The following is a 57,671-nucleotide window of genomic DNA, read 5'->3' on the forward strand; positions in this document are numbered from 1 at the left end:
GCCGTGATCAACTTCCTGCTGCAAGTTATCCTGTTCTTTGTTGTAGATCCCTATTTCGCAACGGTTCTGTCTCCTCTTTACCCCATCTGGATAATACTCTTTGTTGTAGGCTGGCGGAAAGAGCACCCGAGGCGATGAAGTGGCAAAATAGGCTATATGTTTAGCTTACGGTATGTTTGGAAATTAATTTTGGACCCATCAAAGTACATGCTGCAATTTTAAATGTTTTTGAGAGGGTGAGTCATCTTTAGCAGATGGTTTTGGCACTTTTTTGGCTACTGCAGGCTTTATACTAGTGCCAAAGAACAAAAACCAGATATGTCTGAACAAAATGTAATGACTGATGTGAATCACGTGCAGCACATGTTCCTGCATGTAGAGAGCAGCGATATGGAGTGCGTGATAAATATAGCAGGTCATCCTTACCGCTTACGTGAACTTATCTTTATGATGGTAGAAAACGGCTGTCGTGTCAAGAAAACATCGGCTGATGCCTTCAATACATTCCTTTTCGACAAAGAGACTGTGGAGGTGCATGATTTCCTGACCTCTATTATTAAAGCAAAGTTTGTAGGTTAAGCAGTTGTAGGTGCTTTGTGATAATCTTCATGCTTTCTAACCAAGACTTACTTGCTTGTTCTGAAACGTGAGAGAAAGGAAGTACAGTTACAATAACAGTAAATAAAGAAGGCACCGTACCAGGGTGCCTTCTTTATTTACTGTTGTTTTATTTCAATCTCTCTTGGCTGTTCCACCGACTCATAGTACGGAAGTTTAACCTGCAGCTGTCCTTCCTGATAAATGGCCTCTATTCGGCCAAGGTTTACAGCAGGTGGCAGCATAAATACTTTATTAAACAGTGGTGCAGCAAGCTGTGGGTTGTGCTCGCTATGAAGTACCGAGTATATGGTAAGCTGATTATTATGCAACACTACCTTAAATGCTTCGGGATTTACTCCTGCGGCCCAAACGTTAATAATTGCTCCTTTTTTATACTTCTTTACATCAACATACGTCTCACTGATACCACCTCCTACAGTATTAAACAGATCCAACTGCTGAGCTATATTTCGTAGAAATTCTTTATTCTTTATAATCTTCATTTTTCTATCTCCTCTTTCTTTACAAGTAGAATAATGCAAATGGGGTGCCAAACTGTATGTATTTAACTATAGGTATAGTTAGTTTATTGCGGGTGTCAATATGTCTTCAAAGAGTTAAGTGTGAAATAGGTGTAAAGCCAAAATGTCAGAAGTTGCTGAGGTTATTTACTGTGAATCGTTGTATTCATTGCCTTAGCCAAAACCTGCAAATGATCATTAGTTTGTTTCAGTATTGGTAAAACAACAGAAACTTTCACGAGGAGAATTTACAGGGAGTATGTTAGGTAAGGGTACAGTCTATATTAGTTAGTTAGCAACGATCATTTTTTAAGGTGCGTACACCTTGAATGAACCAAAACATTTGAAAGATGAAAAAGAACTTAACACTAATGGTACTTGCAACAGCGGGCTTGCTTATAAGCTGTAATGAAGTTAAAGAAGATAATGTAGATAGTGCTGCAGAAGTACGTGAGATAGCCTCAGAAGACACGGCTGTGATGTATGATGAAGATGCCATGATGGGTGGTGCGTTAGAAGCTGATGAGGAGGAGTTCAAGGAAGTAAACTTTGGGGCTCCGGTAGTCCAGGAACCAGAGCTTGAAAAAGAAGGCATTGAAACCCGTGGGGATGCGAATTTTAATATGTATATAATGGACGATTTAATTCTGTTCGATACTGATAAGGCGGAGATAAGGCCGAGTGGGGAGCAGAAGCTGCAGCAGATGGCAAAAGCAATCAAAGAAGACTTCAGTGATACGACTAAGATCCGCGTGTTTGGGCATGCCGACTATAGAGCAAGCATTCCTTATAACAGGGAACTGTCTGAGGCAAGAGCAAAATCAGTGAAAGAATGGCTTACTACCAAAGGAGGCATAGATGGGTCGCGCATTTCAATTGAACCAATCGGCGAAAATCCACCGGTTGCTACAAATGAAACAGCCCGTGGTCGTCAGTTGAACCGCAATGCAATGGTTGTGGTTGTGGCGAAAGACAGACAGCAGTAGATCAGGGTAATATAGGTCCGAATTATAAAGCCACATCTCATGGAAAAACTTTCAGGGATGTGGCTTTTGTATTTCTATCTGAATATACTTAAAATGATCATACTTTAGTTCTCTCTGCTGCTGTTACTAAACTGTTACTGTTATCTCTCCGTAGCTATTAGTATGAAACTAAACAAACCAACTATGAAAAAAAGTACAATATTAATGATTCTTGGAGTTGGCATGATGAGTGCCTGCAACGACCCACAAGGGACCGTTGAAAATGACACACTCGCTGACGCTACAGCTGATACGGCTGTGATGTATGATGATGAACGTGGAAGAGTTGAGGCAGATGGTGCCGAAATAATAGATGTAGGAGAAGACTTCTGGGCCGGCATCAACTGGGATGCCCCGGTTGTAGATGACCCGGAATTGCAAGGTTCTGAGGTGGAAATGCGCTCTGACAATGAGTACAACATTTACACCATGGATGACAGATTGTTATTTGATACAGATAAGGCCCAAATCAGACCTCAAGGTGAGGAGAAGCTTCAGGAAATTGTAAACGAAATAAAGGACCTGCCTAAAAACGGACAGATCCGTGTCTTTGGCCATGCGGATGCCCGTGCAAGTAACGAGTATAACAAAGAGCTTTCTGCAGAACGTGCAAACGCTGTAAAAGACTGGTTGCAGAACAAGGGTAACATTGATGCCCGCCGTTTGTCAATAGAGGCAATGGGTGAAACAGCACCTAGAGCCACAAATGAAACAGCCAGAGGCCGCCAGCTTAACCGTCGTGTAGCGGTTGTGGTAGTAACTCGTGAGCAATAATAATTAAAGGTATACACAAAGAAATAGCCGCTGGATTATTCCAGCGGCTATTATTTTTTTGCTGATTAAGAAGCAATAAAGTTTAAAAGTTCTTTCAGTATACCTATAACAGGAGCTACAGTTATTAATATTGTTTGCTTTGAAGGGAATAGGATTGAGTACAAAGGATATAAAGTAGCTATCATGCTAAGTATAGAATAAGTTGGATGCTCCATAGCCCACCTTACAAAGCCAGGGAAATTAGAGCCATAGATATGGTAAAAGCGTGCAGCTACTTTTAAATTGCCTTGGGCAGCTTCCTCTAAAATAAATGCTAAACCTTCTACTTTCTTCTGTGTAGAGTGATGTAGCAACTGATATTCCTGTCTACTAAATGCTTCAGCCTCCTCTATTCCTCTTAACGCTCTTATTGATTTAAAACCATTTCTCTTTGCAAGTGCTAATAGCTTTCCAGTACCATCATTTACTTCAAAATTGTTTGAGTAAACCTGTCTCAAAATTTCTGAAAGATCATACTTATTCTCATGTTGAATTTTCACAGGTTTTCCTTTCAGTGATTTAAATCGTAGTTCCAAGACTTGAAACCCATAAGTAAAGTCTTTCATCTTCCAATGAATCCATTTACAAGACTTGTTAGCTCTTATATATTTATAGAATTTGGTCAGCAGGTCCCTTTCTACTATGTCCAACTCATGCTCACTCAAATTTTTATTTACCAAACCCATCTCTTGAGCAGAGAGGTGAATTGAAAATGATTCAACTTGCTTGTTATCAAAGTCATAAATAGAAACTGAAGTTATTCTAGGTGTCCTATCATAGGGGTTTATGAAGGATTCACAAGCATAATGAATTATGCGAACTTTAGTACGTTGGTGTAGCAAGTATAATAATGTGTTCCGTCCTTGCCTTCTTTCTGCAAGTCGAGGAGAATCAAAGGTCATGTTCTATGTGTTTCTAAAAGTAATTAGAGCGTTTGCTGTTTTGAGAGAAATCTTGTGAGCAGGCTAAAAATTGGGCAATATTTTTCCATCCGCTAGCAGGGCGCCAGCAGTAATACAGGAATTATAATAGGTAGGAAAATAAAAGAAGGAGGACAATCAGCCCTCCTTCTTTAGTTATTTACGATCCGCAAGCTTCGCAACCCTCTGGGTCATCAAGTGAGCAGCTCATGTCGCTGCGGTTCTGGTCTTGATTGCTGTACACCGGCGACAGGGTTTCGGCGGCCTGTTTCTCTACCGTAAACTTGATGGCGTCTACAGCAGACTTGGTGCGCAGGTAATACATACCTGTTTTCAGTCCTTGCTTCCAGGCGTGGAAGTGCATGGAGGTCAGTTTACCGAAGTTTACGTTCTGTACGTGCAGGTTCAGCGACTGGCTCTGGCAGATGTAAGCGCCACGCTCAGCACTCATATCGATCACGGTACGCTGGCTGATCTCCCAAACTGTTTTGTACAGGTCCTTGATATGCTGCGGGATGTTCGTGATGTCCTGTATAGAACCATTAGCCGCTATGATATCCTGCTTCATTCTGTCGTTCCAGATGCCCAGCGCGATCAAATCTTTTAAAAGGTGCTTATTTACAACCATAAACTCGCCAGACAGTACGCGACGCAGGTAAATATTAGAAGTATAAGGTTCAAACGACTCGTTGTTGCCCAGGATCTGTGCCGTAGAAGCAGTAGGCATAGGCGCTACTAACAGCGAGTTACGCACACCATACTCCACTACATCTTTGCGCAGGCTTTCCCAGTCCCAGCGGCCAGACTCAGGTGTTATACCCCACAGGTCGAACTGGAATTTACCCTCTGACAACGGAGAGCCTTTGAAAGTCTCATACGCACCATTCTTCTTTGCCAGATCCTTGGAAGCGGTCATGGCAGCGAAGTAAATTGTCTCAAAGATATCCTTATTCAAGCCACGAGCTTCATCGCTTTCAAATGGCATGCGCAGGTGGATAAAAGTATCGGCCAAGCCTTGCACACCTAAACCAATCGGACGGTGACGCATGTTAGAGTTGCGTGCCTCCTGTACCGGGTAATAGTTTATGTCGATAACCTTGTTCAGGTTAACAGTGGCATGGTAGGTTACATCGAACAGCTTCTGGTGGTCGAACTCCTTGCTTCCATCCTCATTTTCTTTTACGAAGCGAGGCAGTGCTAAAGAGGCCAGGTTACATACAGCTACTTCATCTTCGCTGGTGTACTCCATGATCTCGGTGCACAGGTTAGAGCTTTTGATGGTTCCGAGGTTCTGCTGGTTAGACTTACGGTTTGCGTGGTCTTTGTACAGCATATATGGTGTACCCGTCTCGATCTGCGACTCTAATATGTGGAACCACAGGTCCTGTGCTTTTACTGTCTTGCGGGCACGGCCTTCACGCTCATACTTTACATACAGGCGCTCAAAGTCCTTGCCCCAGCACTCAGCCAGGCCAGGTGCTTCGTTCGGGCAGAACAGGCTCCAGTCACCATTTTCTTCCACCCGCTGCATAAACAGGTCTGGTGTCCAGAGAGCGTAAAACAGGTCTCTAGCACGATTTTCCTCTTTACCGTGGTTCTTCTTCAACTCCAGGAAATCGAAGATATCGGCATGCCATGGCTCCAGGTAAATAGCGAAGGCTCCTTTACGCTTACCACCACCCTGATCTACATAGCGTGCCGTATCATTAAACACCTTCAGCATCGGGATGATACCGTTTGATGTACCGTTGGTGCCTTTAATGTAGGAACCAGTAGCGCGAACATTGTGTATGCTAAGGCCAATGCCGCCGGCGCTCTGCGAGATCTGCGCACACTGTTTCAGGGTGTCATAGATGCCCGGAATGCTGTCATCCTTCATGGTTAGCAGGAAGCACGAAGACAACTGCGGCTTTGGAGTACCTGCATTGAATAAAGTCGGGGTGGCGTGTGTAAACCACTTCTCAGACATGAGGTTATAAGTCTCAATAGCAGACTCAATATCCTCCTTGTGTATACCCACGGCCACACGCATCAGCATGTGCTGCGGACGCTCCACTATCTTGCCATCCAGGCGAAGCAGGTAAGAGCGCTCCAGTGTCTTATAACCGAAATAGTCGTAGTTGTAGTCGCGATCGTAAATGATGGTTGAGTCCAGCAGTGCCGCATTCTTACGAATAATCTCATACACATCTTTCGCTAGCAGAGAAGCATTCTCACCGGTTTTCGGGTCCTCGTAAGTATAAAGGCGCTTCATGGTGTTAGAGAACGACTTACTTGTAACCTTGTGCAGGTTAGAGATAGCTACACGTGCAGCCAGCGTAGCGTAGTCCGGGTGCTTGGTTGTAAGCGATGCAGCTGTTTCTGCGGCAAGGTTATCCAACTCCACAGTGGTAACGCCATCGTAAATACCATCGATTACTTTCTTGGCTACCTCAATCGGCGACACATAATCCATGTGCAAACCATAACACAGCTTCTCTATTCGTGCTGTAATCTTGTCGAATTTGACGGATTCGCGTCGGCCGTCTCTTTTTACTACTAACATAGCATATACATTTAGCGGGTGTCAAGGGCCCGGTTTATTAATAGAATTTATCAGGAACCTCTGCCTTTGCAGGAGGTGGTTGTTCTATGGTGAAGTATACAATCAGCCCATACGCTTTTATGAGTACAAGCCGTTGAAGTACAAAAGATTATGTGTAAAGCAAAATGCTTTTACTATATAGTGGAGTAGAGATACCCCTTTAGGTGGCGAGGTGCCAGCTATTTCCGCTCCGGCTTCAAAATCGGGTTAAAAGACTCCAAAGCCGGAATGGTAAATCTGTAATATTAAAGAAACTGTTCAGGTAGGGAAAGAAGGTGAGTTTTTTCCCTTTGGCTTCCTAAACATACAAATTCTCTATATATCTTAAAAGTCTTCGTCTAGAGAAAAAACGTTTTTGTCTTTATCTCCCATCACGCCGGCTTTCTGGTACTCGCCCACGCGCTTCTCGAAGAAATTTGTTTTGCCCTGAAGCGAAATCATCTCCATAAAGTCGAATGGATTTGTTGCATTGTAGATCTTGCTGCAGCCCAAGGCCACCAGCAGTCGGTCAGCCACAAATTCAATGTATTGGCTCATCAGCTTCGCGTTCATTCCGATCAGGTCTACCGGCAAGGCATCTGTTACAAACTCCTGCTCAAATGTTACAGCATCTCTGATGATTTCATGCACACGGCTCTCTGGGAGCTTGTTGTTCAGCATAGAGTAAAGCAGACAGGCAAAATCGCAATGCAGACCTTCGTCACGACTGATAAGTTCGTTAGAGAAAGTTAAGCCAGGCATCAGGCCGCGCTTTTTAAGCCAGAAAATAGAGCAGAAAGAGCCGGAGAAGAAGATGCCCTCCACAGCCGCGAAAGCGATCAGGCGCTCTGTAAAGTTCTCGCTGTTGATCCATTTAAGCGCCCACTCTCCTTTTTTCTTCACACACGGCACTGTCTCCAGCGCGTTAAACAGGTAGTCTTTCTCAGACTGCTTTTTTATATAAGTATCTATAAGGAGCGAGTAAGTTTCGGCGTGGATGTTCTCCATCATTATCTGAAAACCATAGAAGCAGCGCGCCTCCGGTATCTGCACCTCCTGCATAAAGTTTATGGCCAGGTTCTCGTTCACAATACCATCAGAGGCAGCAAAGAAAGCCAGTACGTGGCTGATAAAGTGGCGCTCGCCGTCATTCAGGTTTTCCCAATCTTTAATGTCCTGCGATAAATCGATCTCTTCAGCAGTCCAGAAGCTGGCCTCAGCCTGCTTGTACATCTGCCAGATGTCGTTGTGCTGGATCGGAAACAGTACAAAGCGGTTTGGGTTCTCTTGTAATATTGGCTCCATAAACTAATAATTAAGTGTTTTATTGGTTGAAGGGGTAAGCAGTTCTGCTTAGAAAACACCCCATTAAAATTAATGTTTTAATAGATGTCTGGCTGACATCCGGTAGTATCTTGACTTCAAATATATAGAATTGAACTTGAATTACGGGGCTAAAGTTGTTCAATTTATTAACACCCTTTTAAGTGGTTGATGGCTTGTTAGTTGTGGTGAAATAAACACCTTTATCCACATAAGTTATCAACTATATAGTTCTGGTTTAATATTGCTAATAAAATATTAAATCATTGTTAAATGCCGTTTTGAGTATTTCAGTGGTCTTTTTGATAAAAAAGAGAGTTGCCTGAAGGTGGAGTAGTGTGTAAAATATTAAGTCTGCGGATAAAATTTGTGAAGGCTGGAGCAGATTTACACAGCGGGTGTTGAAAATGTGGATTACTGAGGTCGCCTTTATCTGGTTAGTGCTTAATGAATTAAGGGTGAATTTTGAGGTGCTTAGAAAGTGGTCTGTGGATTTCAACATTGTTATCCACATTTTGGTGTGTAATGAATGGGCAGGGTTTAACAATTTATACTACAAGGCGTTGCATAATTAAATTATGTGCCGTACTTTTGCAGACTAAATTTAAAATATACATTGAAGCTGATGTACGCAATTGTAGAAATCGCAGGTCAACAGACCAAAGTAGAGAGCGGTAAGTTCATCTACGCTAACAAGCTTTCCGGCAATGAGGGTGACGCCGTAGAGTTCACCAATGTTCTTCTTACTGATGACAACGGCACAATTACTTTAGGTGCTCCTTTCGTTGAAGGTGTTAAGGTTACAGGAAAAATCCTTACCAGCACTGTGAAAGGCGACAAAGTGATCGTTTTCAAAAAGAAGAGAAGAAAAGGATACCGTAAGAAGAATGGTCACCGCCAGCACTTCACGAAGGTCCTTATCGAGAGCATTGGTTAAGCAGTAAGAAGAAATTAATCGAAGAACCTTTTCAGGGGACGCCCCGCTAACCTGAACTAAATTTTAAACAAAATGGCACACAAAAAAGGAGCTGGTAGTTCTAATAACGGCCGCGAGTCGCACTCTAAACGACTAGGTGTTAAGATTTACGGTGGCCAGGACATTATCGCTGGTAACATCATTGTAAGACAAAGAGGTACTGCACACCACCCAAGTACTAACGTAGGTATGGGTAAAGACCACACGCTTTTCGCGTTGGTTGATGGAGTTGTATCATTCAGAAAAGGTAAGAAGAATCGTTCTTACGTTTCTGTACTTCCTAAAGTAGAAGCAGAAGCTTAGTTCTAAGCATTGCTGATGCAAGAGAAAAAGGGATGCCGTGAGGTATCCCTTTTTTATTTCCTCTTCTCTATTTGTTTTAATGTGCTTCTCTGGTCAAATACCACCTGTTCTTTGCAGCCCCTCTTTCGTTAGTTGTAGCAAGGTGACCACCTTGGTGTAACATAATTTATTTTTTTACGCATACATCCTTATATTTGTAACTTCTTATCAAGAAAGACCGAGGGATAGGGCCCTGTGACGTCTTAGCAACCTTGTTAAAGCCTGGTGCTAATTCCCTTCTCTGCTAAACTTTAGCCGGGAAAAGATAAGAGAGTATATCCTGCCTTAGGGTGTCCTTCTTGATAAGCAATTGCAGAAGACTTATGAGAAGAAAGACACCGGACATGAAGAACAACCACCCCATTTATCAGCTGCTGAAAGAACGTGTACTAGTGTTAGATGGCGCTATGGGTACCATGATTCAGCGTTACAAGCTCTCAGAAGAAGATTTCAGGGGCGAACGGTTCAAAAATCATCTTGGCGACCTGAAGGGGAATAATGATTTGCTCTCCATTACCCGTCCGGATATTATCAAGTCCATTCATGCAGAATACCTGGAGGCTGGCGCTGACATAGTAGAAACCAATACTTTCAGCGGCACCAGTATAGCAATGGCTGACTATCATCTAGAAGATCTGGTGTATGAGCTAAACTATGAGTCAGCAAAAATAGCTCGGGAGGCAGCAGATGAAATTGAGGCCAAAGTATCCGGGAGACCACGACTTGTGGCAGGTGCTATTGGCCCGACCAACCGTACTGCTTCTCTTTCTCCGGATGTAAATAACCCTGGTTATCGCGCTGTTACCTTCGATCAGTTGGTAGAGGCATATTATGAGCAAGTGCGTGGCTTAGTAGATGGCGGCGCAGATCTGCTGCTGGTAGAGACAGTGTTTGACACACTAAACTGCAAGGCAGCGTTGTTCGCTATACAGCAGTATGTGCAGGATGGCGGTAAAGAATTACCCATTATGGTGTCTGGTACAATCACAGATGCAAGTGGGCGAACCTTATCCGGGCAAACCGTTGAAGCATTCTGGAACTCCATTTCCCATGCGAACATCCTTAGTGTGGGCTTTAATTGCGCCCTGGGTGCACGTCAGCTGAAAACACACATTCAGGAGCTGGCTCGTATCTCAGACTGTTACATTAGTGCTTACCCGAATGCGGGTTTGCCCAATGCTTTTGGTGGGTACGATGAAACAGCCGAACAAATGGGTGCTATTGTAGAGGAGTATCTAAAGGAGGGATTGGTAAATATCTTGGGTGGGTGTTGTGGCACAACGCCAGTACACACCAAAGTTATTTCAGACCTCGTACAGAATTATAAGCCGCACACCCCTTCCCCGGTTCCTCCCCTCCCACGATATAGTGGCCTCGAACCTCTCACCATTACTTCGGATACCCTTTTCGTGAATGTCGGCGAGCGTACAAACGTAACCGGTTCAAAGAAATTTGCCCGCCTGATCATAAACGGTGAGTTTGAGGAAGCACTGTCTGTGGCACAGCAGCAGGTGGAAGGTGGTGCCCAGATCATTGACGTGAACATGGACGAAGGTATGCTCGATTCGGAGCAGGCTATGGCGAATTTCCTAAACCTTATCGCCTCCGAGCCTGATATTTCCAAGCTTCCTATCATGATCGACTCCTCCAAGTGGAGCGTTATTGAGGCTGGTTTAAAATGCGTGCAGGGCAAAAGTATCGTTAACTCCATCAGCTTAAAAGAAGGCGAAGAAGCATTTAAGAAGCTGGCCCGCAAAGTTCGCCAGTACGGTGCTGCGGTGGTAGTTATGGCTTTCGATGAGAAAGGCCAGGCAGACACCCTGCCGCGGCGCATTGAAATCTGCGAACGCTCCTACCGCATACTTGTTGATGAAGTTGGTTTCCCGCCACAAGACATCATCTTTGACCCGAACATACTTGCCATTGCCACAGGTATAGAAGAGCATAATAATTATGCTGTAGACTACATCGAGGCGGTGAAGTGGATCAGAAAGAATCTGCCACACGCGCTGGTAAGTGGTGGGGTAAGTAACCTTTCCTTCTCCTTCAGGGGTAACGATGCAGTTCGTGAAGCGATGCACACGGTGTTTTTGTACCATGCTGTGAAAGCCGGTATGGACATGGGTATTGTAAATGCTGGTATGATGGGTGTGTATGATGAGATACCAGCAGAACTGCGCGACCTGATCGAGGATGTGATCTTCAACCGCCATCCGGATGCGACTGAAAAGCTGGTGACTTATGCGGAGACGATCAAAGGAAAAGGACGGGATGCGGCACAGGGAGACAACAGCTGGCGTGAGGCTCCGGTAGAAGAGCGCCTGAAGCATGCGCTGGTAAAAGGTATTGTAGAATACATAGAGGAAGATACGGAGGAGGCCAGGCAGAAAGCTACTAAGACGCTGGAGGTAATTGAAGGACCATTGATGGCTGGCATGTCAGTGGTTGGTGACTTATTCGGTGCTGGTAAAATGTTCCTTCCACAGGTAGTGAAGAGTGCCCGCGTTATGAAAAAGTCAGTGGCTTACCTGTTGCCATTTATGGAGCAGGAAAAACTAGCCTCAGACACCTCTAAATCTACGGCAGGTACTATTCTTATGGCCACGGTAAAAGGCGATGTGCACGACATCGGGAAAAATATAGTAGGTGTGGTGCTGGCCTGTAATAATTATGAAGTCATAGACCTGGGTGTAATGGTGCACCTGGATAAAATACTGTCAGAGGCAGAAGCGCAGCAGGTAGATATTATTGGTCTGAGCGGGCTCATAACACCGTCGTTGGATGAGATGGTATACGTGGCCCAGGAAATGGAGCGCAGGGGCATGAAGATTCCGCTATTGATCGGTGGGGCAACTACCTCACGGGTCCACACTGCTGTAAAGATCGCACCGCAGTACAGCGAGCCAGTAGTGCATGTACATGACGCCTCCCGAAGCGTGACGGTGGTGAGCAGCCTATTAGGTAGTGACCGGGAGGCTTATATTGCAGCAATAAGGGCGGAGTATGAAAAGCTGCGTGAAGATCATCTAGGGCGAACCAGGGACCGCGCCTTCGCAAGCATAGAAGAAGCCCGGGCTAATAAATACAAAGTCAATTGGGAAACTACTCAGCCAGTAAAGCCAAGCTTCCTGGGCAACAAAGTATTTACCAATTATCCATTATCTGAAATAGTGCCATATATTGACTGGACGCCCTTCTTTCATACCTGGGAGCTAAAGCGGCAGTATCCTAAAATACTCGATGATGCAGAATTAGGTACGGAAGCGCGGAAGCTGTTTGCTGATGCACAGGAAATGTTGAAAGAGCTTGTGGATAAGCAGCTTCTGGAAGCCCGTGCCGTAGTTGGATTTTATCCTGCCAACGTAGAGGCTGACGATACCATTGAAGTATATGCAGATGATTCACGTGAAAAAGTGCTTACGGAGTTTCATACTCTGAGGCAGCAGGGCAAGAAAGGTGGAGATGTGCCTAACTTAGCATTTTCTGATTTTATTGCGCCCAAAGAAACAGGCGTGCAGGATTATATCGGAGGTTTTGTCGTATCAGCGGGCTTCGGTATCGAAAAGCTACTGGAGAAGTATGAAGCCGAGCACGATGACTACAGCTCCATTATGGTAAAAGCGCTGGCAGACCGTTTGGCAGAGGCCTTTGCAGAATTAATGCACCTGAAGGTGCGCAGGGAGCTCTGGGGCTATTCTCCTGAGGAGCATCTTAGCAATGAGGAGCTGATTAAGGAGCAGTACAAAGGTATTCGTCCTGCTCCAGGTTATCCTGGCTGCCCTGATCATACAGAGAAGATCACGCTGTTTAACCTGCTGAATGCCGAAGAAACAGGAGTTACTCTTACTGAGAACCTGGCCATGTACCCGGCCGCAGCAGTTAGTGGCTTATACTTCTCTCACCGGGAATCACGCTATTTCGGTTTAGGTAAGATAGGCGAAGATCAGGTGGCTGACATTGCGCAGCGTAAAGGTATGCCGAAAGAAGAACTGGAGCGCTGGCTATCGCCAAACCTGAATTATGAGCCAAAGCAAATAGCGCAGCAGGCGGTGTAGGAGCCCATTTATAAATCAAACATCAAGTAATTTAATTATCAAGCTAAATTGAAAGTAACAGAACACTTCCAGAATGCCAACGGCAACACGCTGTTCACTTTTGAAATACTACCTCCGCTGAAAGGGGAGAATATGAGAACCCTTTTTAGTCACATAAACCCGCTGATGGAGTTTAAGCCGCCGTTTATCGACGTTACTTACCACCGGGAAGAATATGTGTATAAAAAGCGGGAGAATGGACTGCTAGAGAAGATTACCACCCGTAAACGTCCGGGAACTGTAGGTATTTGTGCTGCTATACAAAACCACTACAAGGTGGATACTGTGCCCCATCTGATCTGTGGGGGCTTCAGTAAAGAGGAAACAGAAAATGCGCTCATCGACCTCCACTTTTTAGGTATAGATAATGTGTTGGTGCTGCGGGGTGACTGTGTGAAGAGTGAACAACGCTTTGTTCCGGAGCCGGGTGGGCACAACTATGCATCTGAGTTAATAGGACAGGTGGTAGACATGAACAAGGGCTGTTATCTTGATGATGAGCAGGTAACTAACAGCTGCACCGATTTTTGTATTGGAGTTGCAGGATATCCTGAGAAGCATTTTGAAGCTCCCAATCTAAGATCAGATCTGCGCTGGCTTAAGAAGAAGGTGGATCTTGGAGCCGAGTATATCGTCACACAGATGTTCTTTGATAACCAAAAGTACTTTGACTTTGTGAACCGCTGCCGGGAGGAAGGGATAAATGTGCCCATCATCCCAGGCCTTAAACCACTGACCACCAAGACGCAGCTTACTTTGTTGCCAAGCCTGTTCCACATCGAAATACCCTGCGATCTTGCGGATGCCGTAGAAGCCTGTGCCGATAACAAAGCAGCTGCACAGGTAGGGGTAGAGTGGGCAATTCAGCAGTCTAAAGAGCTGATGGAGTTTGGCGTACCTTGCCTCCACTATTACTCCATGGGAAAGTCAGAGTCTGTGCGTAAGGTTGCAGAAGCATTATTCTAGAACACACCTTAAACAACTATACTAACTAACCTGAGGCTGGAGCTACAACTCCAGCCTTTTTTATGCTTGTTCGGGTTTGAAAATTTCAGCGATCATGCAGCGCACGCTGCCCCCGCCACATTGCTCAATCAGGGGTATCTGGAAATGCAGTAAAGTATGGTTGTGCTGTTTAAGCTTTTGTAGTTGACCTTCTGTAAGAGAATTATAAGCTGCCTCAGACATAACAAGGACTCGCTCGCCCTTTTGGTTGCGTAATTGCAGCATATTACCCGCAAAGCAGTTGTGGGTTTGGTGGGCGGTGAGTTCTATTATTTCTTTGCCTGTACTTTTAAGCTGCCGGGTTAGAGCTTTCCGGTCATTTGTATCCACCACATCTAACCCGATAACAGCAAAAGTCTCACCGAGACAGAGCAGCACGTTCGTGTGGTAGATCAACTCTTTTGCTGGACCATATGCCCGGAACGTTGTTAAACTATAACCAAGCCTGTTGCAGAACTCCTGCAGTGGCTCCAGTTCAGTTCTCGGAGACAAGGCTGCATAGGCAATTTTGTTAATCCTGTCCAGGATCAGGCTGCCTGTGCCTTCTAAGAACTTAGGGTCTGGCAACTCCTCAAAGTACTCCAGTGCCACACGCTTCTTGAAGCCATATCTGTTTACAAGTAAATCAATAACATCTTGCCGGCGTTCTCCACGTCGGTTGGCAGGTGCCATGGGGTAGGTGACGATCTTACCGCATTGGTGTGTAGAGAACCAATTATTGGGGAAGATAGAATCGGGGGTGCAGGAGTTCTCTACATCTCTTACCACATTTACCTCTATTCCCGCCTCCTGTAGCCGCTGCGCCATCTCCTGAAATTCTTTTAGCGCTTCTGCCTGAACTTGCTTCGCAGACAAGTCAGCAGCCAGCTTTTGAAACTTGTTCGTTTCGGCCGCAACATGGTTATAGCAGAAGTTTGTCGGCTCCACCATTAGAATCGTGTCTGTAATATGCTCCATCTAAAAGGAATTTATAATTCAGTACCAGCTGGAGATAAAGCGTAAAGTACAGGTTTGCTTGGGCTGGCATCCAACTGTAGGCTGATAATTTGAAGGTTTAACAGGTACAGGCCATCCGGAACATGGTTAGGTACATAAATCAATTCTGTAATGGTAGCGCCACAGCGGGTATTGGAAGGATACTGCCAAAAGGCATGATGACACAATAGTTTTCCCTCATCAAGTTCTCTGTCCACAGAAGGAAGGTCAAGGAGAAGGTGCTCAATGCCCTGGTCAGCCAGGAAAGTACCGATGCGGTGGTCCAGGTAAGGAGGGTTGCTGCCAGAGTAATGCCGTGTAAGCTTATGTTCAGAGTTCGGTAATGTCCGAACTATAACGGCCTCGGGTACTACATCAAATAGCTCCTGCTGTATATCTTCCAACATTACCACCTCATCGCCATTCTGTTGTTTCCGTGGCTGCACAGTAATAAGTTGTGCCGAAAACAGGAACTGCTTCAGGCAATTATGAATAGTAGCATTTGGGTCGGCAGAAATATGTCCGTAGCATTCTGTGTGGGTGCCGTTGCCATGAGGTGTAACATGCACTCTTTTATAATTAGTAGAACCTCCCTCTGCCACACTACCTACAAAGTCTCCTACCCTGATTGTTTCGAACGCGACAGGCTCTGCCCAGAAGCACTCAGGCTGCAACTGCTGGTCGTGCAGCGGCAAGGAAATATCCAGGGGTGCCAGAGGGTCAAAGCTGTAGGCTTTACCTTGGAATATGATTGAGGCTGTCATTACTCGTGTACAGTTGTTTTTAACTACTAAGCCTTTGCTGCTCAGGCAGCTGGTTTTCTAGAAAGTATCATAACTAATCGCTGGCAGAACTATGTAAAGCTAAGGTATAAAATTACCTCTTCTACAGAAGCGCAACAGAATTTTTACAGTAGCTTATTCAACAAACAAGTCAAGTGTAATCTGGTCAGCTAAAAGCTTGCCTTTATCTGTAAGGTGCAGTACATTATCTTTTACAGTGGCTAGCTCCTTCTCTTCTAATCCTCTCAGGTACTCCATGTGCAGGAGAGCTATATCATAATCATACTCCTCACGAATCCTGTTTAAGTCACACCCCCAAATGGTTCGTAGGCTTGTAAGCAGATAATCATTTGCCTGTTCAGCCAGCGTTAACTCCTCCAGTTCGAAAGGAAGCTTTCCCTGCTGAATAGCATCAACATACTTCTTGTTGTGCGCCACATTAAACTGCCGTGAAGGACCATTGAAGGAATGGGCACTTGGACCTACGCCGAGGTAGTGTATACCACGCCAATAGTTGCTGTTGTGCCTTGACTCATATCCGGGGAGGCAAAAGTTGGAAATTTCGTACTGCACAAATTCATTCCGATGCATTTGCTCCAAAAGGATTTCAAACTGCTGTGCAGTAAATTCATCCTCTGAAGGCGTAAACTTACCTTTCTTGCTCCAGCGACCTAATGCCGTATCGGGTTCGATAGTAAGGGCATAGCAGGAGACATGCTGAACACCCAGCGAGAAGAGCTTTTTCAGATCGTTGTGCCAGACGCTGTGATCTGGAGCTGGTATACCATAGATCAAGTCTACTGTTATGTTATCAAAACCAGCTGCCTGCGCATCCTTAACACACTGCAGGCTTTCAGTAGCATTGTGAGCCCGGTTCATCAGTTGGAGGTGAGGCTCATGGAAAGATTGTAGTCCGATGCTTAGTCTATTCACACCTGCTTCCTTCAGCATTTGTAGCTTAGCAGGTGTAAGGTCATCAGGATTTGCCTCCAGTGTAATTTCTACGTCAGCAGAAACTATAAATAACCGGTTTACTGTTTCCAACAGCAACTGCAGCTCAGTCTGGTTCAGCAGAGACGGAGTACCTCCTCCAAAGTATATGCTTTCTACAGGCTGCCCCTGCAGGTAAGCCTGCCGCAGTTCCAGTTCTCGCGCAATAGCCTGTACTGTCTGCTCTTTCAGGCCCATTGAAGTGCTGAAATGAAAGTCGCAGTAATGGCAAGCTTGCTTGCAGAAAGGGATATGAAGGTATATTCCGGCCAAGGTAAAGTACGCTAAGAGTGCATGAAGTAATGGATTAATGAATTAAATTGCTTTATTGTTCAATTACTGATCTACATTATAGGCATCGCATTAAAGCAGATATACATAAACAACACATTGCTCACCCACAAATGTACAAAATAGCTGCCTTTATCCTTTGGTTTCTGCTGTGGCCGCTCCTGGAGCAGGCACAGGCGCAGCAGGGGCTAAGTACGCAGCAAAACAGTATAGCCAAAGAGAAGAGGGTGACGCTACAGGTGGAGGCAAAAGAAGCTGCGGGGCTTCAGTACTTGCAGCAGTATAGCTATAAAAATACCAACCCTGACTCTGCAGCTGCTGCAAAGGAGGTGCTACAGTTAGTATACCGGCTACAGCAGGATGGTCACCTTTTAGCCTCAGTAGATAGTTTGTACCTGCGCCGTGATACGCTCCACGTGAAACTATATGCAGGCCAGCCTTTTGAGTGGGCACAGCTCCGAAACGGTAATTTGAGCGAAGGCATATTGCTGGAGTCAGGTTTTAGAGAGAAGTTTTACCGGGAGGTGCCTTTTAAGCCAGCAGAGTATGTAAAGTTACAACAGCGTATCCTGAACTACGCCGAGCGAAATGGCTATCCTTTTGCCTCTGTTTGGTTGGATTCCATAAAAATAGAGGGGAATAGTATAGAGGCAGCACTGATGGTGGAAAAAGCTTTTGTCGTAACCTATGATTCGCTGGAGATAGTAGGAAACACCAAAACGCAGCCGAAGTTCCTGATGCGCTACCTGCAGTTGTTGCCGGAGCAAGTTTATAATCAGGATCAGATAAACTCTTCTCAGCGGTTGCTTACGCAGTTGCCATATATTAGAACAGTACGTCCTCCCCAGGTACGCTTCGCAAAGGATAAAGCAAAGGTATACTACTTCCTGGAAGACAGGCAGGCAAACCAGATAGATGGGGTGGTCGGGTTTCTGCCGGACCCAACCCGGAAAGAAAAACTGCTGATTACAGGAGAGGCAAATCTCAGTATCCGGAACATACAGGGAACAGGTAAGCAGTTAGCACTGCAGTGGAGACGGGTAAATAAGGGCTCTGTGATACTAAATGGTGAATACCTCCACCCTAACCTGCTCGGTACACCTTTCGAATTAGGTGCTAAGTTTAACCTCCTCAAACAAGACTCATCGTTTATAACAATACAGCCACATCTGCAACTAGCTTATTATACTCTTAAGTATGGCAAGTTCAGTGTTTTCACCGAATGGCGAAACTCCCGCATCCTTTCCTCTGCTAACACCCAGAGTCTGCAACAGTTGGATTTGGCAGATGCCCGTACGAATACCTATGGACTAAATTATCTCTGGAACAACCTGGATGATTTTTACTTCCCCAAAAGGGGGCGTTTGGTGGAACTGCAATTAGCGGCAGGTAATAAAAAGCTGCTACGAAACCCTGAGCTGGAAAAGAGCTTCTACGATACATTGGATATCAAAACCACACAACTAAGCCTGAGGCTGCGGCTGGAGAATTATTTTCGGGTAGGAAAGAGCAGTGCACTGCTTACCCGGTTACAAGGGGAGGCTTTGCTTAACGATCAGATTTTTCTGAACGACATGTTTCGCTTAGGTGGCCTTAATACCCTGCGGGGCTTCGACGAATATTTCTTCTATGCTTCTTCCTATGCTGTAGGTACGTTAGAGTACCGACTATTTACAGCTCAGGATTCTTATGTACTGCTGTTTTATGACCAAGGGTATTACCGAAGCGACTTGGAAAGCTCCTTGGCCCAAGGGTATCCTTTTGGAGTTGGCGGAGGTATTAGTTTTAGTACAGGCGCAGGTATATTTCAGCTTGTGTATTCATTAGGAAAATCGGATCAACAGCCGCTTTCATTAAAGTATTCGAAGATACATTTTGGGATAACCAGTAAATTTTAAGCCAGGGTAACTTTTTTTACAGTTTTTAGTAAGTATAGCTTGCATGGTAAGAAACAAAAGTCTACTTTTGCATCATACTAACAGTGCGGGGTGGAGCAGTTGGTAGCTCGTTGGGCTCATAACCCAAAGGTCACAAGTTCGAGTCTTGTCCCCGCTACCAAAGATTAAGATAATGGCTTGTAAGTGAAAACTTGCAAGCCATTATTGTTTTTAAGGTGACCACATTCCCTCCAAACTAAAGGCTACTACAAAAACTTAAAGCGTTACGCTCTCTTTAACATACCTGCCAGAGTTCCGTTTAATAACTCTTTGGTTGGCTAGGTTTTCTTCTTTGGACATGCCGCTGTTATTTTACAGCCAGATGTCAGGAAAGTACTTACATTTGCAATTCATTTTCCAGCTGCATGATAATTCATAACGGAATAATTACCCTTGACTATGATCCTGCAAAGGATGTTTTGGTAACTAGTTTGCCAGACATAAGAGAATTTGCCTCATCGGAAGTGAGTTTCTGCCTTGGCCTGATTATAGAAAGCATTCGCAACTTTGATATCAAGTATCTGTTGCTGGATTCCAGTAACTCTGTTGTTGAAGTTGAAGACGAAGCTTATAAAACTATTACAAAGAGTTTCGCTTTGGACCTGATGAGCACCCGGTTAAAGAAGCTGGCTCGTGTGGGAACGAAGGATATGAAGCGAGAAGAGAAATCGGCCAAAATTTCGGAAGAACTCAGACAAGAAGTTAATTTTCCAATGGAGTTTGGTAACTTTTCAACTAAAGAAGAGGCGATGGAGTGGCTTCTACAAAATTAAGGTGCAGCTTCACACCAAAGCTTTTATAGAAGTAGTTTTTCTCTCCTGCAAACAACGCTGCCTGGTTCAGATCTGAACCAGGCAGCGTTGTTTTGATGCACACATAACTTTATGTGAGCATGTCCTTTATAATTTTTACCTTAGTGTTCCAAAGTCAGCACTTCTTGTAGCTTTAAGAGACTCAGGGAAGCTGTTATTTAGGATATAATAAGGTGCATATTTGAATACAATTTGCAGATTACAAAATCGTTAGCTAAATAAGTGCTATTAAAAAAAGATGTTGCTATGTAACCTTTTACAGGAATTACCAATAGAGGTATAGGATGATTGTGAGCCTGCCTTCAGCACTTTTCTACAGGTTTACCTCTCTAAAACATCTTTTAAGTAGTTCTGTTTACCCTTTCAGGGAATGGCTATGGTGTTGCCAAACCCTGTTATATATTGTTTTCGTAATGTATACAAAGCTGTAAAGCTCGTATTTCACCCATTAAAAAAGTTTGAATGCGTCTTCTTCTACCGAAGCATCTATACTTTAGCTTGCTGTTTCTGTGCCTGTTTTTTGTTGAGCCTTTGGAAGTTCTGGCGCAAGCTCCGAGCTGTCCTGCTACTGTTACAGCAGACGGAAGAACTGTTTTATGCCAGGGAGAAACAACAACACTAAGAGCTAATGCAGGCGCTGGGTTAACCTACCAGTGGATAAAAGACGGTGCAGATATTCCGGGGGCAACCGGTGAGACAATTCAGGTAAGTATAGCCGGCACCTATAGTGTTCGTGTTTCAGGAGGAAGTTGCACGACTAATACTTCTGCAGGGACAGAAATTGTCGTAGATCCTCGTCCTAACCCTCCCGGTTTTATAGTAGATCCCTCCACAGTGGAGTGTTCCGGAACACCACTTACTTTTTCTGTTAATGCCCCTCAGCCGGACCTTATTTATACCTGGGATTTTGGAGATGGAAATACCGACAGGGGAGCGGAAGTATCCCATACCTATGACGTCAGAGGTACTGGTGTGGCGACCTATACAGTATCCGTTTTTGCAACCAGCACAACATCAACCTGTGAATCAGAGCCTGTTTTGCGGGATGTTCAGGTGAAACGTCTGCCTGAGATTTCCTTTACAGAAAAGAATAATTTTCTGACCTGCATAGAAGATTCTGTTGCGGACGAGGACATTGAGGTGACGGCAGAGATCACCAACACCACTCAGGAGCCATACTTAACAGATATAAGAAGCTACACTGTAGACTGGGGTGATGGAACTGCCCCTGTTATATACCGACTTTCAGATTTTCCGATTTCAAACCCTAACCCTTATACTGCTGAAGGCGATTATGAAATAGTAATTACAGCCTTAGCAGGTAATCGCTGTACCGAAACGTTTACCCAAACTTATGTTGTAAGCAAAGACCCCAAAGCTGGTTTTGAGATAGATAAGCAGCGGGAGGAACAGGATCAGCAACCTCCATGTGTGCCTGTGGTTGTAACCCCAACCGATACTGCGTCTGGCTTCGGTCTTAGTTATAAATGGTCTGTGCAGCCAGAGCAAGGGTGGTCGTTTGTAACTGGTAACGACAGTTCTGCTGCTCCTGTGTTCCTGTTTGAACAATCAGGTGTGTATACTATTGAGCAAATTGTAAGCAATGCCTGTAGCAGCGATACCACATCGCAGGGAATTGTAGTGGGCTGGCCACAAGTGCAACCGCCATCCGGAGGTACATTTTGTGGTCCTACCTCAATTGATTTCAGTAGTAGTGGCCCTGCAGGTGGCGGTGGAGGCTCTGGCGCCGGTAGTATACTAGTAGATAAAAACTTAGGGGAGAATGTTACTGTGGCTGTAAGTATAACAGGTCCAAAAAGCTTTTCCCAAACATTCAACTCCGAAAGCTTCAACTTCACTTTCAACTTCGATACACCCGGCCGCTATCAGTTAACAGTCGTTGCGACAAATGAGTGCGGTAACTCTAACCAGATTACCGGAGGTCAGGCAACTCCTGTAGAATACGTTATTCTGAAACAACCCACAGCACCTACTGTGCAAGCTCCTGGTACTGTTTGTGAAGGCGATGCCGTAACTCTTACTACTACAGGTGGTGGTCCGATTTTCCTGTGGTTCGATAATAATGCGCCGGGAGCAATGCCGATAGCAGATGGTCCTGCTTTTACCACGCCGGCCCTTGCCAGCGGCGCTACTTTTTATGTTGCTGCTGTAGATACGGCGAATGGAATTGTGTGCCAAAGCCCTCTAACGGCAGTTCCAATCACAGTAAGAGACAGGATAGCCAACAATATTATTGAGGGTGATGAGACAATAAGTGTGTGCAAAGGTGGTACCGTGGCTGAACTGACTGGAAGTACACCAACAGGAGGAGATACAAGTGTTCCATACAGCTATACCTGGATACAAAGTACAGCCGGCCCGGATGCAGGCTTTACAGCAGCAAGCGGAACAAATACCAACAAGAACTATACACCTGGAGCCGTTTCCTCCACTACCTGGTTCAGGCGTGTGGTAAGTTCAGCGAGTTGTACGCCGGATACCAGTAATGTGGTGCAGATCATAGCCGTTGATCCGGTTCCTGCTACCGCGAACAGCATTGGTCCTGCACAGGAAATTTGTGAGGGCGATACACCGCAGCAATTAACAGGCACTGCTCCTTCCGGCGGTGCGGGGCCTCCTTACACATTCTTGTGGGAAATAAGCAGAACAGGCCCTGCCACTGGTTTTGCCGCCGCTCCAGGGCAAAATAATGCTGCCAACTATACAATTCAGAACCTGCAGCCAGGAGATACGTGGTTTAGGAGGAAAGTCACGTCTGGCGGGTGTACGACACCATCTGAGCCCGTTAAGGTAACAGTGTATCCAAGGCTGGCAAACAATACTATTACTCCTCCGAATCAGGATGTATGCGCTGGCACGGCAACATCATCACTCACTGGTTCAGCGCCTACCGGTGGTAAGCCAGGCCAGTATGAGTATGTGTGGCTAAGCAGCACGACAGGCGTAGACGGAAGCTTCACACCTGTGGCAGGTAACAGTAATACACAAAGCTACACACCTGGTTCGATAACAGGAACGACCTACTTTAAGCGGGTGGTAAGCTCTGTAGGATGTAACCCGGATACCAGTGAGGCAGCTGTTATCAGAATAAGGCCGGCAATTACAGGCAACAGTATTACAGGTAACCAGGAAGTTTGCTCAGGCGTTGTGCCGAACGAGTTAACAGGTACCCCACCTTCGGGCGGCAACGGTGGATTCACCTTCCGCTGGGAAAGCAGTATAAGTGGGCCAAATTCTGGCTTTACTCCGGCACCTGGTCCTAATACCGGACCAAACTATACACCACCTGCGCTTACCCGAAACACCTGGTTCAGGCGGGTTGCCATATCCCAGGGTTGTGAGAATGCTTCAGAAGCAGTGGCGATTACTATCTTGCCATTGCCTGCCTCGCCAACACTGACTGTAAAAGATGCGAGGGCTTGTGTGGGAGGCTCAGCAACCCTTGAGGTGGTGAACGGAAACGGCAATACCTATGAATGGTTCACTTCTGCCACAGGAGGAGATCCTGTATTTGTGGGGCCTACATTTGTAACCCCAGAGCTTTTCCAGAATACTACTTATTATGTGCAGGCTGTAAACAACAATGAATGTACAAGTGCCACACGTACAGCAGCCAATGTAACAGTAGTAACACCTGAGGCTAATGCAGGAAATGATATTACCATCATCCAGGGCAGGACTGCAGAATTAAGAGCTACGGGGGGAACAACATATCTTTGGGAGCCAGCAGAAGGCTTAAGCAACCCTAATGTTGCTAACCCTATTGCGCGCCCTGATGTTACTACAACCTATACTGTAACCGTTACTACGGCAGAGGGCTGTGTTGACACAGATGAGGTAACAGTAGAGGTTATTCCTGCGCTTTCTATACCAAATGCATTTACTCCCAACCGGGATAATGTGAACGAGGTTTGGGAAATCGGAAACATTGAAAACTATCCGGATGTGAGGGTAGAGGTGTTCAATCGTTGGGGCAACCTGATATTTACGTCCAATGGGTATGGTACTCCTTGGGATGGTACTTATAATGGGGAAAACCTTCCGGTGGCTACCTACTACTACATGATTTATCTTAACAAGACAGAGAAACCTATCTCAGGTCATGTTACCATTATTCGTTAAGAGATGAGCAGATTAGTATTAGTAATATCGATTCTTACCACTATGGCTTTGCAGGCATATAGCCAGCAGCGGCCACAGTATAGCCAATACATGCTCAATAATTTTCTGCTCAATCCGGCTATAACCGGTATCGAGGATTATGCAGATATCAGAATAAGCAACAGGCGGCAATGGGTAGGGTTGGATGGAGCCCCTGTAACCTATTATCTTACCGCGCATACCCCCCTGAATAAAGGCGCTTCTGGAACAAAGTACCACAAGGGCCTGGCACATCATGGCATAGGAGCATCTTTCCATACAGATAAAACAGGACCCTTACGCAGAAGCGGACTTACCTTTTCATACGCTTACCATATGCCCGTTACCCGAACCATAAATGTATCGGCGGGAGCTGCGGCGGGTGTTATCCGCAACAGTATAAATGCGGGTGAGTTAGAGTTTAATAACCCGAATGACCCTTTAGTTGGAGGTGGGAACATTAGTAATAATGTTCTTGACCTGAACCTGGGTCTTTGGCTTTACTCTAAGAACTTTTCGGTTGGAATAGCAGGTGCGCAGCTTTTAGAAGATGTGGGTAGCTTTGAGCCGGAAGGAAGCAGTAACCCTACCCTCGATCTGCAGCGACACTACTTTGCAACTGCCAGTTATAGGTTTTCACCAACCTCAGAGTTAGATGTGGTGCCCTCCATAATGGTGAAGCTGGCAAACCCCAGCCCGGCTTCTTTTGATGCCAGCGTGCGTGTACTTTATAGTAAGCAGTTTTGGGTAGGAGGTTCCTATCGGCACGAAGATGCTTTGGTTGCTATGGTGGGAGTTTATATAAGCCCTCTGCTCGATGTCTCCTATTCATATGATGCCACCATATCTAATTTAAATAAAGTGAGCGCCGGCACACATGAAGTGGTTGTAGGGTTCAAACTACTGAATACCCGTCGCATCATCTGTCCGCAGTGGATATGGTAAAGTAATTAGGCTCTGACAGTAAGCCTGTAACTTCATCAACAATGTTTGATTACATATTTTTATTCTAGTAGCTCTCCCTCCTCCTCTTTCTACTATACTATTCAAACCGTGTTCAGGAAGTTTAAATTGTTGTTTTGTTAACAGACTGCGTGCTGCTCAAGTGGCTCTGTTATCCCTCTCCAAAACTATCCTCATCAAATATTTTTTTTCATCTTTTTGCAAGTTATAACTCTTGTGCTACCTTTGCGCGCCCCTCATAGGGGCTATAAACAAAGTTCAATTTAAAGTTTAACAATAGAGCTAGAGCTTTCTGTGTCTTTGGGTTTTAGGTTGAAGAGCAGGAGGTCCTGAATTCCCATATAAAGCTTTTTCTATATTTTTAAATTTAATTATATCAATATAATTTGGATTGTATTAAAAAATTGTAAATTTCAGAAGCATTTTTTTACAAACCATTCCTGGATTGCCTTTTACACGGATTTATTGTAGTTATCAATAGCTTAAATTGTACCTGGGTAGAGCAGGTGTTATGTGAAGTGGAACTGAGGCGGCTGACTTTATGCAAATTATTTTGCTGATTTATCCGCGTGTATTAATCTAAAAATTAAATCTATATAACAAACTTTTACAAGACCCGATGAGAAGTTTATTTGGAAAAGTTATACTCCTGGTAGTATACTTTTGCGCTTTCACTACGCTGGCTTTTGCACAAAAAGCCCCTCCACTTGGCGCTGCACATGAATATCATGCTCTGGCAGAAAAAAAGGTAACTAATAAAAAAAGTAAGGAAGAGAACCTGAGGCTAGGAGTTGCCAATGGTTCTGTAAGCGGGCTATCGCGGGTAGCCTATTCACGTCGGGCAGATATAAATAACAATGCTTCTCGGCAGGCGATACATGATGCACGATTGGCTTATGACAACGCCCTCAGGCAGCCGTCTATTGCCGTAACGTCATGGCAAAAAGACTTCAATCCTGGAGTATACAAAGTAAACGGAACCGCAGCTTTCAATGGTATTGTGTCTTTAAATGATGCAGGTCAGGCGGCTCCGGTTTTTATCTTCCAGGTGCCCGGCGACTTATCTATTTCAGATAGAACTGTGCTGGAATACGCTCAGAAAGTATCTGCTGAGAATATTGTCTGGGTTGTGGATGGTGATCTTACTATAGGGAAGAATGCAAAGGTAGCAGGCACCTTCCTGGCAAAAGGTAAAATTACTTTAGGTGATGGTGCACGCCTGAACGGACGTGTAGTTTCATTGAATAACCAGGTAGTACTTGGGCAGGCTGTTTTAAATACCCGTTCCGATCTTAGTGTAGCTATCAGCATAAGTCCAAGCGCTTCAGGCACGTCATCTTATTTGAATGGTGAGGAAGTAGACATATTTTACCGGCTAACAAACAATGGTCCTGCAGATGAGACAGGTGCTATTATGAGAAATATCTCCTTCACAGGGGACTTTATCAGTAGCTCATCCAGTGTGCAGGGTGCCAACTATAATGCGCAGCAGAAAGAGTGGAATGTCCGCAATCTGGCTAGTGGTGAAACAGCCACCCTTACGCTGCGCGTGAGGCTTAGCAGAGCCGGACTTGGAATTGCTCAGGCCTTTGTAGAGGGTATCAATATCGATGAGAATATTGCGAATAACTCTGCCTCGATAACATACTGCGTGCTTATGCCATCCACGGGTACTATTACAGGTTCGCAAGAAGTATGTGTAGGCAGAACTTATGACTACAGCATTGAGCCTGTGAGCGGAGCTACCAGGTATACCTGGACTGTGCCGGCTGGCTGGAGCTATACGCAGATCACTGACACTCAAATTAGAGTTACGCCGACTACTGTTACAACTCCTTCGTCTCCTGCTGTGATCTCTGTGCAAACCAGTAACATCTGCGGCGACAGCCCGGCACAAACTATTAACGTAGCCTCAACAGCTGACAGGCCGGAACAACCGGGAGCAATTACAGGCCCAACTGCTGTATGCGCACAAACGCAGGGGCTGACCTATTCGGTAGCGGCTGTGCCAAATGCCACTTCTTACATCTGGACACTTCCTGAAGGAGCAGGATGGGCCTTCGCAGAAGGAACAGAAACAGACGGAAATTCAATAACAGTAACTGCAGGTACTGCAGGAGGCACTATTACAGTAGTGGCAGTAAATGCTTGCGGGATGAGTGATGTGACAGCAACAACAGTAGCCGTAAGTGTGGAAGCACCTACTGTAAGCGTTATACGTGGTGCAGTAGATCCGTGTGTAGGCAGAACTGTTACCTATGAAATAGATGCTGTTGCCAATGCACTGGAGTACCTGTGGGATGTACCTGGTAATTGGGCAATTATGTCTGGGCAGAACACGAATAGTATAACAGTAACAGTGGGTAGTGATCCGATTGTTATTTCTGTAGCAGTGAGAAATGCCTGCGAAACAAGTCAGCCCAGAACAATATCTGTAACTCCTACACTTGATGTACCACCGGTGCCGGGAGCCATAACAGGCCCGGAAAATGTGTGTGCAGGAAAACAAGGACTTACCTACTCTATTAATCCGGTTGCAGGTGCCAAGAGTTATGTATGGGAAATACCAGCTGACTGGAAACTGGTTTCAGCAAATGGTGGCACTAGTATAACGGTTGATGCAGGCACAGCAGCCAGTGGTACTATAGCGGTAAAGGCAATTAACAGCTGTGGTGAAGGTACTGCGAATGCTCTGGCGATTGAGGTTACTCCAAGTGTTCCTGCAGCACCAGGTGCTATAACCGGAAACCAGTTAGTTTGTGCAGGACAAAAGCTGACTTATAGCATAGCTCCTGTAAGTGGCGCCACTTCTTATAGCTGGATAGTTCCTGGTGATTGGAGAATAGAGTCGGGTGAAGGAACAAACTCTATTGAAGTAACAGCCGGTACAGACAATGTTACTATAGCTGTTAAAGCAGTAAATGTTTGCGGTGAAGGGGATGCTTCTGCACTGGAAGTGATCTCTCAGAACGCTGTGCCAGTAGCTCCTGTGTTTGTTTCCAAGCCAGCTGAAGTATGCGAAGGTAAAACCGGACTTATTTACAGTGTGACACCGGTGGATGGCGTTTCTGCTTACAATTGGCAATTACCAACAGGGTGGTCTATCGAAAGTGGAGAGGGTACGGCAAGTATCACTGTAACAGCAAGCTCTACCGGTTTAACCCAAGGCACTGTATCTGTAACACTTACAAATGAGTGCGGTACAGGCCCTGCAGCTAGTACAGCGGTGAAAATAGAAAATTCGGTTCCTGATCAACCTGCTGCTATAAATGGCAAAGTTTCGGCTTGTATTAACGAACAGAACATAACTTACTCCATTGATCCTGTTGCCAATGCCACTTCCTACAGATGGGCTGGCACAAACGGCTGGACAGTAACTACAGGGCAGGGTTCAACCAATGTGACAGTAACAGCTGGTACAGCAAACGGTACTATTTCAGTGGTGGCTGTTAATGTTTGTGGCGATGGTGTTGAAAGACAACTTGCAGTTTCTGTTTCAAATGATGTGCCGGCAATGCCAGCCGCGATCACAGGTATGGCCACTCCGTGTGTGGGCAGAGAATATACTTACACAATCAGTGAAGTGGCTGATGCACTCGGCTATACATGGTCTAAGCCAGCTGATTGGAGAGTGGTTGAAGAAAATGGAACTACTTTCAAAGTGATTGCGGGAAGTGACAAGGGAACAATTAGTGTAACTGCCAATAACAGCTGTGGGTCAAGTACAGCGCAAACTTTAGCGGTAACTCCTACAGCAGAGGCACCAGCAGGTATCACAAACATTACTGGTACAACAAGAGCTTGTGTGGGCGATGTGCTTACTTTCAGTGTAAATGCTTCCGCTAACGCCGTTTCTTATGCCTGGAACGTGCCAGCCGACTGGACAGAACTTACCGGACAGGGAACAACACAGATCTCTGTGAGAGCAGGTGCTACAACCGGCCCAGTTAGCTTAACCGCAACAAACGAGTGCGGAGAGGTAACAATAAGCAAAACAGTGGCTATCTCAACTACAGCTCCAGGCACACCAGGTGCAATAACAGCAGCACCTGCTTTATTGTGTGAGGGTGCCGTGGCGACTTTCACTATCGAGGAGGTTGCTGGTGCTGACTCTTACGCGTGGAACTTCCCGAGCGATTGGATGAAGATGGGTGGTACAGACGCCAGAAGTATACAAGTAAAGGTTGGTAAATCAGCAGGTGACGCGACGGTGAAAGCTATCAATTCCTGCGGAAGCAGCACCGAAAGCACATTAGCTGTAGCACCTCAGCCAAGTACGTTAGTTGCTCCTGCTGCGATCACTGCTTCAGAGCCTGTCTTCTGCCAAAACGCAACCAACCTGAACTACAGCATACCAAGCGTAGAGGGAGCAACTAAATACGAATGGAATGTGCCAGCTGGCTGGTTAGTAACATCTGGTTCTGGAACAACAGCTATAGTAGTAAACGCAGGTTCAGAAGGCGGAAACATAACTGTTACCGCAAGCAATGAGTGTGGTGCAACAGTGAGCAAATCACTGGCTGTTCAGCCTAACAAGGCTCCGATGGCAGTAACCATTACAGGTCCTGTAACGCCATGTGCCGGAGAAGCGGCAACTTATAGTGTAGCAGCTGAAGCGGGTGTAACCTTCACATGGAACTTCCCTTCCGGCTGGACAATGGACCCAGGTCAGCAAGGCAACAACACAGTTACAGTAACGCCATCAGCCACGGCTGGTCCTGTGAGTGTAGTTGCATCAAATGATTGTGGAACCAACGATGTGGTAGAGTTGCAGGTGCAGCCAACGAATGGAGTGCCGGCAGCGCCTGGTGCGATCACCGGAACAGCAAAAGTATGTGCGGGTCAAACCATAACTTACACAGCAGGTGCTTCAGCAGGAGCAACCTCTTACGTGTGGACACTGCCGCAAGGCTGGGCACTAGTGCCGGGCACACCTGCTAATACAACACAGATACAGGTAATAGCAGGCAGTAATCCAGGTACTATTTCGGTAGTGGCGAAGAACAGCTGCGGAAACAGCGCGAGCACCACGAAAGCCCTGGACGCTAAAGTATTGGTTGTACCAACTGCCATCGTAGATAGCAGCTCGCCATGTGTCGGGTTGGTTTACGAAGTAACGCCAACCGCTGGTACTACCTACAACTGGACGCTGCCAACTGGCTGGAGTATTGCCTCTGGTGCAGGCACGAATAAGATCACGGTTACAGCGGCGGCAGGTGCTACCAGCACAGGAACTGTCTCAGTAGTAGCGGATAACGGTAACTGCGCCAGCCAGCCAGTAAGCATTATAGCTTACAAGGATCTGGCGAACAGTGTACTTGAGCTGCCAAACGTCTTCTCTCCTAACAACGATGGCAACAACGATACCTGGAGGGTTAAGAATCTGGAGAACTATCCGGATAACGACCTGACCATCATCAACCGTTGGGGTAACGAAGTCTTTAAGGCCAAAACTTACAACAATGGCTGGACCGGAGACGGCTTAAGCGAAGGCACATACTTCTACATGTTGCGTGTGAAGATGTGTGATGGCTCTGATAAAGTATTTAAAGGTTACGTGATGATTGTAAGATAATAGTTATGAAGACGAACAAATGGAGTATAATTATAGTGGTGCTAGGCGTGGTAATATCTCATTTTGCCACTGCCCAGCAGGCACCTCAGTACACACAGTACATATTTAATGAACTGGTGATAAACCCTGCTTATGCAGGTAACAAAGGAATCCTGAACCTCAATGCAACTTACCGTAATCAGTGGTCTGGTTTAGAGGGTGCCCCTACTACTCAGTTTCTGAGTGTTGACGGGCCTACAGGTAAGTCAAACATGGGATGGGCCGGTTATATTGTACATGATGAGATCGGGGCGCAAAGCCAAACAGGCGTATATGGTAGTGCTTCTGTAGGCATAGACATGAGTAACACAGCAAAGTTATCGTTTGGCCTTTCGCTCGGTGCTGTGCAGTACACTATTGATGGAACAAAGCTGACAACAGGTAGTGAAACACCGGATGTGGCCGTGCCGCAGGGCCGCGAGTCGAAAGTGCTGCCGGATGCCAAGATTGGGGCTTTTCTGCACACAGACCGTTTCTTTGCCGGGTTAACAGCTGCCAGCCTGATCCCTTTCGATAGCGATAACATGTTTATCGCTACTCCGCGTCGGCATTATTTCCTGTCAACAGGGTATACCTTTGACCTGAACAGCAATTTACGTCTGAAGCCAAGTGTGCTTTTCAAAGAAGACTTCGACAGCCCGACTAACATTGACCTGAACTCTTTCCTGGTGTATAATGATCGGTTCTGGTTCGGTGTATCCTACCGTACCTCGGCACCAATGTTTACCGATGTGGAGACAGAAAACCTTAAGAAGCGTAACGCCCTAGCTATACTTGCTCAGGTTTACGCCACCCCGAGATTCCGTGTAGGCTATTCTTATGACATCAGCCTTGGGAAGATGAAGAACTACAGCACACATGAGATTTCCATAGGTTATTCCTTCTTCAAATCAGAGAATGGCCGGATTCTAAACCCAAGAAATTTATAGTATCGTACTGATGATGAAGTTACGTTTAACAATTACCATGCTACTGCTGGCAGGCTTCTGTGGAGCACCTGTAGCCCTGAAGGCGCAGGTGATGGAGCAGGCTGAAAAGCATTTCAACAATTATGAGTATGCGCAGGCACTGGAGGCTTACCAGAGTGCCTTCCGGAACGGTAAGACGAGCCTTACCGTTGCACAACGCATTGCAGACAGCTATCGCATGCTAAATAACAGCCAGGAGGCAGAGCAATGGTATGCGAAAGTGGTAGAGTATCCAAACGCTGCTCCTATCAATACCTATTACTATGCAATGGCTGCAAAGCAGAATGGTAATTATGAGAATGCGAAAAAGCTGTTTCAGGAGTATGCACAGAAGGCCCCGGAAAAATCAGCGTTGGCTATGCAAATGGCTGCCTCTACTGATACTGCTGCCGCTTGGATAAACACCCCTCGCTCTTTTGAGGTGAAGAAAGTGGAGAGTCTGAACTCAAGTGCCGCTGACTATAGCCCTGTTAAAGGAGACAATGGTTTATTTTTCGCATCTAACAGGTTGTCCGCAGCAAGTGCGCAGCAGGGTGTGGAGGGTAACTTGCCAAGCAACAATTACATCAAGATGTATTTTGCAGCAGCTAACCCGGACAGCACATTTGCGACACCTGTTCCGTTAGGAGAGGCTATCAATGGAGCTTACCACAACGGTCCGGCAGCGTTTTCAGAAGCTAATCAGACACTATACTTTACAAGGTCTCAGGTGAATAAGCGCATCACCAGGACAGCTATATCAGATCCGACCAGTTGGCTGCGTGGTAAAAACAACCAAACCCCACATACCAACTATCATGGTATTTATATGTCAGAGCGTAAGAACGGTGCATGGGTAAACGTAAAACCTTTCAAGTATAACAACACGAAACAATATTCTGTGGGTCACCCTGCTATTACAGCAGATGGTAGTATATTATACTTTGTTTCTGACATGCCAGGAGGTTTGGGTGAAACAGATATTTACTACTCTGAGCGTCAGGCTGATGGCTCGTGGGGAGCACCGGTAAATGCAGGAAGCGTAATAAATACTCCAGGGCGTGAAAGTTTCCCAACCATTGGCGCAGACGGTAACTTATACTTCTCTTCTAACACACATGTAGGGATGGGTGGCCTTGATATCTTCAAAGCAATTGGCACGCATAAAAACTGGGCCAGCGTAGAGAACATGAGAGCGCCGATAAACTCTTCTAATGATGACTTTGGTCTAAGGATAGATGAGACTGGAAAATCAGGCATGTTCTCTTCAGGTCGCACCGCACAGGGTGGTTCTGATGATATCTACAGCTTTACTTACAAAGAAATCAAGCCATTGCTGCTTGAAGGGCAAGTGATCGCCAAAGCAAGTCCGGCAGATTCTGTAAGCAATGACGGCAGTCCGATTGACAGCGTTTTATTGCAGTTAACAGAAAATGGAAAAAGCAAAACGGTAGAGTCTTACTCAAATGAAAATGGTGAATTCACTCTGGAGCTTATGCCTGGTAAGAACTATACCATCCGTGCTTCTAAAGAAGATTACCTGGCGCAGAGCATGAAAATAGAGGCTGATCCAAACCGTTTGTCTGATTCAGAAAAGCTAGAGCTTGTGCTGGAGCCGAAAAGAGAAAACATTCCGGTTAAGCTGAATAACATCTACTATGATCTAGATAAAGCAGATCTTAAGCCAGCCGCTAAAGTGGAGTTGGATAAGCTCGTTAAGATGTTGAAGGATAATCCGGATGTAAAGATTGAAATAGGATCTCATACGGATAGCCGGGGCCATAGAAAATACAACAGGCTACTTTCAGAGCGAAGGGCTAACTCTGTAGTAGAGTACCTGATCTCAAAAGGCATTGCGCAGAATAGGCTTACGGCAAAAGGCTATGGAGAATATCGGCTAATCAATGAGTGCAACGACTCAAAGAGGAGGACATGTTCTGAAGAGATGCATCAGCAAAACCGCCGTACAGAGTTTAAAATTATAAAATAAGTAGCTTAATCTATAAGTATAAAAGCCAGGGGGCTGCAGTAAACTAACTGCAGCCCCCTGGCTTTTATACTACTTACTAAGTTTCTACTGCGCTGACCACCCGCCATCAATAGGCATCATGGTGCCAGTTAGTTGAGAAGAGGCAGGCGAAGCTAACAGCAGGGCCATCTGTGCAATGGCGCAGACATCTACAAACTGTTTTACAGGCTGCTTTTTCAGCATCACCTTTTCTATTACTTCCGCCTCCGTCATCTGATGTGCCTTAGCCTGATCTGCGATTTGTGCCTCTACTAAAGGAGTTCTAACATAACCAGGGCAAATGGCGTTGCAGGTGATATTAAAAGGTGCACCCTCTAGGGCCAGAACTTTTGTAAGACCTGCAATTCCGTGTTTTGCTGCTACGTAGGCAGCTTTATATTCTGATGCACGCAAGGCATGGGCTGAAGCAATATTAATTATCCTGCCAAATCCTCTCTCTTTCATTCCCTTCCAGACAGCCTTAGAAGTATGGAAAGATGAGGAAAGGTTAACGGCGAGAATAGAGTCCCATTTTTCTTCCGGAAATTCATCAACAGGAGCTACATGCTGTATTCCTGCATTATTTACCAGAACATCTACCTGCCCCAACGCCTTTTCTGCCTGCTGCACCATTTCCCGGATCTGTGCTGGCTGCATAAGGTTAGCTCCTGAAAAGTAGACCTTTACGCCATGCTCTGTAGCCATGTCATGAGCAGTTTCTGTCCCGTTTCTTTCCAGTCCATTTATCAATAAATTGTAGCCATGGGAGGCGAAGTAGCGGGCAATTCCTAAACCAATCCCACTGGTGCCTCCGGTTATAAGAGCGTTCTTCATACTTTAATATTTTGATACTTCCGTAAAAAGGCAAAGCGCCCCATAAGAGCGCTTTACCAACTAATAAACATCTAACCTATTTTACTTTATTCTTCCCTCCGAAATTGAAAGTCAGCTCTGCGTTATACAGTCGGCCAATTTCAGGTGAACCAACATATTCGCGCTGCGCTGTATCAAAAAGGTTTGTAACACTGGCTCCTAATGTAAGCCAGTTGGTAAACTTATAACCTGCACTAAGATCTACAGAAGTAAAGCCGCCAAGAGGACCATAGTTGTAGTTGTAAGGAGCCACACGTTTACCAGCGTTTTCTTCGGCAGCTATCTGAACTCCAGAATAAAAATCATATTCTGGCAGGACGCGCACATTCACTGAGCCGAAGAACTTCTTATCAAAAAGGTCACGAGCTGTAAAGTTGAAGTTAAAGCGGTGCTGGGCTGCATTCAGGCTACTTTCAGCAGCGGACACTTTCTTATCGCCATTGGCATCGTTATCCAGATTATCTGTATCTGTGATGTCTGAGTCGAAGTAGGAATATTTTGCACCAACGCTGAAGAAGTCGTTGATATAGTAGTTTAAACCAAGGTCTGTACCCCAGGAGTTAACATTACCATAGTTCAGATAAGTAAGGTAATAGTTAAGAGCATTAGATGCTTTTTCTGTTACATCTTTGTCTCCTTTCTTGATCACCTTTTCCTTGCCTAAGATAGGTGTGATGCCGGTCAGAGGAGAGATGAAGTTTTCAGACATAGAATACCAGCTGCTTAGGTCAACGAACAGTTTCTCTGTTGGAGTACCTTTGTAGCCTACCTCAAATGTTTGTACCTGCTCAGGCTCCAGCTTTTCAATTGTTCTTATTGCACCAGTCTCTGTATTCTGAATAGTTAAGCCTGCACCGTTACCAAGAATGGCAAGGGCGCCATTGTTAAGGTAAAACTCCTGGAACTGAATTGATGGAGCAGAGTAAGCACGGCCATAAGTTGCTCTGAAGGAACCGTTAAGGGCTGCATAAGTTAGAGCTGCTTTCGGGCTGAATTGTGTGCCGTAGTTATCATGCTGGTCAACACGGGCAGCTACTATAGCACGAAGCTTTGACGTAAGGTTGCGCTCTACCTGGGCTACTGCACCATACTGGTTCAATACGATGTTGCCATCTGCGTCATCCAGGTAAGTCTGGCGGCTGTAGGCTACATCTCGCTGATAACTTAATCCGGTGATTATATCAAAACCACCGAAGCTGTTGTTGTATTGGATTTCACCATTGATACGGTGGCTCTTATCTATGAAGCCAGGAAAAGCGACAGCAGGTGAGCCAGGGAATATTTCGCCAGGCTTGGCACCTGTTTTGGAATACTTATCAGCCTGTGCCGGAGTGGCACCTCTGGCCAAAAGGGAATAGTAGTTTGTGGTGCGTGCGTTTATCTGGTATGTGTCTCCTGCATCGTTCCAGGTGCTATATAACTGTGCAAATACACGAGGAGACACGATTCTACCCTGCAGGTACTGGAAGGTCCAGTCGTTGATCTGGTTACGGCCGTTGTTAGTAACGCCTATGTTAGAGCCTTGCCCGATGCCATAGTCTAAAATGATGTCAGTTTTTTTAGTGGGGCTGTAGTAAAGCGCTGCTCCTCCTCTTTTAAATTTAAAGCCATTATCAACACCATATTCTGGCAATGCTCCCAGGGCTGCATTGTATACTGTGTCAGTAAAAGCGAAGTCCTCACCTTCAGTGTACTCACCGGTTACTTTATAAGCAAATTTGTCTGAGATAACACCAGCATGACGGGCACGGGCACTTAATACATCCTGGTTACCGGCTCCTAAAGAAACCGTAGTGCCAGGGTAGCGGCGTGGGTCTTTCGTAATTGTGTTGATAATACCGTTATGGGCATTTGGGCCATATAAAGCAGAAGAAGGTCCTAAGATCACTTCGATGCGCTCGATGTCTTCTTTCACAACAGTGTTATACAAGCCTGCCGGTAAGCCTGTACCACCAGGTAGCATGGAGTTACGGCCATCTGTGAGCTGGAACATTTTAACGTTGAAGGCATTGTTGAAGCCACGGGCGTTAATACCTACACCAACCACACCAGAACGCACCACTTCCACACCCTGAACTTTATTAAGGAGCTCCCCTACGTTAAAAGAAGGAAGAGTTTCTATATCGCGGGAGGAGATAACACTAATCGCTGCCGGAGCCTCAGTCAGCTTTTCAGGACGTCGTGTAGCTGATACCACTACTTCTTCCCCGATCACGTTAGACGACTTCATGGAAATGGTGCCGATGTCTGTGGTGCCGTTTGCTGGTACCGTCACATCTATTTTAGGATAGGAGTAGCCAACGTACGTAATGCGCAGGTTGTAATTGCCTGCCGGAACGTTAGCAATAACAAACTCTCCGTTTGTGTTAGTGGTCGCCCCTTTGGAAGTGCCTTCTACCAACACAGTAGCGCCAATTAAGGCTTCTTCTGTATCAGCTCCGACCACTCTTCCTTTGATGGCTCCACCTTGGGCAAGCGCCGCCTGCGCAATGCACAGCAGCGAAAGCAGGATAAGGTAAATCTTTTTCATGTTAGGTAAGGTTAGGTTATTGATTATGAGTATAGTTTCATTTTGCACTTTTCTTCAGGAAATCGTGAACAGCTTTGTTAAAAGCTTCAGGCTGTTCAAACTGTAAAAAATGGCCAGCTTCCGGTATCAGAATTACCTGGCTGTTCTGGATTCGTTCTTTACCAACTGCAGCTACATTTTTAGTTGTAAGGGTAGGGTTGAGGTACTTATTAGGTATCAGCGCATCCTGTTCCCCGAAGACAATTAGCGTAGGCACATTTAGCTGAGGTAGCTTCTCATACACAGGTTCATTTACCATGGCTGCCACACTACCCGCTACAGCTTTACTATAGTCATCAAACTGCTCAGATTTCATCATTTGCAGGCGCTCATCCACCATGTGTTGTGCATCAGCAGGCATGATGTAGAAGTTTGATTTATAGTTTGCAGCGACTTGTTCTGGTGTGGAAGCCTGAATACTCTCGGGAGTGACTGTCATCTTAAACAGTTGCTTTTGCTGTTCAGTAAAAGTTTCTAATCCGGCTGGTGCGGCAAGGATGAGACTTTTAACCCGCTCCGGAGCCTGCAGGGCAGCAGTAATAGCAATCTGTCCGCCCATAGAGTGACCTGCAAGAGTAGCCTTCTTTATTTCAAGCTTATCCATGAGTTCAAGAACAGTCTTTGCATAGCCTTCCATGCTGACCTGTACATTCTCTTTAGATGATTTGCCGTAGCCGGGCAGGTCCAGGGCGATGGTTCTGTAGTTGCTCTTCAGTTCAGAAATGTTTTTCTCCCACGCAGGTAAGTAGCTGCCCAGACCATGAATAAAAACAATAGTTTCCTTTCCCTTGCCTTCGTCTACATAAGCAACTGACTGCCCATTGGAAAGCATCATCTTCTTTGCCGGGAACTTGTATTGAAGGCTTTCAAAAACAGGATCTGCTGAGGCTGTGTTAGCAGACTTTGCTGCAGGTGATTGACATTGGCCGTTTAGCCCTGCCAAACACAAAAAAGAAAGCAGAAGCGGGAGTTTATACTTAGTTCTCATATGCAGGTTGTTTAAGAGAGTTAACAGGGATGATCTCCTCCACAGGCACTGGCTTTCGGAAGGAGAAGTACAAAGCGAAGCCTACTATGACAGAGGCAAGTATGGCCAGCGCAGCAGCTATGCCAGGATTGCGCACAGGGGCATCCATATAAGAAGTAAGGCCACCATAGTAGATGGCAAAATGTACTGTTACGGAAGTAACAGAAGCAACCACGGGAGCAACAAGGGGTACCCTCTTCAGGAACATACCGAAAAGTACAGGCACGAAGGCGGCAGAAAAATAAGCGTACACACCGTTCTGTGCAAAGATGCCCACGCTCAGGTTAGGGTACAGGAGCTGGTCAAAAGTTAGTAGGATAGTAACTGCAGCCAGTGCTACAATCACCAACCTATTTATCAGAACACTTCGAACTTCTACCCTTGGTCCAAAAACAGGAGTCAGAATATCAGAGGTAATTGTTATGGAAAGCGACTGGATCAGTCCCTCAAGGGTAGATAGTCCTGCGGAGATAAGACCTAATACAACCAGCAAGCCAACGTAAACCGGAAACTCACTTACTACATAAGCTGACATGATGCCATCCAGAGGAATAGCTTCACCATTTACAGCCAGGTCCGGGAATGAGAGGCGGGCATACAAGCCGGCTATCACGACCAGGAAGAAAAGCGCTTCCGCTGCCACACCTACCAAAAGGTACAGGTTTACGTCTTTCTCATTCTTCAGCAGCAGTGATTTGGTGATAATGTGCGGCTGGCAAACAATTGCTACTCCTATAATTACCTGGCAGAAGATTATCTCGAAGTAATCCCGGAAAAGGAAGCTTTTGGGGTTTACAGGCTCCACGAGCAGCGGATCTACGGCGGCTAGCTTATCCAAGAAACCATGCACGCCATTACTGAAGTGTTCATAACCAGATCCAAGAAGTATAAAGGCAACTATTACCATTAGTATTGCCTGGATCATGTTTGTGTACACCATGGAGTTAGCGCCACCAAACATCATATAGCCAAAGACAAAAACCACTATGCCTATGCACACATGTAGCTCATTAAGGTTTAGTACACTGGCGAGTACTTTTGTTAAGCCCACACAAATAAGCACAATGAATGTGATCAGCAGGAGCGAAAGAAACGCAAAGAAAGTCGCATAGCCCCTGCTCTTGTACACTGCTCCCATCCACTGGGCCATTGTTTGCGCTTTTACGGCAGTACCCATACTTCTAAAGCCTTTGGTAAGTACTACTAAAGATAAAAGCGCAGCAGCCGGCAGTGCTATGGCCATAGAGATAAACCCGCTCACGCCGTACAATGCCACAAAGCCAGGGTTAATGATAAAGGTAGCGGCACTGGTCATGGAGGCGGCCAGTGCCAGTCCTACAGCTACCGGAGAAAAGGCTACGCTTCCTAAGGCATAATCTGAAATAGACCGGATGCGCAGGGCGCCCCGCACTACAAAAAATAGAATAAGTGCAGCGTAAGCGATAACGAGTATCCAACCAGCCGTAACGAGTTCTGAAGGGGCTAAGCTGTTCATAGAGAGCAGTGTTTGTGTAATGCTTTATTCTATTAATTTAGAAAATAATGCACATAGCTCTATAGCTATACTTGCCAACAAAGAATATTTTAAGGTGAAATCAGGAGTGGGTAAGGTGAGGCTTTTTGAAAAATAATTTTTTAAGCTAAAATCCAGAAGAAAGACGGAGACTACAGAATCTGTAACCGCTTTAGCAAAGACTCTTTGTGCGTATTACCTATCGGAATGCTCTTTCCTCCGATCAGAATGTTATTATCTTCAATTGCTTCAATGGCAGTGAGGCGAATAATGTAAGACCGGTGCACACGCATAAAAGTGTTGTCAGGTAAACGTTGCTCCAGGTTTTTTAAGCTTTGGCTAACAAGGTAGACATGCTTTTGAGTTTTAATATTGCAGTAGATATCCTGAGCTTCCGCCCAAACAATATCCTCCAGTTCTACCTTTTCCAACCGGTTACGCACTTTTACAAACAGGGAACCGTGTAGCAGATAATGATCCGGGCTCTCTGTATTCGGTGCAGCTGCAGCATCTGTGGTAGTAGCTGACTGGCTTCTGCTGGCATTATGGATGGCTACTTCGATGCTGCTTTGCAAGGTGCGTATATCAAAAGGCTTTACCAGGTAAGCATGTGGGTTCGTCAGCTTGGCACGATCAATCGTCCCCTTGTCAGAAAGGGCTGTCATGAAAATGAATGGCATTTTAATGGATTTTGAAAGTATGGTAGCGGTATCGATACCATCAAGCTTTCCATCCAGCGTAATGTCCAGTATCACCAGGTCAGGGTTGTGTTTGTGTACCTCCAGTAACAATTCCTCCCCGGAGCTGACTGTAGCACATACTTCATATCCTAACTCCTCCAGAGAAAGCGCAAGGTTATGGGCTATCACCACATCGTCTTCTGCAATTAAGAGCTTTACTTTGGCCATATAAGTGATGCTAAACTCCATCAATATATAAAAATATTAGTGATTCAGAAACTCCAGAGGCAAGTGGGGAAGAAGTATTGCTTTTCAAAGCTTTTTTGTAAATTGATAGATGCTTTTGTCACTTCTCGTTTTCCGGCTTCAAGTAAGAGTATGGCTTACCAGTCTCCTGTTGCTGATGAGCTGTGCCCTAGCTTTTGCTGCAGAGCAAAAAATGGATACGGTAGAAGTACAGCCTAATGGACAAGAACTGGTAAACCAGCTGCAGGTATTTCATGATAGAAGTGGGAAGCTCACATTAGACGAAGTGCGGCTACTCCCTTTTGAACTTCTGGATTCCACATCAACCCCTCAGGCAGGTAAGACAGTACACTGGGTACGTGTGGCATTGCGCAACACCAGCAATTATGAGCAGGAACGCTATCTCTATGCTGGCGACTGGAGTAAGGTGGAGCTATACATGCACCAGACAGACGGCTCCCTGGAAGTGAGGCAGACAGGGCAGCTCTTACCTGTGAGGGAACGTGACGTTCCACAAAGCAAACCCTATATGCGCATCAAGCTGATGCCCAGAAGTCACACTTCACTTTACCTGCGTCTGCAGGGAGACATAAACCTGTACAAGCCCCAGAGCCTTAGCCTGCAGTTACACACGCCTGAACAGATTGTGAAGGCAAACAATAACCGCTTGCTGGTACAAGGCATATTTATGGGCATCATACTGGTGATGGCACTCTACAACCTGGTACTCTTCTTTTCTGTCCGGGACCGAAGCTACCTGTACTACGTTTTGGCTCTCCTTGGCACAGGATTGTACTTCATGTTCTATCACGGTTTTGCGCTGGAGTTTCTCTGGCCAGACTATCCTTACTGGAATGCACATAGCTTCGCTTTTATCGTAACCTTCAATGGCCTGTTCCGATTGCTTTTCACCAGGAGCTACCTTGGCACCAAGCAGAGCCTTCCTCTTTGGGACAGGTTGTTGCTGCTGCTTGCCTTGCTGTATGCGTTGCCGGTGGCAATGGGGCTGCTCTCCTACTTCACACCTCTGGATCTGCTGCAGGCCTGTGTAGACCTGATTGGTATCATTGGGGGCTGTGTCTTAATTGTGATGTTGCTGGTAGGTGTGGCATCGCTACGGCAGGGGTATAGGCCTGCTTTATACTTCCTCATAGCCAACGTATTTTTCGTAGTAGGAGCATTACTTTTTATTCTGAAGGAAACGCACCTGCTACCAAATAACACAGTAACAGTTTATGCAGCACAGGTAGGAATGGTGGCTCAGGTCGTCCTTTTTTCACTTGGTTTGGCCTACAGGCTTAATACTGTTACCAGCGAACTGGCTGCGAAGGTGTTGGAAAAGGAGCGCCTGGAGCGCGAGAAGGAGGTAGAGCGTAAGCGCCTGATTGAACAACAGAAGAAGGAGCTGGAGATAATGGTAGCCAACCGTACTGCCGCGCTGCGCCTCAAAACGCAGGAACTGAACCAAACAGTAGGGCAGCTAAAGGCATCAGAGCACAAGCTTCGTCGCCTTAATCAATTGAAAGACCGCTTTTTCTCCATTATCTCACATGATATCCGTACTCCACTGGCAACGCTTGATTCGTTCCTGAACATCCTGCTGAACTACTCAGAAAAGATGAAACCAGAGCAGATGCAAAAGCTGGCCAATCATACACAGGTCTCGGTACGAAACTTACAGGCGCTGCTGGAGAACCTCCTGCAGTGGGCTGCCTCCCATACTTCCTCTGATCAGGCGATGCAGTTTAAACCTGAGCCACTAATGCTTCAGGACATCGTACAGCGAAATATTATGCTGTTGCAGGATACTGCAGATGCCAAGCAACTGCAATGGCAAATACAGGTGTCAGACAGGATACAGGTATTTGCGGATGCAAACATGCTCGACTTCATCATACGGAATCTGCTCCACAACGCAATCAAGTTCTCTAAACCACAGGGTGAAATAAAACTAAGTGCCAAGGCTACCGGTATTCGTTTTGCTGAGATAGCAGTAGAGGACACAGGCGTAGGCATGGCAGCAGATAAAGTAAAGTCTCTCTTCATGGCAGATCAACCTACTGCAACTACCAAAGGCACATCTAATGAAAAAGGCACAGGTTTGGGCTTGCTGCTGTGCCGCCAGTTTGTAGAGCTTTGTGGAGGTAGTATACGGGTACAAAGTGTTGAAGGCAAAGGCTCCTGCTTCTGGTTTACTGTGCCCCTTGTTCCTTCCAAAACCGATCGTAATCCTAAGCGGGAGTTGGAGGAGGAAATCTGCTAAAGAGGGAAAGAGCAGAGATATTATGTAGGCCCATAGAGGATGCCCGAATTTCTCTTTTTCAAATATTACATTAGTTTTGTTTTCAATCAGCTATCAAATAAACAACTATGAAGCATTCGCTACCAGATGGCCTGCAGCTATACTATGAGCTACACGGAAGCTCTGATGCTACACAAGCCATTGTTTTTCTAAATGGACTTTCGCAATCTACTGCAGCCTGGGCGGGATTGGTGCATGCCCTAGGTAAGAAGTACAGACTTATACTGGTAGACCTGCTTTTCCAGGGGCAGTCTGATGCTGCTCCCGAACATAGAAGCTTTGATGCCCATGCCGCCGACGTGGCTGATCTACTGCAGTCGCTTAACCTGCCTGACACTGTGCTAGCGGGAATATCTTACGGGGGAGCTGTAGCGCAACGATTTTTAGTTAATCACCCGGGCCTGGTACAGGCAGGCGCATTGTTGTCCACTTTCCCTTACAAGGATGCTTATTTCGATGCCATAGGGTATAGCTGGGAAGCTGCATTGAAAGTCGGGGGTTACCCGCTGATGTTGGATGTGATGTTGCCAACAGTGCTGGGGCGAAGCTACTTTCTTGATCCTATCATCAGCATAGAGAATCTGAAGAACAGCAAAGCCAACCAGAGCCCTACTCCCGAGAATATACTTAAACTGACTCAGGCTACTAAAGAGAGTGGCAATTACCTGGAACACCTAAAAAGAGTTCAGGTACCGGTGCTGGTAGTACAGGGAGAAGAAGATCCCTTGTGTACGGTGGAAATGGGAAAAGCAATGTACCAGGCGCTCCCCAACGCAGAGCTGGAGATACTGCCAAATGTAGGACATACGCTGAACCTGGAGTGTATTCCGGAGCTCATTCAACTTTTGGATACTTTCGCCGCTAAAATAAGGCAGGTAGTTTAATAGTTAGAATTTCTCCTCTAGCCATAGATAGCTGCTACTTAGCACGAAGAGCACAAAGAACCAGATTAAAGAAACCGGCTCTTTTTTATAGGCAACAGTACCGGACGAAGGTTCAATAGCTTGTTTTGCTATGTACTCCTGTGTTGCCCGCTGCCTTACCTGTATACCTGTATGAGGCCAATCTGTAGACTCATGTACATAGAAGTAGTGTGGCTCTGAATCTGTTGTCTGTACCTGAAACCAACCACTACGGCCTGGCCAGAAGGTGCCTGAAAACTGCTCTGGCTGGTGTGTGTTCTGCGCCAGTGCCAGGTTTACCCTTGCCGAATCAGCCAGGCGTACAACAGCGGCATCAGGTATTGTTGATGAGACATCAGAAGCATAATCTGTAAAAGTTAATACAACAGGCTTATCTGGTTGTGGTACCTGTGGTTGGTCTACTTTCCAGAACTTCTCCTGCACCTGCTCTTTTGCTATTCCGGTAAGTAAGTTTGCCCAGTAGCTGGCATAAATCTCACTCTTGCCCTCTAAATGCCATGCGAATGTTTGTGGTACATAACTCATCGCTACTTTTCCCCATCCTGCTCGCTTTACCCCGACTAATAGATTGTTTTTTTGCTCCTGCACCAGGCTATTAACAGCAGTAGTGTTGATAAGTGTGTAAGGAGCAGCGGTAGCAGTATAGGATTTCCCTGCCCAGGACGCGCGCACGTTGCGGGTATCCTGCTGTGACAGGCGCTTCGTTTGAAAGCCGGTAAAGAAGGCCGTGTGGCGGCTATTTAAAGGTGCCGTGGCAATGGTAAGAATCCCCAAGCCATCCTCAGTAACAGCTTTCTGCAGCACTGCCCTTTCCGTACTGCTCAGGTTTTGCAGCGCCTCCGGCTCCACAACTACAACATCAAAATTTTTCAGCAATTTGGGTGAGATTCGACTAAGGTTGATACGCGGCATGTTTAGCCATTCGCTTTGGCTAATCCCTTTGCTGACCGTTGTTTGCATGGCAACACGATGGTGCAGTTCTCCGAGATGATTTTTCAGAAACTTGAATTCAAAGTTAGGTGCTGATGCTAGCAATAAGACTCCCAGTTGCTTTGGTGGCAATACCTCTAAAGGCAGTTGACCTAAAGAGTCCAAACGTCCCTGCTGCTTTGTAAGGAGAGTATAAGTGTAGCGACCTGTTGCTTTTGGAGTGTAACTCAATTGAAAGGTTTGAGTGCTGTCAGGAGTTACTTCTACAGAATCCTGTGCTCTACCTGCCGCATAGAGGTACAGCATCATCTTTTCTTCATTTCCCGGAAAAGCTTTACCTGTTACCTCTATCGCCTCACCAAGATGCATATTAGGTGTCCAGGTAACTGCCTGGACTTCTGCAGGGGCGGCAGAAAGGTGTGGAACGATTTTTATCCTGTCAAGCATCTGCAGTTCCTCTTTATAAAGGCCATAGCCAAAGAGGTGTAGCTTCTGCAGGCCAGGTTGTTGCTGCCGAAGGGTATGTAAAGATGGTACAGCTACTGCGTTATTGGCTGAAGAGGTTTTGTAAGTATACAGCTGCGGCTTTGCCTCCAGTTTTTGAAGTAAGGCGTCTAATGAGTCAGAATTAAACCCTTCTGTTAAAAGTACTGCAGTGCTGGGGCTTATGGCTTGTTGCACAGCAGGCGGAAATACAAGTAGCACCAGGCTAATGCCTGCCACTGCGCTGGCAAGCAGGCGCCATACCAGCCTTTGCCGGTTTGGCCTGCGCCACGCCAGCCAAAACAGGAGAAGCACTATGACTCCTCCAATAAGCCAAGGCAAGTATATTTGTCCGGTTATCATTCCTTAAAAATTATTTGGGGGGTAGTCCAAGTATTGCCCTGAACTCCTCTTTACCCTCTGGTAGTTTCTTTAAATTTTCGATAAGCGATATAGAGCGGTCCACCCGCAGCTGTACGCTTTTCACTGCCCCTACATGATTGATGATGTAGCGTTGCATGCCAGGAGTCAAAAGTTCAAATCTTCTGGCACCTTCATCATCCTGCTTCAACAATTCTTCTAACTCCTCTGGTACTGTAGTGCCATACTTGCTCTCATCCCTCTCTAACTTAACAGCAACCCGATCACCACATTTTACTCCCAGGGCCTGCATCCTTTTTTTACTGATGCTGATATAGGCCCTTCCCTGCCCCAAGGCCATAAGACCGCACTGAAATGTAAGATTCTCATTTACTGTGCAATACAGGCGGAGCTGTAGTTTGCCACCTAATTGCTGCACGACTTCCTGCGGTATCTCCAGGTAGTGCATTCCAGGCAAGTGTGGCAAAAGGTCTATATGTGTGTTAAATTTTTTCATAAAGAATTCAAGACTTCATCTACTCTTCCAGCTGCTTTAGGTATTTTTTTGCCAGCTGGCTTCGCACTGTTTTTTGTGGCTGTGGTGTGATCTTTGGCGCAGGTAGCAACTCTGCCCAGGCTCGCTCTACAGTAGTTAAGCAGGGGCTGCATAGCTTCTTCCCTGAGTTTATCTCTGTGATCAGCTGCCGGAGGTCTTGCAGAGTCCGCAGGTTTTGCCCTGGCTTGTTGAGGGCCTGTTGTGCCAGTTCCTGCCCCGCTTTCTCCAGCAACTGTGCATCAGCCGGTTTATAACTGCCTGTTTGTTTATACTTTGCAAGCCACTGTAGTGCCGCCTGTATGTGTGGCAGCTTTTCTTTCTGTTCAATTACTCTCCTGTCAGAGGGTGCTGTAATCTTGTCCAGTTCTCCTGAAAGCCTCAGTTCCGGCTCTTTAAGTGGAGGTGCCTCAAAACCTGTTTTCGCTACATACGCCCGCTGCGACTGCTGTACTTCTTTTAACATCCGAAGGGCTTTGTACTCATAAGGCAGGGCTTCTTTTGGTTTGTGAGTTCGTAGCCTCAGTTCCGCTTCCCACATCTGCGCCAGTGCCCCTTTTAGTTTAGCTTTTACAGCCGGTTCGAAGATGGTCGCCTCGCCCTCCTGGTCGTGTTTGTGCATGTAAGGATCAAGCAGTGCTTCGGGGCTGTTATTGTCTGCAAACTCTTCATGGTCGTGGCCATCGCCAGGGAAGTGGTCCTCTTCTTCATGGCCTTCCTCACCCTCCGGTATACCGCCTCCCGGACCAATGCCGCTTTCAAACTCTTCGCCTAAAAATTTGCCATAGCGTAGGCGCAGCAGCTTTTGGTCTACGCCGAGGTTATTAGATCGCGCTTCAAAAGCAGCGCGGCTGATGCTCTTTTGCTCTTTCAGCAGCTTTTCGGTATCGATGATGATCTGGCGCTGGCTCCTGAAATACTCCGGCACCGGATTTACCCCCATCGACATATCAAAGGCCGCCTCTACAATAGTTGTATCTTCTATCTCCACAAAATAGGTTTCGGAGCGGGTATAGCCACGGTGGTTGTCCCAGGCCTGCAGATAGAAGTATAACTCATCGCCATAGGTCATGCCTAATTTCTGCAGGTCCAGTGTTTGATTGATGCTGTAGCTCCGGCGGTTGCCACTTAGGTTAAGTTTGATCTTTTCCTCTCTGAACTTTACAGCCTCGCCCGTCCCTTTGGCTACAGTGGCTATCATACTGGCTTCCCTGATGCCGTACTCATCCGTTAACTGTGCCCGTAACTTTACTCTCTGCGGCTCACCAAATAAAACTTCTGTATACTGCTCCGGCTGCTGTATCTGGATAACGGGTGCATTATCCGGAATTATTTCTAAAGTATAAAAGGCTGACTTTTGACCATTCAGGTTGATGGTGTAAAGTGCCGGAGAGGTAAAGCTGCGCGACAGGGTATAGCTTTTGCTATCGCCTGTAAATGGCAGTGGCTTCTGCTCATTTATTTCTAATTGTAGCTGATGAGGAGGTTTATCAGTGCGGACGTTCCAGGTAACTGTTGCACCCTCTTCTATACGCAGGTTAGGATCCATAGCGCTATAGGGCTGTTTCCCTGTATAAGCAGGAGGAGTAACCAGAATTTCTACTTGCTCTATTTTTACAGCAGTATCAGCGACAGCGGCAGGTGTGTCAGGAAAGTCTACTTTGATTGGCGCAGGCTCATTGAAAGCTTCTAAGGGAGCTGCTGGCAAGTATAAAATACCAATCGATGCCGCAATGGCTAACCCTAATAGCAGGTAAGATGGAGTGCCGCGTAAGGTAAACGTCTTTTGCTTCTCCGGATGTAGCTCATGTAGTATTCCTGCTATTTTCTGTTGTTGTAGTCGTTCCAGCAGATTCTTTGGCTCGTAGAGTAAGAGTGTAGTGCTGTCTTCCAGCTGAGGATACTGCCGGTTCAGGTGACGTGCTACCTGTTGAAGGTTTGTTTTAGAGATGCGCCTCCAACGAACTACTAAATAAACGATAGCTGCAAGTATGATAGCGAAAGCAGCCGCTGCTAACACAGGCACCTCCCATTGCCAGCGCAGCAGTATAGCCACACCCAACACCATTGCTGCCATTGCCTGTAGCGCATACAGCCAAAGCTTCGCCTGTACGTACTGCCTGCGAATATGCTGTAGTATATGTATGCTTTCTACCTGATTCATACTGATGCTTTGCTGCGCCTGTTGCTAATAACCCGCTCTATTAAAAATAGCACAAAAGCAGCTAATATTATCCATGGTAAAAGCGGCTCTCGGTGAGGATTAGTTGTGTTTTTAGCTACCAGAGAAGTTCGTTCTGTTGGAATTAGTTGCTGCTCGTCCAGTGCCCGAAGATCGAATAGTATTGCTTCTGGAGCTGGTAACAAAAGCGGGAGCAGTAACTCAGGTAGCTGCGCACTTCGCCCTAGTTCGCTCCAGGTGGAGGTAAATCCGCTCCTGAAAGTATAAACTTTGCCAGCACCTATCGGCTGCACAGAAAGTACAGGTTGGCTATTGGCAGCTATCCATAGATCTGTAGTCTTGTCGTTTAAACTGTTTACTGCGCTGATCTGGCGCACCTTAACTCCTGTCTCCCCTGTAGCTGCTATGTTGGTTTGGTAAGTCCGCGGACTCCTTTGTTGTTGTACCCAAAGCTTAGACCCCTGCTGCACCTGCTGCATTACCTGCTCAGGTACCTCTTCTGCCCGTAGCCAGAAGAACCAGTCAGCGGTGGTAGTGTCGGCATTGATATTGATGGGCAGGCTGGTGTAACTGCTGATAGACTGTATGGCTGCCTTCAAAAAGCGTGCTTCTTGCTGCTGTGCCTCATCGGCTAGTATGGAGACTTGTAATGGCTTTGTCTGTACCTGAACGTTGTTGCTGGCACTCCCGATCTTTGCCTGTAGCGTATCAACCAGATTCTGCAGTTGCAGGGTCTGGTTGTTTGGCAGACGCACACTCTGAGCACCTGCGCTAATGTAATGGCGGCTATATGTAATACCATTCCGGGAACTGTTTCCAACAATTAAGAGTAGGCTGTCCTGGGAAATCTTTACCGCTGTTTGTAGCCAGGAAGTCTGGGCATCTGTGGTAATCGGAACCCAGCGGATATTTATGGGTAGCACTTCTGGGCGGGAGCCGGCAAAGAAACGCTGCTGATCTGATGTAAAAAGCCAGACGCTGTCGGAGGCTTGTTTATGCTTTTCAGCCAGAACCGGTAAAAGGCTCCAGTAATTGGTGCTGCTGTGTAAGGTGCTGTCTGTTATCCTGGAACTGATCTGTTGCCACTCCTCCTGTGGTATCTGCCTGAAATCAGGCGTATACGTACGAAGTGAATAGCCTTGCTTCAGGAGTGAATCGACAGTAGGTTTTATCTGTTTTAGAGCGGAAGTATACAGTAATTCCTGCCCCAGGTATACTACCTTCTTCCCTTCCGGTTTTCGTGGCTGCTGTACCAAAACCGGCTGGGCCAGAGCCGCAGCCAAAAGTATAAGTATAAGGCACCGAAGTGCTAAGAGCCAGGCATCCGTTAACCTGATGCTGCTCCAGCGCCTGCTTGACGAGGGTTCCAGCCAACGCAGGCTACCTACCTTCACCGTTTTCCCCTGCCGTTTGTTCCAGAGGTGAATAGCAATGGGGATAAGTATAGCCGACGCTGCAAAAAGCCAGTATGGTGCTAGAAAGATCAAATTTAGTAATTGAATTAAAGGCCTTTGTATAAACTACACTTTCCCAACTCTTGAAATTATTTCGAAGCTGACCGTCTTATGAGGATCATTTCCCCAAGCTTGGCGTAACTCCTGCTCTACCAAGCCAACCGGGTTTTCCTGGTGCTGTTTCTCATAATGCTTCACTGCTGACCAGGTATTTAAATAGCCAATAAGTTGCTCCAAAGTCCAGGTAGATGTCATGGTAAAGTGCGGCACCTCCAGCTCTGTAAAAGGAAAAGGAATCGTTCTGTAGTTTTCGTCAATGTAACGTCGCTCTACATCCCAATAACTGCTAAGGATGCCATCGTACAACCTTTCAATCACCTTGTCTACTGAAGAATCTATTCTGATTAGCCCGTACCCAATGAGGGCAAGAACTCCCTGGGGCTTCAGTACTCGCTTTGCCTCCTTGTAAAATAGCTCAAACTCAAACCAATGTACTGCCTGCGCTACTACAATTAAGTCTACAGACGAGGTGGAGAGAGAAGTATGTTCTGCCGGTTCTATAAGGTATTGTATGTTAAGTAGCTGTGGAGCATTCCGCAGCTGTTGTTCGCTAATGTCTGTTGCGACAACGCTTGCAAAATATTCGGATAACATACCAGCCACCTGTCCATTGCCAGTCGCGCAGTCCCATGCCAATGTATGTGAAGGGGCCAGGGCTACTAAATGTGCTATTAATTCATGAGGATAGGTGGGCCTGTACTTTGCGTAATCGGCAGCGTGTCCTGAGAAGTTATCTTTCATGTCTCTAAACTCTTTCCGGTGCTTCAGCTATAGATTAATCGCTTTTGCAGAAATGTTCTTAATGCTTTATCCAGTGGTTCATCGGTTACAAACCTGTCATAGGCAATCTGGTGATCACGCATATCTTTCTCTGTTTCCTGTAGCCATGCCTTTTGGCGCTCCAGGTAAAGCTTCCGCTGTTCCGCTGTAGCTACCTGCAATGTTTGTCCCGTTTCAAGATCCTCAAAAGTTAGAGTGCCACTATAGGAAAATTCAAGTTCATTGCGGCTCATTAAATGAAACAGCAGTAACTCGTGCCGCTGTGCCCCCAGCTTGTAGAGCAGGTCTTTTATTTCATTTTCGTGCTCATACAAATCAGTTAGAAACACCGTTAGCTCTTTCTGCCTTCGGTCTGTAAACATGTTCGCTGCATTTTGTGCACTCGGGAACCTGCCTTGTGGCTTAACCTCTGTCAGTTGGTGCCAGAAGCGCTGCAGGTGCATATTATCAGATCGCGGCGTCAGATTAATGAGTTGATTCTCGTGCAGTACGTAAAGCCCCACCGCATCGCCCTGCGTAGTTGCTAAATAAGCCAGCGACGCCACCAGGAAGCGCGCGTAATCCATTTTGCTGATGCCGCTTATATCCTCATGTGCCATAGAGGCGCTGCCGTCCAGTATAAACCGTACTGTGATGTTTGTGTCTACCTCAGCTTCACGGATATAATAACGGTCGGAGCGGGCAAACATCTTCCAGTCCAGCTGCCGCAGGTCATCCCCAGGCTGATAGCTGCGGTACTGGCTAAATTCCAGTCCAGCCCCGCGCCGCAGGCTCTGGTTCTGGCCCGACAGAAAGCCTTCCACTACTGTTTTAGCCAACAGCGGCAGGTCTTTGATGGTAGCCAGTACCTTCGGGTCGATGAACTTGTTTGCGTTACTTGCCATATATTTGATTCTCTTGCAGCTTCAGATAAAGAGAAAGTATTGTCATCTAGCGCTAAACTATACTTTGCCTTAGCTTCATATCTGCCAGTTCTGCTTCGATAGCCGCCTCATCAAGTATGATATCCACTCCGCCAATCAGCTCCTCTCGCACTTTTAGCATGTACTTCCTGATGTCGGTGTAAAGCACGATGGCTGTGTCGTAGTGGATGGTTTCGTCGAACTCCTGGTTCCAGTCCTGGTACACTTCTATCATCAGCACCTGCGACGACAACAGCTTGATTTCGGAATGTTGCCCGGACTGCAGCAGTTTCTCTTTTCTTAAGGGTGTTTTGCTCTCTTCAAGAGTAAACTCATAATAGGTGGTAGACGATTTGGAGGTGAGCTTATAATCGGCGCTGATGTTGATAAAAGTCAGGTCGCCCCGGTTAGTTTTAAGGCCAAGTGCAAACTCTGGAGCCCAGTACAACACCTTGTTGCCGGTTGCCTCTACTTTAATGTTGTCGGTAAAGAAGTAGCAGATCCTTTCTCCCACGATCTTCTTCAGGAGCTGTGTACCTGCCTCCGTCAGTTTTATAGTTGCTATCTCTTCCATCTGTTTCTTTATTATATTATAGCGCGAGCGTCCTCGCTCGTGTTTAGTATAGTAAGGCCTCTGGCCGCTTTATGCAGAGCAAGCTGGGCCAGAGGCCCCTGCTATAGTTAGTTACGAGCGTGGACGCTCGCGCCATCATACCAACACCGCCTTTGGCAACTTTATGCTTTGCAACAGCTCCTCCACCACATTGTCCGGTGTGATACCTTCCGCCTCTGCTGTAAAGTTTATGAGCACCCTGTGTCGTAGCACAGGATAAGCCATGGTACGGATGTCATCCACAGTAACAGCAAAACGGCCATTTAGCAAGGCTCTTGCTTTAGATGTAAGTATAAGTGCCTGACCGGCGCGTGGCCCTGCACCCCAGCGGCAGTATTGTTTTACAAAATCTACACTTGTGCTGTCGGGGCGGGTGGCGCGTACGAGTTGGTTCACGAAGCTCAAGAGTTCATCGCTTATACTTACCTCGCGTACCAGTTGTCGTAGCATTAGCACTTCCTCACCGGTAATTACTGGCTGTACCTGTGCCTGTCGTGTGCCTGTGGTACTGGTAAGTATGTTCAACTCCTCTTGCTCAGTAGGGTACTTGATTTTGATGTACAGCAGAAAGCGGTCCAGCTGCGCCTCGGGAAGCGGGTAGGTTCCGGCTTGCTCTATCGGGTTTTGTGTGGCCAGCAGGAAGAAAGGCTTCGGCAGGAAGTATGTTTTACCGGCGTAAGTTACCTCATGCTCCTGCATGGCCTCCAGGAGCGCCGCCTGGGTTTTAGGCGGTGTGCGGTTTATCTCGTCGGCCAGCACAATATTAGAGAAGATCGGCCCTTCGTTAAACTTAAAGAAGCGCTTGCCGGTGGCGTGGTCTTCCTCCAGTACTTCGGTGCCAAGTATATCCGTTGGCATCAGGTCTGGAGTGAACTGAATTCTACGGAAGCCTAAGTCCATCGCGTTGCTGAGCGTGCGCACCAAAAGGGTCTTGGCAAGACCCGGTACGCCTTCCAGCAAACCGTGTCCACCAGCCATCATGGTAATTAGCACTTCGTCGAGCACCTCTTCCTGGCCTACAATTACTTTCTGTATTTCCTGCTTTAGCTGAGGTAGCTTACCGAGCAGGTGGTTTATGTCTTTTTCAGTCATTTTATACTTGACCTGTTTTCATTTTATTTAAGCCTCAGCTTATGCTTCAGTTGCTGAGATCTCTGCCGGCTTTTCGCCTCGCCGGCTGGGCCTTACTTTTCTCCTTGATGGGGGTAGGGGCCCTCGATAAAGAGAAAAGTGAGCAAAAGAATCAAGGCAATTTTGTTTATCGAGGGCCCCTACCCCCACTCGCTGACCGCTCAGACAAGAAATCGTCGGTGGTGCACTTAGCTAAAGGCTTTACCTTGTAGAAATAAAGGACTTAATCATTTGCCATTGTTGGTGTTTTCACCAACATTTAATACATAGGCCATTTTGCTTACTGCTGAGAACACATTGCATGGGCGGTTGCAGATCAACTGCTAACTGGTAAGCGCATACATAATGATATTCACTCCAAATTTTGTGTTATCCTCTGCCAGCCAACGTTTGTTCCGGAAGTCATAGTCCCACTCGCAGCCGTAGTCTTTGTTGCTGTATAGTACCGCTATGCGGCCGTTTACTTCTATTGCTTTCAGGTAGTCGTGCACCAGGTCGTCGCCCCAGCCGTTTAGTTCGAAGCTAGTAGTGGGTGGTCCCTCTTCAAAAGTAAAGAAGCTACTGTAAAGTTTATGGTTGTTCGGGATCTTCTTCAGTGCGCTTGCTCCGAATATCTGCCGCATCTGCTCCTCAAACGATTTTGCAAAAAGCCCGTCGATATCGTGGTTGCAGTCGTCTACGAACACAAAACCACCATTCTTCACATAGGTCTCAAAGTTCTGCCGCTCCTTCTGGTTAAACTGCACCAGCTTATGCCCGCTCAGATAGCTAAAGGGGTAGTTAAACAACTCCGCACTTTCCAGTGAAATTACCTTTTCCTGCTCGTTTACCGGCACCGTTGTGTACTGGATAAGCGAGTGCAGCAGGTTACTCGGCATGCGCGGATCAGTATCCCAGTTGCCGGAGCGGTATTGCAGGCGCACGAAGGTAAATGGTTGCACAGGTAGTGTATTGGTTATTGGATAAAGTATGAAAATGAATGCCGCACACAGCAAGCTGCATACGGCATCCAAAGTATAATTCAGCAGCTTTTAAACCGCATCTGAAAGGCTTGTAAATGTAAAGTCGCGGATCTTCATTGGCGGAATCAGGCTGCCATTGATGCGTTGCGGCTTGCCGAGCGCCTCCAGGTTATTGAGCATGATCACCGGGCTTTCGTTGAAGCGGAAGTTCTTCACCGGATACATGATTTTACCGTTCTCGATGTAGAAGGTGCCGTCGCGGGTAAGGCCGGTGTAGAGCAGCGTTTGCGGGTCTACTGTGCGGATGTACCACAGGCGCGTCACCAGTATGCCGCGCTTCGTGCTCTTGATCATATCTTCCAAGGATGCGTTGCCACCTTCCATGATCACATTACTTGGTGGCGGAACAGACACAGCACCTTTGTTTGAAGCCCAATAGCGGGTGTTGTACAGGTTTTTCACCACACCTTTGTCTATCCAGGTAATTTTCTTCTGCGGACGGCCATCTCCTGCAAACGGAGAGCCCGGTACATCAGGGTGTGACGGATCTGAATACACGTTGATACGCTCATCCACCAGTTTCTCGCCAACTTTCGTTTTACCACCCGGCTTGCTCAGGAAGCTTCGGCCTTCTTCGGCGTTACGCTGGTCCATGTTGAAGAACATGTTTTGCAGCAGGTCGATAGAAGCGGCTGGCTCCAGGATAACCGTATACTTGCCTGGCTCTAAGGCTTTAGCGTTCTTGGAATTAGCCGCTTTCTCGGCGGCTATTTGCGATGCTTTACCTGTATCCAGTTTGCTTACATCTGAAAAATCCTGCGTTACATAACCTGAGCCAGTGCCATCTTCGGTACGCATGGTTACTGAGAAATCCACGTAAGTAGAAGGATGATAAGCAAACAAGCCTTTGTTGTTCATCTTCGACGTGAAGCTAGTATAGTGCTCCAGGAAGCCGGCAGCTGTCAGACCTTTGGCTGCGGCGGCCTTTATGCTTTTAGCGGCTGCCTCTGCTCTGTATGCCGGGTCTATATTAGCTGTAGAGTCAAAGTGGGCTTTGGTGGAGATGTACTCCTGTGGCCCCAGGAACTCTATATACTCCGGGCTTTCCGGTGCCAGGCGCGCTGTCTCCTCGGAACGGCGAATTACCTTCTCCAAAGATTTATCGTCGAACTCGTTGATGGTGGCCACACCGGAACGTTTGCCAAAACGAGACTCTACAGCCATGGTCGTGTTTTCTTCCGCACCACTGGTTGATACCTCGTTACGTGCATAGCGGATGTTGCCGCCACTGTTACCGCTAAGTGTTATCTCGCACTCATCGGCTTTTGAATAAGCCAGCGCCTTCTTCAGTATCGCCTGAGCTTCTTCTCTTGTTAATATTGCCATTTTACTTAATGCTCATTAGAAGGTGAAAGACTAGATTTTACGCGCTGTGTTGATCACGTTCACACCGTTAAAGCGGGTGTGGGCAGAGCCGTGTGATACCGCACTAACCTGGCTCGGCTGTCCTTTTCCATCGAAGAACGAGCCGAACAGACGGTAATCGCTTTCGTCGCAGGAGCCGGCGCAGGAGTTCCAGAACTCCTGGGTGTTGCTTTGGTAAGCCACATCCTCTAGTGGGCCAACTATTTTACCGTTCTTGATCTCGTGGAAGGTAGTACCGCCAAACTGGAAGTTGTAGCGCTGCTGATCGATAGAGTAAGAGCCACGGCCTGCAATATAAATACCTTTGTCCACACCACTTATCAACTGATCCACGTTCATCTTCTCTTTGCCCGGCGCCAGCGATACATTTGGCATACGCTGGAACTGCACCGAGCTCCAGCTGTCGGCATAGCAGCAGCCATGCGATTCCGGCTCGTTAATAATGTGCGCCTGATCCCGGATAGCCTGATAGTTTACCAGCACACCATCTTTAATCAGATCCCACTTCTTCGTTTTCACACCTTCATCATCCCAGCCAACATAGCCTAGTGATCCTGGCTGTATTTTATCGGCGAAGATATTCACCTTATCAGAGCCATACTTAAAGTTCTTAGACTTCCACTTATCCAAAGTGGCAAATGAGGTTCCAGCATAATTAGCTTCATAGCCTAGCACGCGGTCCAGCTCCAGCGGGTGGCCAACAGATTCATGGATAGTAAGACCAAGGTGGTTCGGATCCAGTACAAGGTCATATTTGCCTGCCTGTACTGATTTAGCTGTTAATTTTTCGCGGGCTTGCTTGGCAGCCAGAGCGGCATCTTCCAGCATATCATAGGCATAGCGGTAGCCCATCAAACCTGTGCCCTCCGGACCTTTTATCTTTTCAGAGGCCTTTGGAACCATGTATTCCCAGCCCATACCCATAGGCGCGCTCAGTGCCTCGCGGGTTTTAAACTTGCCGGACGCTTTATCAACAGCCGTTACGGTAAAGTTTGGCCAGATGCGGTGGATGTCCTGATCTATGTATGAGCCCTCTGTGGAAGCAAAGTATTTTTGCTCGTTCACCTGGAACAGGGCAGAGTTTACGAAGTTTGCGCCATTATCCATGGCAGCGGCGTTGGCAGCTAAAAGCAGGTCAGCTTTCTCACCAACAGGCACTTCGAAAGCGCTCTTCTCGATTGGCGTTTTCCAGCTTACTTCGCCATAACCAGGAACTGGAGCCAATTTAACAGGCTCCTTCTGGAGCTTGGAATTGGCTTTAGCAATGGCCACAGCTTGTTCAGCAGCTTTTGCGACACCTTTATCTGATACGTCAGAGGTGGCGGCAAAGCCCCACGTGCCGTTCGCCAATACACGTACGCCTACACCAAAGGACTCTGCGTTTACAATATTCTGCACTTGCTTCTCGCGGGTGAAGACGTATTGCTGCAGATAACGGCCAATCCGTACATCAGCATAGTTAGCACCTTTTGATTTGGCAGTATTCAGGGCGACGTCGGCAAGGCGCTTTTTTAAGGCTACATCAACAGTCTCAAGCGCTCGCTCTGGCGAAATGATATCACCGAACACAGGAATGGAAGGCATCATTAAGCCTCCGAATCCCAGCGCTGATAATTCAATAAAGTGTCGTCGTTTCAAAGTTTAGTCGGTTAGGTTAAAATTTGTTAAGTTTAGTTTTGGGTAACTAAGTATAACAAATCTGTTTTGTAAATCAAAGTGCAACCACTGACTATAAGCTCAATAGCTGGTTTTTATAGATGAACAACCGCTTGCCTTCTATAAAGGCAGCAGGTGTAAAAACGCAAAAAGCGCAGAACCTTTACCAGATCCTGCGCTTTTTCTATAGGTTACTAGAAGTTAGGCTATGCCTCTTTTACTAAACCAGAAAGTCCTTCTTCCTTCAAAAGTTCATTAAAAGCCTCTGCTTCCTGGCGGTTGTCAAAACGACCTGCTCTGATGAGATGGACCTTTTTGCCTTTTACTTGCTCTTCTATTAGCTCAACCCTCAGGTGCTTATCAAACGCCTTTAGCTTTGCCGTAA

At 46.4% G+C, this 57,671-nt stretch carries 40 protein-coding genes, 1 tRNA gene and 1 riboswitch (1 of these 42 cut by a window edge); of the genes, 17 read left to right on the forward strand and 24 right to left on the reverse strand.

What is annotated here, in order from left to right:
• Window positions 1-318: 318 nt before the first annotated feature.
• On the forward strand, window positions 319-579 hold the full coding sequence (locus ACFSRY_RS09395) for a hypothetical protein (protein WP_377505918.1): 261 nt from the start codon (window positions 319-321) through the stop codon (window positions 577-579).
• A gap of 137 nt (window positions 580-716) precedes the next feature.
• Here the strand turns inward: ACFSRY_RS09395 and ACFSRY_RS09400 are convergent, their stop codons facing one another.
• A complete protein-coding gene (locus ACFSRY_RS09400; protein WP_377505921.1) occupies window positions 717-1,103 on the reverse strand; it encodes an Hsp20/alpha crystallin family protein in 387 nt (128 codons plus the stop codon).
• A gap of 368 nt (window positions 1,104-1,471) precedes the next feature.
• Between ACFSRY_RS09400 and ACFSRY_RS09405 the strand changes: the two genes are divergently transcribed.
• Together ACFSRY_RS09405 and ACFSRY_RS09410 are read left to right on the forward strand one after the other, a co-directional pair.
• Entirely contained in the window at window positions 1,472-2,107 is a 636-nt protein-coding gene (locus ACFSRY_RS09405) for an OmpA family protein (protein WP_377505924.1), read from the forward strand.
• 183 nt (window positions 2,108-2,290) lie between these two features.
• Window positions 2,291-2,920, forward strand: coding sequence for an OmpA family protein (locus ACFSRY_RS09410; RefSeq protein WP_377505927.1), 630 nt, complete (start codon window positions 2,291-2,293; stop codon window positions 2,918-2,920).
• Between the two features lie 65 nt (window positions 2,921-2,985).
• On the opposite strand, the gene ACFSRY_RS09415 is transcribed toward ACFSRY_RS09410, so the two are convergent.
• The 3 genes from ACFSRY_RS09415 to ACFSRY_RS09425 all read right to left on the reverse strand — a co-directional run bounded on the left by ACFSRY_RS09415 (window position 2,986) and on the right by ACFSRY_RS09425 (window position 7,747).
• Complete coding sequence (locus tag ACFSRY_RS09415) at window positions 2,986-3,861, reverse strand: hypothetical protein (RefSeq protein WP_377505930.1); 876 nt, start codon at window positions 3,859-3,861, stop codon at window positions 2,986-2,988.
• Window positions 3,862-4,039: 178 nt separating this feature from the next.
• Window positions 4,040-6,424 (reverse strand): ribonucleoside-diphosphate reductase subunit alpha, encoded by a 2,385-nt coding sequence (locus ACFSRY_RS09420; protein ID WP_377505933.1) that lies wholly within the window; start codon window positions 6,422-6,424, stop codon window positions 4,040-4,042.
• A 363-nt stretch (window positions 6,425-6,787) separates the two neighbouring features.
• Window positions 6,788-7,747, reverse strand: coding sequence for a ribonucleoside-diphosphate reductase small subunit (locus ACFSRY_RS09425; protein ID WP_377505936.1), 960 nt, complete (start codon window positions 7,745-7,747; stop codon window positions 6,788-6,790).
• Window positions 7,748-8,390: 643 nt separating this feature from the next.
• Between ACFSRY_RS09425 and rplU the strand changes: the two genes are divergently transcribed.
• From rplU to metF, 4 genes are all read left to right on the forward strand, one after another.
• Window positions 8,391-8,702, forward strand: coding sequence for a 50S ribosomal protein L21 (rplU, locus tag ACFSRY_RS09430; protein WP_377505939.1), 312 nt, complete (start codon window positions 8,391-8,393; stop codon window positions 8,700-8,702).
• 72 nt (window positions 8,703-8,774) lie between these two features.
• A complete protein-coding gene (rpmA, locus tag ACFSRY_RS09435; protein ID WP_377505942.1) occupies window positions 8,775-9,044 on the forward strand; it encodes a 50S ribosomal protein L27 in 270 nt (89 codons plus the stop codon).
• A 201-nt stretch (window positions 9,045-9,245) separates the two neighbouring features.
• Window positions 9,246-9,355: riboswitch (SAM riboswitch) on the forward strand.
• A 51-nt stretch (window positions 9,356-9,406) separates the two neighbouring features.
• Window positions 9,407-13,138, forward strand: coding sequence for a methionine synthase (gene metH / locus ACFSRY_RS09440; RefSeq protein ID WP_377505945.1), 3,732 nt, complete (start codon window positions 9,407-9,409; stop codon window positions 13,136-13,138).
• Between the two features lie 48 nt (window positions 13,139-13,186).
• On the forward strand, window positions 13,187-14,143 hold the full coding sequence (metF, locus tag ACFSRY_RS09445) for a methylenetetrahydrofolate reductase [NAD(P)H] (protein WP_377505948.1): 957 nt from the start codon (window positions 13,187-13,189) through the stop codon (window positions 14,141-14,143).
• Between the two features lie 60 nt (window positions 14,144-14,203).
• Here metF and ctlX read toward each other — a convergent pair whose 3' ends face one another.
• The 3 genes from ctlX to hemW form a co-directional block, all read right to left on the reverse strand.
• Window positions 14,204-15,139, reverse strand: coding sequence for a citrulline utilization hydrolase CtlX (gene ctlX / locus ACFSRY_RS09450; protein ID WP_377505951.1), 936 nt, complete (start codon window positions 15,137-15,139; stop codon window positions 14,204-14,206).
• 11 nt (window positions 15,140-15,150) lie between these two features.
• Window positions 15,151-15,921 (reverse strand): cyclase family protein, encoded by a 771-nt coding sequence (locus ACFSRY_RS09455; RefSeq protein WP_377505954.1) that lies wholly within the window; start codon window positions 15,919-15,921, stop codon window positions 15,151-15,153.
• A 153-nt stretch (window positions 15,922-16,074) separates the two neighbouring features.
• Window positions 16,075-17,202: a radical SAM family heme chaperone HemW gene (gene hemW / locus ACFSRY_RS09460; RefSeq protein WP_377505957.1), complete on the reverse strand. Its 1,128-nt coding sequence runs from the start codon at window positions 17,200-17,202 to the stop codon at window positions 16,075-16,077.
• A 131-nt stretch (window positions 17,203-17,333) separates the two neighbouring features.
• On the opposite strand from hemW, the gene ACFSRY_RS09465 reads away from it, so the two are divergent.
• The 8 genes from ACFSRY_RS09465 to ACFSRY_RS09500 all read left to right on the forward strand — a co-directional run bounded on the left by ACFSRY_RS09465 (window position 17,334) and on the right by ACFSRY_RS09500 (window position 33,644).
• Complete coding sequence (locus ACFSRY_RS09465) at window positions 17,334-19,118, forward strand: BamA/OMP85 family outer membrane protein (RefSeq protein ID WP_377505960.1); 1,785 nt, start codon at window positions 17,334-17,336, stop codon at window positions 19,116-19,118.
• Between the two features lie 84 nt (window positions 19,119-19,202).
• Window positions 19,203-19,278: transfer RNA gene (locus ACFSRY_RS09470), tRNA-Met, on the forward strand.
• 244 nt (window positions 19,279-19,522) lie between these two features.
• Window positions 19,523-19,930, forward strand: a complete 408-nt coding sequence (locus ACFSRY_RS09475; RefSeq protein ID WP_377505963.1) for a hypothetical protein — start codon at window positions 19,523-19,525, stop codon at window positions 19,928-19,930.
• Between the two features lie 501 nt (window positions 19,931-20,431).
• Window positions 20,432-24,112: an Ig-like domain-containing protein gene (locus tag ACFSRY_RS09480; protein ID WP_377505966.1), complete on the forward strand. Its 3,681-nt coding sequence runs from the start codon at window positions 20,432-20,434 to the stop codon at window positions 24,110-24,112.
• Window positions 24,113-24,115: 3 nt separating this feature from the next.
• Complete coding sequence (locus tag ACFSRY_RS09485; RefSeq protein WP_377505969.1) at window positions 24,116-25,075, forward strand: PorP/SprF family type IX secretion system membrane protein; 960 nt, start codon at window positions 24,116-24,118, stop codon at window positions 25,073-25,075.
• 637 nt (window positions 25,076-25,712) lie between these two features.
• Window positions 25,713-30,668 (forward strand): T9SS type B sorting domain-containing protein, encoded by a 4,956-nt coding sequence (locus ACFSRY_RS09490; protein ID WP_377505972.1) that lies wholly within the window; start codon window positions 25,713-25,715, stop codon window positions 30,666-30,668.
• Window positions 30,669-30,673: 5 nt separating this feature from the next.
• Complete coding sequence (locus ACFSRY_RS09495) at window positions 30,674-31,636, forward strand: PorP/SprF family type IX secretion system membrane protein (RefSeq protein ID WP_377505975.1); 963 nt, start codon at window positions 30,674-30,676, stop codon at window positions 31,634-31,636.
• Between the two features lie 10 nt (window positions 31,637-31,646).
• Complete coding sequence (locus ACFSRY_RS09500; RefSeq protein WP_377505978.1) at window positions 31,647-33,644, forward strand: OmpA family protein; 1,998 nt, start codon at window positions 31,647-31,649, stop codon at window positions 33,642-33,644.
• Window positions 33,645-33,728: 84 nt separating this feature from the next.
• Here the strand turns inward: ACFSRY_RS09500 and ACFSRY_RS09505 are convergent, their stop codons facing one another.
• From ACFSRY_RS09505 to ACFSRY_RS09525, 5 genes are all read right to left on the reverse strand, one after another.
• Window positions 33,729-34,496 carry a 3-hydroxybutyrate dehydrogenase gene (locus ACFSRY_RS09505; protein WP_377505981.1) on the reverse strand — a complete coding sequence of 256 codons (768 nt, stop codon included), beginning with the start codon at window positions 34,494-34,496 and terminating at the stop codon, window positions 33,729-33,731.
• Between the two features lie 76 nt (window positions 34,497-34,572).
• Window positions 34,573-37,065: a TonB-dependent receptor gene (locus ACFSRY_RS09510; protein WP_377505985.1), complete on the reverse strand. Its 2,493-nt coding sequence runs from the start codon at window positions 37,063-37,065 to the stop codon at window positions 34,573-34,575.
• Window positions 37,066-37,102: 37 nt separating this feature from the next.
• Entirely contained in the window at window positions 37,103-38,092 is a 990-nt protein-coding gene (locus tag ACFSRY_RS09515; protein ID WP_377505988.1) for an alpha/beta fold hydrolase, read from the reverse strand.
• Window positions 38,082-39,626: a sodium:solute symporter family transporter gene (locus ACFSRY_RS09520; RefSeq protein ID WP_377505991.1), complete on the reverse strand. Its 1,545-nt coding sequence runs from the start codon at window positions 39,624-39,626 to the stop codon at window positions 38,082-38,084. The genes ACFSRY_RS09515 and ACFSRY_RS09520 overlap by 11 nt, the downstream gene beginning before the upstream one ends.
• 170 nt (window positions 39,627-39,796) lie before the next feature.
• On the reverse strand, window positions 39,797-40,552 hold the full coding sequence (locus tag ACFSRY_RS09525) for a LytR/AlgR family response regulator transcription factor (protein ID WP_377505994.1): 756 nt from the start codon (window positions 40,550-40,552) through the stop codon (window positions 39,797-39,799).
• Window positions 40,553-40,763: 211 nt separating this feature from the next.
• Between ACFSRY_RS09525 and ACFSRY_RS09530 the strand changes: the two genes are divergently transcribed.
• Both ACFSRY_RS09530 and ACFSRY_RS09535 read left to right on the forward strand, forming a co-directional pair.
• A complete protein-coding gene (locus ACFSRY_RS09530) occupies window positions 40,764-42,833 on the forward strand; it encodes a sensor histidine kinase (protein WP_377505997.1) in 2,070 nt (689 codons plus the stop codon).
• Between the two features lie 107 nt (window positions 42,834-42,940).
• A complete protein-coding gene (locus tag ACFSRY_RS09535; protein WP_377506000.1) occupies window positions 42,941-43,756 on the forward strand; it encodes an alpha/beta fold hydrolase in 816 nt (271 codons plus the stop codon).
• Window positions 43,757-43,759: 3 nt separating this feature from the next.
• Here ACFSRY_RS09535 and ACFSRY_RS09540 read toward each other — a convergent pair whose 3' ends face one another.
• The 12 genes from ACFSRY_RS09540 to ACFSRY_RS09595 all read right to left on the reverse strand — a co-directional run.
• Window positions 43,760-45,571, reverse strand: a complete 1,812-nt coding sequence (locus ACFSRY_RS09540; protein ID WP_377506003.1) for a hypothetical protein — start codon at window positions 45,569-45,571, stop codon at window positions 43,760-43,762.
• Window positions 45,572-45,581: 10 nt separating this feature from the next.
• Window positions 45,582-46,085, reverse strand: a complete 504-nt coding sequence (locus ACFSRY_RS09545) for a YdeI/OmpD-associated family protein (RefSeq protein WP_377506006.1) — start codon at window positions 46,083-46,085, stop codon at window positions 45,582-45,584.
• A 19-nt stretch (window positions 46,086-46,104) separates the two neighbouring features.
• A complete protein-coding gene (locus ACFSRY_RS09550) occupies window positions 46,105-48,285 on the reverse strand; it encodes a DUF4175 family protein (RefSeq protein ID WP_377506009.1) in 2,181 nt (726 codons plus the stop codon).
• Window positions 48,282-49,790 (reverse strand): BatA domain-containing protein, encoded by a 1,509-nt coding sequence (locus tag ACFSRY_RS09555; RefSeq protein ID WP_377506012.1) that lies wholly within the window; start codon window positions 49,788-49,790, stop codon window positions 48,282-48,284. Before ACFSRY_RS09555 ends, ACFSRY_RS09550 begins: the two co-directional genes overlap by 4 nt.
• Window positions 49,791-49,823: 33 nt before the next feature.
• Window positions 49,824-50,558 (reverse strand): class I SAM-dependent methyltransferase, encoded by a 735-nt coding sequence (locus ACFSRY_RS09560; protein ID WP_377506015.1) that lies wholly within the window; start codon window positions 50,556-50,558, stop codon window positions 49,824-49,826.
• A gap of 23 nt (window positions 50,559-50,581) precedes the next feature.
• Window positions 50,582-51,481: a DUF58 domain-containing protein gene (locus tag ACFSRY_RS09565; RefSeq protein ID WP_377506018.1), complete on the reverse strand. Its 900-nt coding sequence runs from the start codon at window positions 51,479-51,481 to the stop codon at window positions 50,582-50,584.
• 52 nt (window positions 51,482-51,533) lie between these two features.
• Window positions 51,534-52,073, reverse strand: a complete 540-nt coding sequence (locus ACFSRY_RS09570; RefSeq protein ID WP_377506021.1) for a hypothetical protein — start codon at window positions 52,071-52,073, stop codon at window positions 51,534-51,536.
• Between the two features lie 135 nt (window positions 52,074-52,208).
• A complete protein-coding gene (locus ACFSRY_RS09575) occupies window positions 52,209-53,204 on the reverse strand; it encodes an AAA family ATPase (RefSeq protein ID WP_377506024.1) in 996 nt (331 codons plus the stop codon).
• A 362-nt stretch (window positions 53,205-53,566) separates the two neighbouring features.
• Window positions 53,567-54,184 (reverse strand): DUF4159 domain-containing protein, encoded by a 618-nt coding sequence (locus tag ACFSRY_RS09580; RefSeq protein WP_377506027.1) that lies wholly within the window; start codon window positions 54,182-54,184, stop codon window positions 53,567-53,569.
• A gap of 90 nt (window positions 54,185-54,274) precedes the next feature.
• Complete coding sequence (locus ACFSRY_RS09585; protein ID WP_377506030.1) at window positions 54,275-55,591, reverse strand: TldD/PmbA family protein; 1,317 nt, start codon at window positions 55,589-55,591, stop codon at window positions 54,275-54,277.
• A 30-nt stretch (window positions 55,592-55,621) separates the two neighbouring features.
• A complete protein-coding gene (locus ACFSRY_RS09590) occupies window positions 55,622-57,268 on the reverse strand; it encodes a TldD/PmbA family protein (RefSeq protein ID WP_377506033.1) in 1,647 nt (548 codons plus the stop codon).
• A 224-nt stretch (window positions 57,269-57,492) separates the two neighbouring features.
• Window positions 57,493-57,671, reverse strand: partial view of a septal ring lytic transglycosylase RlpA family protein gene (locus ACFSRY_RS09595; RefSeq protein WP_377506036.1) — the 3' portion only. 460 nt of this gene lie beyond the right edge of the window; the window shows 179 of its 639 coding nt (coding positions 461-639); the start codon falls outside the window, past its right edge — the gene reads right to left on this strand; its stop codon occupies window positions 57,493-57,495.

The sequence above is a fragment of the Pontibacter locisalis genome (genome assembly GCF_042684605.1).
GTDB lineage: Bacteria > Bacteroidota > Bacteroidia > Cytophagales > Hymenobacteraceae > Pontibacter > Pontibacter locisalis.

Coding starts and splice junctions, on each gene's coding strand:
- ACFSRY_RS09395 (WP_377505918.1), top strand. CDS start 319: ATGTCTGAACAAAATGTAATGACTGATGTGAATCACGTGCAGCACATG.
- ACFSRY_RS09400 (WP_377505921.1), bottom strand. CDS start 1,103: ATGAAGATTATAAAGAATAAAGAATTTCTACGAAATATAGCTCAGCAG.
- ACFSRY_RS09405 (WP_377505924.1), top strand. CDS start 1,472: ATGAAAAAGAACTTAACACTAATGGTACTTGCAACAGCGGGCTTGCTT.
- ACFSRY_RS09410 (WP_377505927.1), top strand. CDS start 2,291: ATGAAAAAAAGTACAATATTAATGATTCTTGGAGTTGGCATGATGAGT.
- ACFSRY_RS09415 (WP_377505930.1), bottom strand. CDS start 3,861: ATGACCTTTGATTCTCCTCGACTTGCAGAAAGAAGGCAAGGACGGAAC.
- ACFSRY_RS09420 (WP_377505933.1), bottom strand. CDS start 6,424: ATGTTAGTAGTAAAAAGAGACGGCCGACGCGAATCCGTCAAATTCGAC.
- ACFSRY_RS09425 (WP_377505936.1), bottom strand. CDS start 7,747: ATGGAGCCAATATTACAAGAGAACCCAAACCGCTTTGTACTGTTTCCG.
- rplU (WP_377505939.1), top strand. CDS start 8,391: ATGTACGCAATTGTAGAAATCGCAGGTCAACAGACCAAAGTAGAGAGC.
- rpmA (WP_377505942.1), top strand. CDS start 8,775: ATGGCACACAAAAAAGGAGCTGGTAGTTCTAATAACGGCCGCGAGTCG.
- metH (WP_377505945.1), top strand. CDS start 9,407: ATGAGAAGAAAGACACCGGACATGAAGAACAACCACCCCATTTATCAG.
- ctlX (WP_377505951.1), bottom strand. CDS start 15,139: ATGGAGCATATTACAGACACGATTCTAATGGTGGAGCCGACAAACTTC.
- ACFSRY_RS09455 (WP_377505954.1), bottom strand. CDS start 15,921: ATGACAGCCTCAATCATATTCCAAGGTAAAGCCTACAGCTTTGACCCT.
- ACFSRY_RS09465 (WP_377505960.1), top strand. CDS start 17,334: ATGTACAAAATAGCTGCCTTTATCCTTTGGTTTCTGCTGTGGCCGCTC.
- ACFSRY_RS09475 (WP_377505963.1), top strand. CDS start 19,523: ATGATAATTCATAACGGAATAATTACCCTTGACTATGATCCTGCAAAG.
- ACFSRY_RS09480 (WP_377505966.1), top strand. CDS start 20,432: ATGCGTCTTCTTCTACCGAAGCATCTATACTTTAGCTTGCTGTTTCTG.
- ACFSRY_RS09485 (WP_377505969.1), top strand. CDS start 24,116: ATGAGCAGATTAGTATTAGTAATATCGATTCTTACCACTATGGCTTTG.
- ACFSRY_RS09490 (WP_377505972.1), top strand. CDS start 25,713: ATGAGAAGTTTATTTGGAAAAGTTATACTCCTGGTAGTATACTTTTGC.
- ACFSRY_RS09495 (WP_377505975.1), top strand. CDS start 30,674: ATGAAGACGAACAAATGGAGTATAATTATAGTGGTGCTAGGCGTGGTA.
- ACFSRY_RS09500 (WP_377505978.1), top strand. CDS start 31,647: ATGATGAAGTTACGTTTAACAATTACCATGCTACTGCTGGCAGGCTTC.
- ACFSRY_RS09505 (WP_377505981.1), bottom strand. CDS start 34,496: ATGAAGAACGCTCTTATAACCGGAGGCACCAGTGGGATTGGTTTAGGA.
- ACFSRY_RS09510 (WP_377505985.1), bottom strand. CDS start 37,065: ATGAAAAAGATTTACCTTATCCTGCTTTCGCTGCTGTGCATTGCGCAG.
- ACFSRY_RS09515 (WP_377505988.1), bottom strand. CDS start 38,092: ATGAGAACTAAGTATAAACTCCCGCTTCTGCTTTCTTTTTTGTGTTTG.
- ACFSRY_RS09520 (WP_377505991.1), bottom strand. CDS start 39,626: ATGAACAGCTTAGCCCCTTCAGAACTCGTTACGGCTGGTTGGATACTC.
- ACFSRY_RS09525 (WP_377505994.1), bottom strand. CDS start 40,552: ATGGCCAAAGTAAAGCTCTTAATTGCAGAAGACGATGTGGTGATAGCC.
- ACFSRY_RS09530 (WP_377505997.1), top strand. CDS start 40,764: ATGGATACGGTAGAAGTACAGCCTAATGGACAAGAACTGGTAAACCAG.
- ACFSRY_RS09535 (WP_377506000.1), top strand. CDS start 42,941: ATGAAGCATTCGCTACCAGATGGCCTGCAGCTATACTATGAGCTACAC.
- ACFSRY_RS09540 (WP_377506003.1), bottom strand. CDS start 45,571: ATGATAACCGGACAAATATACTTGCCTTGGCTTATTGGAGGAGTCATA.
- ACFSRY_RS09545 (WP_377506006.1), bottom strand. CDS start 46,085: ATGAAAAAATTTAACACACATATAGACCTTTTGCCACACTTGCCTGGA.
- ACFSRY_RS09550 (WP_377506009.1), bottom strand. CDS start 48,285: ATGAATCAGGTAGAAAGCATACATATACTACAGCATATTCGCAGGCAG.
- ACFSRY_RS09560 (WP_377506015.1), bottom strand. CDS start 50,558: ATGAAAGATAACTTCTCAGGACACGCTGCCGATTACGCAAAGTACAGG.
- ACFSRY_RS09565 (WP_377506018.1), bottom strand. CDS start 51,481: ATGGCAAGTAACGCAAACAAGTTCATCGACCCGAAGGTACTGGCTACC.
- ACFSRY_RS09570 (WP_377506021.1), bottom strand. CDS start 52,073: ATGGAAGAGATAGCAACTATAAAACTGACGGAGGCAGGTACACAGCTC.
- ACFSRY_RS09575 (WP_377506024.1), bottom strand. CDS start 53,204: ATGACTGAAAAAGACATAAACCACCTGCTCGGTAAGCTACCTCAGCTA.
- ACFSRY_RS09585 (WP_377506030.1), bottom strand. CDS start 55,591: ATGGCAATATTAACAAGAGAAGAAGCTCAGGCGATACTGAAGAAGGCG.